Source organism: Streptomyces sp. NPDC101178 (assembly GCF_044767965.1).
Lineage (GTDB): Bacteria > Actinomycetota > Actinomycetes > Streptomycetales > Streptomycetaceae > Streptomyces.
Window position 1 is genome coordinate 227,516 of sequence record NZ_JBIWOZ010000008.1, and the last position, 51,484, is coordinate 278,999.

Below are 51,484 nucleotides of genomic sequence, written 5' to 3' on the forward strand. Positions count from 1 at the left end.
TTGGCCTGCATGGCGTGCAGATCCGCGGCGAGCGCCGGGGTGATGTGGTCGCCCGCCGCCCGGAGCGCGGCCTCGGCGAAGGCGATGGAGCGGCGGTGGTCGCCGAGGAAGAGGGACTGGGTGGTCAGCAGCGCGATCACATAGCCGCCGAGCGCCCGGTCGCCGCTGGACTTGGCGAGCCGCAGCGCCTGGTGGAAGTAGCGCTGGGCCAGGCCGTGGGCGTCGGAGTCGTACGCGCAGATGCCGGCCATCGCCACCAGGGCCGCCGTCGCCCGGTGCAGCCGGCGGCCGAGCGCGTCGCTGTGGCCGCCGCGCAGCAGCGGCGCGGCCTCGGCGTTGAGGAAGCGGACGATCCGGGGTCTGGTCGCGATGCCGCCCGCCTTGCGGTACATCTGCTCGTAGTGGTCGCGCGCGGACCGGAGCGTCTCTATGTCGGCCGCGCTGACCCGGCCGGGGCCCGGGCGCGAGACGTCGGTGTCCTCCGGCGGGTTCTCCCACTCCCAGACCGGCATCACCGCCGTGGTCCCGGTGACGGCAGGGACGGTGGCGAGGTGCGGGCGCTGCTGGTCGTCCGAGCGCCAGAGCGCGGTGGCCCGGTCGACGAAGCCGGAGAGGGAGGCGCTGGGCGGTGAGCTGTCGGTGCCGTAGCCGCCGGGCAGCAGGCCCATGCCGATGTCGTCCAGCACGACCGGGCGTCCGAGCCGGCCGCGCAGCACCTCGCAGATCAGGTCCGGCACCTGGCCGCGCGGGCGCTGGCCCTTCAGCCAGCGGGAGACCGCGGTGTGTTCGTACCGCAGGCTCAGGCCACGGGCCCGGCCCGCCCGGTTGACATGGCCGGCGAGCCCCGCACGGGACATCCCGGCCTCGTCGATCAGGGATTCGAGCAGGACGTTCGGCTCCATGGTCCCCCCAGGTGCGTGTCGCAATGAGCCTAGTCCAGCACGTTTCACACGGGGTGTGAACGGAATGCCCGAACCGTCGCGCTGTGCGCTCTGCCGCGCCGGGGCGGGGCTCGGTTGAATGAGCTCCTCGCAAGAGGCGGCCGGGTCGTCGGCTCCCCCTCGTAACGGTTGACGACCCGCACCCGCGTCCGTCCGCACCGCCGGCCTGCCCGACACTCCGTGGCCGTGCGGACGGACGCCGGATCGCACGACCCACTGCCCAACGACGAAGGAGGGTGGCTGCGGGTCGGGGCCCGGAACCGCGCTTCCTCCCGGTTCCGTGTCCGGTCCGCGCGCGATCCCCCGCCGCCGCGAGAGAAGGAGAAGGGGCGTATCCGGTGGCCGGATACGCCCCTTCTCAACGCCTGCGGTGCTACGCGCCGCGCAGCACCGCGCCCGTGCGCTCGGCGGCCAGGGCCACCGCGCTGTCGCGGGCGGCCGAGGCCTCCTCGACGGTCAAGGTGCGGTCGGCGGCTCGGAAGCGGAGCGCGTACGCCAGGGACTTGTTGCCCCCGCCGATCTGCTCACCGGTGAAGACGTCGAACAGCCGCAGCGATTCGAGCAGTTCACCCGCTCCCTCGTGCAGCGCCCGCTCCACGTCGGCGGCCGGGACGTCCCCGGCGACGACGAGCGCGACGTCCTGGGTCGCCACCGGGAAGGTGGAGATACGAGGCGCCTGGAGCGCTCCGTCGACGGCCCGCTCCAGGACGTCCAGCTCGACCTCGGCGGCGCAGGTCCGCTCGGGCAGGTGGAGCGCCTTGATGACGCGCGGGTGGAGTTCGCCCGCGTGTCCGAAGAGGGTCTCCTCGCCGTTCACGGTGACGTACAGCGCGGCGCAGCGGCCCGGGTGCCACGGGGCGTGCTGGTCGGCGCGGACGGTGACCTCCACGCCGGCCTCGGCGGCGATGGACCGGGCCGCCTCGACGGCGTCCGCCCAGGTCGCCGGCGTGCCCTTGCCCCACCAGCCGGCCTGCTCGCGGGCGCCCGCGAGGACGACGGCGGCGCGGCGCGGCTGACGCGGGAGGGCCGCGTCGAGACCGGCGATCTCCTCGTCGGTGGGCCGGCGGTCGACGGGCAGCCGGACGGCCGCCGTCTCCTCGCCCGTCGGCCGGAAGACGAGGCCCGTCTCGAAGAGGGCCAGGTCGTGGCTGCCGCGGCCGTCGTTGCGCCGCAGCGCGCCGAGGAGGCCCGGCAGCAGCGTGGTGCGCAGGGCCGGCTCCTCGTCGGAGATCGGGTTGACGAGCTTCACCGTACGGCGGCGCTCGTCGTCCTTCGCCAGGCCGAGCTGGTCCAGCACGGCGTCGCCGATGAACGGGTAGCTCAGCGCCTCGACGTAACCGGCTCCGGCCAGCACCCGGCCGATACGGCGGTGCAGCCGCTGGCGGTCGGTGAGCCCGCGGCCGGAGGGGGGTGTCGGCAGGGTGGAGGGCAGGTTCTCGTAGCCCTCCAGGCGGATGACCTCTTCGGCCAGGTCGTTCGGCTCGTTCAGGTCGGGCCGCCAGGACGGGACGGTGACGATCAGCTCGTCCTGCCCGTAGACGTCGCAGCCGACCTCCTGGAGGCGGCGGACGACGGTCTCGCGGCCGTACTCCACACCGGCGACCCGGTCGGGGTGGTCGGCCGGCATGGCGATGGTGCGCGGCGCGTGCGGCGCGGTGATCTCGGTGACCCCGGCCTCTGCGGTACCGCCCGCGAGGAGGACCAGCAGGTCCACCGTGCGCTGCGCGGCAGCGGCGGCGGCCTGCGGGTCGACGCCGCGCTCGAAGCGCTTGGACGCCTCGGAGGACAGCTTGTGGCGGCGCGCGGTGCGGGCGATCGAGATCGCGTCGAAGTGCGCGGCCTCGATGACGACCTCGGTGGTGAGCGCGTGCTCGCCGTCCGCGTCGGCGATCTCGGTGTTGGCGCCGCCCATGACGCCCGCGAGGCCGATCGGCCCGCGGTTGTCGGTGATGACCAGGTCCTCGGCGTCCAGCACGCGGACGGTGCCGTCCAGCGTGGTGAGCTTCTCGCCCTGGGTGGCGCGGCGCACGCCGATCGGCCCGTCGACCCGGTTGCGGTCGTAGGCGTGCAGCGGCTGGCCGAGCTCCAGCATCACGTAGTTGGTGATGTCGACGGCCAGCGAGATCGACCGCATCCCGGCCTTCTGCAGACGGCGCTGCATCCAGATCGGCGAGCGGGCCTCGGGCTGGAGACCGGTGACGGTGCGCGCGGTGAAACGGTCGCAGCCGATCGGGTCGGAGATCTTGACCGGGTAGCCGTACGCGTTGGGCGCGGGCACGTCCAGGAGCGCCGGGTCGCGCAGCGGCAGCCCGTACGCGGTGGCGGTCTCGCGGGCGACCCCGCGCATGGAGAGGCAGTAGCCGCGGTCCGGGGTGACGGCGATGTCGAGGACCTCGTCGACGAGCTGGAGCAGCTCGATGGCGTCGGTGCCGACCTCGTGCTCCGGCGGCAGCACGATGATGCCGTGCGTGCCGTCGTCGCCCATGCCGAGCTCGTCGGTGGAGCAGATCATGCCGTGGGAGGTCTTGCCGTACGTCTTGCGGGCGGCGATCGCGAAGTCGCCGGGCAGGACGGCGCCCGGGAGGACCACGACGACCTTGTCGCCGACCGAGAAGTTACGGGCGCCGCAGACGATCTCCTGCGGTTCGCCGGTGCCGTTGGCGGAGCCGACGTCGACCGTGCAGAAGCGGATGGGCTTCTTGAACCCCTCCAGCTCCTCGATGGTCAGGACCTTGCCGACGACCAGGGGGCCCTTGAGGCCCGCGCCGATCTGCTCGACGGTCTCGACCTCCAGGCCGACGGAGACGAGCTTGGCCTGTACGTCACGGCCGGTCTCCGTCGCCGGCAGGTCGACGTACTCCCGCAGCCAGGAAAGCGGGACGCGCATCAGATCTCCATCCCGAACGGCCGGGTGAACCGGACGTCACCCTCGACCATGTCTCGCATGTCTTCGACGTTGTGGCGGAACATCAGCATCCGTTCGATGCCGAACCCGAAGGCGAATCCGCTGTACTTCTGGGGGTCGACACCGCAGGCGGTGAGCACCTTGGGGTTGACCATGCCGCAGCCGCCGAGCTCGATCCAGCCCTCGCTGCCGCAGGTGCGGCAGGGGCGGTCCGGGTTGCCGACGGACTCGCCGCGGCAGACGTAGCAGACCATGTCCATCTCGGCGGACGGCTCGGTGAACGGGAAGAAGTTCGGCCGCAGCCGGGTCTTCATGTCCGGCCCGAAGAGCGCCTGGACCATGTGGTCCAGGGTGCCCTTGAGGTCGGCCATGGTGAGGCCCTCGTCGACGGCGAGCAGCTCGATCTGGTGGAAGACCGGGGTGTGCGTGGCGTCCAGCTCGTCGGTGCGGTAGACCCGGCCCGGACAGACCACGTAGACCGGAGGCTTGCGCTCCAGGAGCGAGCGGGCCTGGACCGGCGAGGTGTGCGTACGCAGGACGACACCGGACTCGTCGCCCTCGGTCGCCTTGCCGTCGGCCGTGGTGCCCTGGACGAAGAAGGTGTCCTGCATCTGGCGCGCCGGGTGGTCGGGCACGAAGTTCAGGGCGTCGAAGTTGAACCACTCCGCCTCGACCTCGGGGCCCTCGGCGATCTCGTAGCCCATGGCCACGAAGACGTCCGCGACGCGCTCCATGATCGTCGTCAGCGGGTGGCGGGCGCCGGCCGGGGTGCGGTCGTAGGGCAGCGTGACGTCCACGGCCTCCTCGACGAGCACGCGAGCGTCGCGCTCGGCCTCCAGCTCGGCCTGGCGGGTGGCCAGCGCCTTGGAGACGGCGCCGCGGGCCTGGCCCACGCGCTTGCCCGCCTCGGCCTTGGCCTGCGGGGGCAGGGCGCCGATCTCGCGGTTGGCGAGCGACAGGGGCGAGGTACCTCCGGTGTGCGCGGTCTTCGCCTGGGCGAGCGCGTCGAGGTCGCCGGCGGCGGCGAAGGCGGCGAACGCCTCGTCCCGCATGCGCTCGATCTCTTCCGGTTTCAGTGCCTCGACCTCGACTGGGTCGTACGACTTGTTCGGTGCCGACATCTCTTCCCGTGCTTCCGATTGGCTGATGGCGCGACCCCGCTCGACGACTGGAGGACGCAAAGGTGCCAAAGGTCGAGTCTAAAGGCCGCAGGACGGTCGGGGAGCCCGTGGGCGCCTCACGCCAGATAGGCGGGCGCGCTCACGGGCAGAATAAATCGGAACTCGGCCCCGCCGCCGGGTCCCCGGTCGACGGTGATGGTGCCGCCGTGCGCCTCGACGATGCCCTTGACGATGTAGAGGCCGAGGCCCGTACCACCGCGCTTGCTCCCCCGCCAGAAGCGGGTGAAGACACGGCCCATCGACTCCTCGGGGATGCCGGGACCTTCGTCGCTCACGGTGACAGCCGTTCCCATCTCGTCGCTCGTCCCCGGCGCGGGTGCGGGGGCGATCTCCATGGTGACGGTTCCCTCGCCGTGGCGCACCGCGTTTTCCAGCAGGTTGCCGAGGATCTGGTCGATCTTGTCCGGGTCGGCCCAGAGGTCGGGCAGCGGGCCCCTGGCCCGGACCCGGAAGCGGTCCGGCGCCTGGCCACCCGCGATGAGGGCCTGGATGTGGCGGGCGACGGCGGCGGAGATGTCGACCGGCTGGCGGCGCAGCTCCAGCCGCCCGGAGTCGATACGGGAGATGTCGAGCAGCTCGGCGATGAGCCGGGTGACCCGGCCCGCGTCCGCGTCCACGGTCTCCAGCATCAGCCGCTTCTGGTCGTCGGTGAACCGCTCCCACTTGGCCAGCAGGGTGGCGGTGAACCCTTTCACCGAGGTCAGCGGGGAGCGCAGCTCATGGGCGACGGTCGCGATCAGCTCGGCGTGGCTGCGTTCGGTACGGCGGCGGGCCTCGGTGCCGCGCAGCGAGACGACGACCCGGCGCACCGGGCCGAGCGGGTGGTCGCGTACGTAACGGGCGGAGACCAGCACCTCGCGGCCGCCGGGCAGCAGCAGGTTGCGCTCGGGCTGGCCGTTACGGGTGGCGAGACCGCCGTACGGGTCGGTCAGCGGCCACCAGCGCTTCCCCTTGAGGTCCTCCAGCGGGAGGGCCACGTCCAGGGGCCGGCCGATCGCCTCGGCGGCGGGGGTGGCGGTGATGCGGGCGGCGGCGGCGTTGAAGCAGACGACGCGGCCGCTCCCGTCGGCGACGACGAGCCCGTCGGGCAGGTCGTCGGGGTCGATGGCGGCGGGGAGGGCGTCGGCGGGCGCGGTTCCGGTGGTGTCCCGGGCGGCTTCGGTGCCGGTGCCGTGCGGGCTCCCGACAGCGGTGTGCGCCGGTCGCGGCGAGCTCATGCCGACAGCCATTATCCCGTATCCCCACCTCTCGAACCGGTGCAGTGGGCCCCCGAGTTCGTCACCCTACTAGTCGTCGGTGAACCCGCGACACCCTGTGGGGGCGCGCGGTGGGCGTGCGCCGGTGGACGGGGAAGCGGAATGGCCGGGACCGATCGGTGACGGACCGTCGGACGGACCGGAGTTACGCCTCGGGGGCGCGGCGCGGGCGCTGGGCGCGGGCGGAGGCGTAGAGGCAGACGGCGGCGGCGGTCGCCAGGTTGAGGCTCTCCGCCTTGCCGTGGATCGGGACGCGGACGACGGCGTCGGCGAGCGCCCGGGTCTCCTCCGGCAGCCCCCACGCCTCGTTGCCGAAGACCCAGGCGGTGGGCCCGCCCATGGTGCCCGCGTCCAGCTCGTCGTCCAGGTCGTCGTCACCGGCCCCGTCGGCGGCGAGGATCCGCACCCCGGCGTCCCGGAGCCCGTGCACGGCCTGCTCGACGGGGACACCGACGGCGACGGGCAGGTGGAAGAGCGAACCGACGGACGCCCGTACGGACTTGGGGTTGTACAGGTCGACGGAGGCGTCGGTCAGCACCACCGCGTCGGCGCCTGCGGCATCCGCGCAGCGCAGTACCGTACCGGCGTTCCCGGGATCGCGGACGTTGGCCAGAACGGCCACCAGATTCGGCTTCGCGTCCAGGATCTCCTGGAACGGCGAGTCCAGGAAGCGGCAGACACCGATGAGGCCCTGCGGGGTGACGGTCTGCGAGACGTCGGCCAGGACGTCGTCCCCGGCCAGGTGGATCCGGGCCCCGGCCGCGTGGGCGGCGTCGACGATGTCGGCGTATCGGTCGGCGGCCTCGGGGGTGGCGAACAGCTCGATGAGCGTCGGCTCGCCGTCCCCGCCCCGGTGGGCGGCGGCCTCGCGTACGGCCTGGGGCCCCTCGGCGATGAACCTGCGCTCCTTGCCGCGGAAGTTGCGGCGGGCCAGCCGGCGGGCGGCGGCGACGCGCGGGGAACGCGGGGAGATCAGTTCGGGGGTGCCCATGGTCGGCGGCGAGCCTCTCTGGTGACGGCGGTGAGGGTTCAGCGGCAACGCACCGGACCCGCAGACGGCATGCGCCTGCGGGTCCGGTTCACGTACCGAGAAAGCGGTGCCTGGATCAGGCGGCCTTCGGGGCGTTGACGTCGCTCGGGAGGGCCTTCTGAGCGACCTCGACGAGAGCGGCGAACGCGTTGGCGTCGTTGACCGCGAGCTCGGCCAGGATCTTGCGGTCCACCTCGATGTTGGCGGCCTTCAGACCCTGGATGAGGCGGTTGTACGTCATGCCGTTCTGGCGGGCAGCGGCGTTGATGCGCTGGATCCACAGCTGACGGAAGTCGCCCTTGCGCTTCTTGCGGTCGTTGTAGTTGTAGACCAGGGAGTGGGTGACCTGCTCCTTGGCCTTGCGGTACAGACGCGAGCGCTGACCGCGGTAGCCGCTGGCGGCCTCGAGGATCGCCCGGCGCTTCTTGTGGGCGTTGACTGCCCGCTTGACGCGTGCCACTTGTTAACTCCTTGTAGCGGGGCCGTGGGTGTCTTCACACGGCCCGGAAACGAATTGGTCCCGGTGTGATCGAGGTCGTGCCTCCGGCGTGAGCCGGAGGCCGGGCCTCACTTGCCGAGAAGCTTCTTGATCTTCTTGGCGTCGGCCGGAGCCACGACGACCGTGCCGGTCAGCGAGCGGGTCTTCTTGGACGACTTGTGCTCGAGCAGGTGGCGCTTGCCGGCCCTCTCGCGGAGCACCTTGCCGGAGCCGGTGATCTTGAAGCGCTTGCTGGCACCGCTGTGCGTCTTGTTCTTCGGCATCGCGCCGTTCTCTCCTCGTCAGTGGCGCCCCTCACGGTGCCGGGCACCGCACTGCAGGGGCGTCAGATCTCTATGGGATTCCGGAGTGACCCGGGGGCGCCTGGATGGCGGCCCCCGATGGTCACGCCTCGGAAGGTGTGTCGGCCGGAGCCTCGGCGTTGTCGCCTTCGGGCGCGGCGTCGGGCGTACCGCCCTGACGCTCCGCCTTGCGGGCGGCCTGGGCCTCGCGGGCCTCGGCCATGGCTTCGGTCTTCTTCTTGTGCGGGCCCAGAACCATGATCATGTTCCGGCCGTCCTGCTTCGGGTTGGACTCGATGAAGCCCAGGTCCTCCACGTCCGAAGCGAGACGCTGGAGCAGTCGGAAGCCCAGCTCCGGGCGGGACTGCTCACGACCACGGAACATGATCGTGATCTTGACCTTGTCGCCCTGCTTGAGGAACCGGACGACGTGACCCTTCTTGGTGTCATAGTCGTGCGGGTCGATCTTCGGCCGGAGCTTCATCTCCTTGATGACCGTGTGCGCCTGGTTCTTGCGCGCCTCACGGGCCTTCATGGCCGACTCGTACTTGAACTTCCCGTAGTCCATGAGCTTGCACACGGGCGGACGGGCTGTCGCCGCCACCTCGACCAGGTCGAGGTCGTACTCCTGTGCGAGTTCCAGGGCCTTGGCAAGCGGAACAATCCCGACCTGCTCGCCGCTGGGACCGACAAGTCGGACCTCGGGAACGCGAATCCGGTCGTTGATGCGGGGCTCGGCGCTGATGGATCCTCCTCGGTAGCACCACGCGACCGCCTGGCGGACAGCCGCGTAACGTGTGTGACGTCAAGACCAACCGAGCCGGAAGCGCAAAAATGCCCCGGACGGGACACAGGCGGGGCTCCTGGAACTACCGGAGCACCGCCGCGGTCAACCGCGGGGCGCATCGGGCGGCTCCATCGTCCGTACGGAACGATGGGGACCGCCTGACCGGTGACCCGCCGTCCGTGAGGACGGTCAGGTGGGAGATCGGAGCCTCCACTTGTGGGCCGGGCACATAGGTGTCCGGCCGGTCGTCACACAAGGTTAGCAGCCCGGCCGCGGGGGCGCTAATCCTGTGTCCCCGGGGCTCCCGCGCGAGGGGCGGCCTGGGCCGGGCCTTATCGTGTGGGCATGAGCGACGCGACCCCCACCAGCAGTGAGAACCCCGGCTTCGACGCCATGGCCCGCGACATCGCGGAGGTCCCGGCCGTCGAGGTGATCGTGACGGTCGCCGTCAACCTGATGAGCGCGGCGGCGGTGAAGCTCGGCCTCACCGAGGAGGGCGAGGACCACAAGGACCTGGACGAGGCCCGCAAGCTGGTGCACGCCCTGGCCGGGCTGCTGGACGCCTCCACCACGGAGATCAGCACCTTCCACGCCTCGCCGCTGCGGGACGGCCTGAAGTCGCTCCAGCTCGCCTTCCGCGAGGCCTCACTGGTGCCGGACGAGCCGGGCCAGGGACCGGGCGAGAAGTACACGGGCCCGGTCTACGGCTAGACGCCTTCTTTTCGTACGTACGTGAGCCCGCCGCCCCTCCGTGGGGCGGCGGGCTCACGCGTGTCCGGCCTCAGCGGCGAAACAGCGGCTCACCCGGTGCGTCGGCTCCGGCCGGCAGCAGCGCCAGGTCCAGCCCGCCGACCAGCCGGGCCCGGAGCACCTCGCTGCCGGAGAGCACCTCGGCCACCCGGCGGGCCGCCTCGGCGGGGACCGCGTCCGGGGCGAGGACCAGGGCGAGAGTGCCGTCGGCCCGGCCCGGGCCCAGGTGGGCGCGGAGCACGGCGGGTTCGGCGGCGACGGCCTCCCGTACGGCCGCGATCACCGCGGGGTCCTGGAGGGGGTCGGTGCTGGTGCGGTTCTCCGCCAGCGCCAGGAGCGCCTGACCGCTCAGCTCGAAGGCGACGGGCCCGGCGAGGTCCAGCACCACGGTGTCGGCCTTCTCGTGCGCGGCGGCCTGGAGGGCCTGGTGCAGCGGTACGGCGACGGGGCGGGCCTCGGGGTCCCAGCGGGCCAGCGAGTCGGTCGAGGTGAAGGCGGGCAGCGCGCGCCGGTCACCGGCCTTGAGGGTGGGGACGGCCATGTCGCTGGTCTTCTCGCGCCGCAGCCCCTTCTCGTCCTCCTCCACCTCACCGAGGACGGCGACGACGGGAACGAGGAGCCGGGCCTCCCGGAGGGCTGCGAGGACCGGGCCGACGGCGGTCCGGTCCCGCGACCAGGCATCGAGTGCGCTGGTCAGGGCGGGAGAGGCCGAGCCGTCGTCATCGGAGAAACCGGAGTCCGGGATGTTCTTGAGCGCCACGGGTCGAGGGTAGTGCCTGGAGGCGTGGGCGCTGAGCCTGGGGTTCAGCGGCGGCCCGGCGCGTTCCGGCCGCGCCAGAGGATGACCGCCGCCGCCAGGAGGGCCGCGCCGAGGCCGCCCGCGAGCGGGGCCGCCCAGTTGACCGGGTCGTCGGCGGCGGGCGGCGGGGTCGGGCCGGGCCCGAAGTACTTCTTGCGGTGGCCCGCGGTGGCGGTCTGGGCGCCGATGTCGCCGGGGTGGAGCCGGGAGCCCGCCTCGATGGCCTCCGCCGGGTCGACGATGCCGTAGCCGCGGGCGTCGTCGCGGCCTCCGGCGGGGGTGTCGCGGGCGGTGTCGGCGAGGAGCTTCTTGATCCGGGCGGGGTCGAGGCCCGGGTGGGCGGCGCGGACCAGGGCGACGGCGCCGGAGACGAACGCGGCGGCCGCCGACGTACCCCACTCGATGTAGTAGTGGCCGTCCGGGTTGGCGACGACGATGTCGACGCCGGGGGCACTGACGGTGGCGTACCAGCGGCGGGTGGAGAAGGCGGCGTGGGTGCCGTACTCGTCGACGGCGGCGACCGCGATCACGCCCGGGTAGGCGGCCGGGTAGGAGATCCGGTCCCCCTTCTCGCCGCCGTTGCCGGCCGAGGCGACCACGGAGATGCCTTTGGAGAGGGCGTACTGGATGGCGGAGTCCTCGCCCGGGTCCGGGTGGGCGGACTCGCTGTCGTCGCCGAGGGAGAGGTTGATGACGTCGGCGCCGTTGTCGGCGGCCCAGCGGATTCCTTGGGCGAGTGCGGTGCCACGGGTCTTGCGGGCCTTGGCGCGGGCCGGGTCCTTGGATTCCAGGATGACGCGGACCGGCAGGATCTTGACCTCGGGTGCGACGCCGAGGACGCCGTCGGTGCGGCCGGGGCCGTTGCCGTGTCCGGCGATGATCCCGGCCATGGCGGTGCCGTGCAGGGCCCAGGAGGAGTCGCCCTGCGAGGCGCCGAAGCCGACGAGGTCCTTGCCGGGGAGCACCTGGTCCACGAGGTCGGGGTGGGAGCCGTCGACGCCGGTGTCCAGGACCGCGACGGTGACGCCCGCGCCTTTCGTGGTCTGCCAGGCGCGGTCGGTGTGCAGGGCGGCGAGGGCCCACTGCTGGTCGCGGATGGCGTCGGCGTGGGCGGGGGCCGCGGGGGTGAGCGCGAGGACGGCGGCGGCGCAGACCGCGGCGAGGACGCGGTGGGGTCGTCGTCGGGTCATGCGGGCGGCTCCACGAGCTCGGTGACGGTCTTGCGCAGCCCTCGCTCCACCCGGTCCGCGATGCCCTTGGCCTCGTGGCCGAGGCCTGCCTGGGCGATGTCCGTGGTGGCGGGCGTCCGCGTCGCCGCGTCGGCGGGCTGCGGCTCGGCGACCGTACGCGCGTCGGCGAAGCCGGAGACCGCGAAGACGACGACCGGGATCTCGGTGAGCGGCCGGACGGTCCAGCTGGCCCGCTGCCGGTCGCCGAAGCCGGCGGCGAGGGTGCCTTCGGGAGCGTACGTACGGGGCATCAGGTCCTTTCGCGCGGCGAGCTGCTGCTCGGTGAACCGCGTGCTCAGGGCCTGCATCCCGGCGGCGTCGGCCTCGGTGACGACCATGCCGACGGTGGTGACGGCGGAGCGGGTCGAGTCGGTGTAGGTGGCCCGCACCATCCGCTCGCAGCCGACGGACCGGAGGGTGGTGCGGAGCAGCGGGTCGAGGCCCTGGGAGCAGTCGCTGTCGGCGGCGACGGAGAGCCGGGTCCAGGTGCGGTTGGTCCCGCCGGGCCCGGCGCCGGTGCCCTTGAGCATGCCCGGGAAGAGCGTGTCGACGGGGACGCTGTGCCAGACGGTACGGCCTTCGGTGTACGCGGTCCGGGTGGGCTCTGCGGAGGAGTCCCCGGTCAGCCAGGCCCCGGTGACGGCCCCGCCGATCAGCCCGAGCCCGAGGACGACGCAGGCGGCGGCGGTCGCCGCACGCCACCTCTGCCGGGCCGTCGGGACGGGCCGGAGCCGGGTGGTGGTCTCCACGGGCGTCTCGGGGTAGCCGTAGCGGGCGGGGACGGGGTACGCCCCGGGGGGCGGGGGGCCGCCCGAACCCGGCGCCGGGGTGAGGCCGACGGCCCCTACCGGCCTGCGCCGGGTGGTGAAGGCGGGGGGCGGGCCGGGGTGGGTGGGGTAAGGGGTGGCTGCGGGGGCGGGGGGCGCCTCGGGGGCCGGTGGGGCGGAGGGTGCTGGGGAGGGGCGTGGGGCCGCGGGGGCGGAAGAGGGGCCCGACACCTGCTGCGTGCCCGGCGGCGGCTGCTGCGTGCCCGGAGCGCCGGGAGCCCGGGAAGGGGGCGGCGGGACCGATGGGGCCGGTGGGGTCGTCGGGCGGGGTGGCACGGGAGCGCGTCGCGCTTCGGTACTCATCCGGCCCCCTGGTTCACGTCCCGTACCGACCACGGATCACCGCCACCGCCAGGCGCGTTGGTGCTCGCGTGTCCGTCACTCTACGGGCTGCGGGCGTACGGCGGGGAACGGGACGTCCGGCCTCGGCGGATCTGCACCGAACGTCCCCTACCCAGCCGTAGCGGCTCTCTGGCAAGCTGCGGCCATGACTGCCCGCGCCGCTGACCGGGCCCGGTACAACCGGGCCACCGCCCATCTCGACGCCCCGCTCGCGATCGTCGATCTGGACGCCTTCGACGACAACGCCGACGATCTGGTGGCGAGAGCCGACGGGAAGCCGATCCGGGTGGCGAGCAAGTCCGTGCGGTGCCGGGCTCTGCTGGAGCGGGTGCTCGCGCGGCCCGGGTTCGCCGGGATCATGTCGTTCACGCTGGCGGAGTCGCTCTGGCTGGCGCGGGCCGGGTTCGACGACGTACTGCTGGCCTACCCGTCCGCCGACCGGGCCGCCTTCGCCGAGCTGGCCGCCGATCCGAAACTGGCCGCCGCGGTGACGGTGATGGTGGACGACCCGTCCCAGCTGGAGCTGATCGACGCCTCCCGGGCCGGTGGGCAGGAGGAGATCCGGGTCTGCCTGGAGCTGGACACCTCGCTCCGGCTGCTGGGCGGCCGGATCCGGATCGGGGCGCTCCGTTCGCCGCTCCGCTCCCCCGCCCAACTCGCCGAGCTGGCCCGTTCGGTGGCGCGCAGGCCGGGTTTCCGGCTGGTGGGGCTGATGGCGTACGAAGGTCATGTCGCCGGGGTCGGTGACGCGCTGGCGGGACGGCCGCTGCGGTCCCGGGCGATCCGGCTGATGCAGGCCACGGCCCGTAAGGAGCTGGCGGCCCGGCGCGCCGAGGTGGTGCGGGCCGTGCGCGCGGTCGCGCCGGAGCTGGAGTTCGTCAACGGCGGCGGCACCGGCAGCGTGCAGCACACGGCGGCCGAGGCCGCGGTGACGGAGATCGCGGCGGGTTCGGGGCTGTACGTGCCGCGCCTCTTCGACAACTACACGTCGTTCTCCGCCCGCCCGGCGGCCCTGTTCGCGCAGCCCGTGGTGCGTCGGCCGGGCGTGGGCGTGGTGACGGTGCTCGGCGGCGGCTACCCGGCCTCCGGCGCGGCCGGCGCGGACCGGTCGCCGGTTCCGTACCTCCCGGAAGGGCTGCGCTACGACCCGCAGGAGGGCGCGGGCGAGGTCCAGACGCCGCTGCTCGGCTCGCCCGCCGACGATCTGCTGATCGGCGACAAGGTGTGGTTCCGGCACGCCAAGGCCGGTGAGCTGTGCGAGCGGTTCGACGCGCTGCGGCTGATCGAGGGCGACCGGATCACGGCGACCGTTCCGACGTACCGGGGCGAGGGGAAGACCTTCCTCTGAGCCCCTGCTCGCGCGTGTTCAGGGGCCGATCGACGCGCCCACGCCGCCGCTCGTCGCGCTGTCCCCGATCGGCCGGATCGACCGCGTGATCGTGTCCATCAGCGAGACCGGCAGCTCCGGCCGGTCCGCGTCGAAGGCGAGCCGGACGATCACCGGTGTCTCGGTGCCCACCGTCGACGGGAAGGCCACGGACTGCACCACACCGCCGGGGCCCTTCCCGGTGACGACCCGCCAGCGCACCAGGTATCCGGTGCGCCCGGCGACGGCCACCGGCTGCGCCTTGAGCACCTGGTGGGACGTGATCCCGCCGTGGGTGCGCTGACCCAGGACGTCCTCCTCGTAGGCCGTGTCGGCGGCGGTGGTGATGTCGGCCTCCGCGATGGCCTTGGGGTCACTCCGGCCGGCCCGCGCGGAGCGGGTCGAGACGGTGCCCCGGTAGCAGAAGGAGGAGGTACCGGGGCAGTCGTAGGAGACGGCGGTACGGATGGTCGGGGCGTCGTCGAAGGTGTTGTCCGCCTTCTCCCAGCCGTCGGGCACCGCCAGCGTGATCCCGTTGAGCTGGTCGACGAGGACACCGGGGTCGCCGTCCGGGCTGTGCTCCGGCGAGGGTGTCGGGGAGGTGGCCGGCGCGGTGGGGACCGGGTCGGAGGCGGTGGGTCCCGGGGTCGCTCGCGTACCGCTGTCGTCGGGTCCCAGCAGCACGGCGGCGGTGACGGCCGCGCCCAGGACCAGCAGGCCGGAGAGGGTGATCGCCAGGACGCGCGTACGGCTGCCGCTTCGGGTGGCCGGAGGCGGGACCGGCGGGCCGAACACCTGGGGCGCGTACGGCTGGTGCACCGGCTCGTGCGGTGCGACGGCGGCGGACGGGCGGGTGTGCGCGGTCCAGGCCGTGCCGTCCCACCAGCGGTCGGTGCCGGGTGTCCCGGCGTCCGGGTACCAACCGGGCGGCGTCGCGAAGCTCATGGGGCCACTCTAGGCCGCGTTCACAACGTGTTCGAAGCGGTTACGGAGTCGGGGCGCCGGTGGACCGCCCGGTGCGGGAGAGCAGGTCGCGGGCGGGTCCGGTGGGCCGGTGGCCCGCCGGCCAGACGGCCCGCAGCTGGCGGCGCAGCCGTACGCCGGCGACCGGGATCTTGACCAGGCGGCGGGCGGACAGCTCCTCGCCGAGGGCCAGTTCGCTCAGGACGCAGGGTCCGGCGCCGCTCTCCGCCGCGCCCTTCACGGCGGTCGTGGAGGAGAGTTCCAGCAGCGGTTGCGCGAGGCCGCCGTGGACGGCGAGGGCCGCGTCCAGGACCTGACGGGTGCCGGAGCCGCGCTCGCGGAGGATCAGCGGGGTCGCGGCCAGTTCACCGGGGAGCAGCGGGGTGCGGCGGCGGGCCCACGGGTGGCTGGGGGCGACCACGACGACCAGGCGGTCGTGGGCGATGACGGTGCCGTCCAGGCCTTCCGGTATCGACAGGCCCTCCACGAACCCCAGGTCGGCCTCGCCGGTGACCAGGCGGCGGGCCACGTCCGCCGAGTTGCCGACGAGGAGCGAGACGGCGGTGTCCGGGCGCTCCGCGCGCAGGGCGATCAGCCAGCCGGGCAGCAGGTACTCGGCGATCGTCATGCTGGCCGCGACCCGCAGCCGGGAGTCCCGCCGGTCGCGCAGCGCCTGCGCCCCGGCGTCGAACGCCTCGGCGGCCTCCACCACCCGGCGTGCCCAGTCGGTGACGAGCGCGCCCGCGTCGGTGAGCCGGGAGCCGCGCGGGGAGCGGTCGAGCAGGGCTACGCCGAGTTGCCGTTCCATGGAGCGGATGCGGCTGGAGGCGGCGGGCTGGGTGATGCCGACGTCCTTGGCGGCCCGTCCGAGGCTGCCGTGGCGCGCGACGGCGAGCAGCAGCTCCAGCGCTCCGAGGTCGGGGACCCGGTGGGAGAGGGGGGCGCGGAGGGCATCGTCGTCACTGGACATAAAGCCAGCTTATGACCTCATAGGAACGGGGTCCCTGGTGGGCGGAGCCGGGCGCGCGAAGAATCGTGGCATGGCCATCTTTCCGCAGACCCGGACCGTCGAACCGCTCCCCCGCCAGGACGCGTGGCCGGGCCCGCGGCCGGTCGTGCGGCGGCTGCCGTCCCTGCGGCACATCGGCCCGAACTGGTACGCGAGCGTCATGGGCACCGCGATCGTGGCGAGCGCCGGAGCGGCGCTCCCGGTGGACGTGCCCGGTCTGCGCGGCGCGTGCACGGTGGTGTGGGCGCTGTCGGCCGTGCTGCTCGCCGCCGTCCTCGCCGCGCGGGCGGGCCACTGGCTCCACCACCGCGACCAGGCCCGCGCGCACCTCCTGGACCCGGCGGTCGCGCCGTTCTACGGGTGCCTCTCCATGGCGCTGCTGGCGGTCGGCGGGGCCACGCTGACGGTGGGCGCGGACGTCGTCGGCGTACGGGCGGCGCTGGCGGTGGATGTGGTGCTGTTCGTCGCGGGGACGGTGATCGGTGTGGTGGCCGCCGTCGTGGTGCCGTACCTGATGGTCGTACGCCACCGTCCGGCGCCCGGCACCGCGTCACCGGTCTGGCTGCTGCCGCTGGTCGCCCCGATGGTCTCGGCCTCGCAGGGCGCCCTGCTGGTGCCGCACATGGCGGCCGGGCAGGGGCGTGAGGCGCTGCTGCTGGCCTGTTACGCCATGTTCGGGCTGTCTCTGCTGGCCACGCTGGTGGTGCTGCCGCTGGTCTTCGCCCGGCTCGTCCACCACGGTCCGCTGCCGCTCGCGCTGACGCCGACGCTCTTTCTGGTGCTGGGACCGCTGGGCCAGTCGACGACCGCCGTCAACCAGCTGGCCGACGCGGCTCCTGGGGCGGTGGCGGGGCCCTATGCCTCGGCGTTCGGGGCGTTCGCGGTGCTCTATGGGGTGCCGGTGATGGGGTTCGCGCTGCTGTGGCTGGCGCTGGCCGGGGCGATGGTCATAAGGGCGACGCGTGACGGTATGGGGTTCGCGATGACGTGGTGGGCGTTCACGTTCCCTGTGGGGACGTGTGTGACGGGGGCGGCCGGGCTGGCCCGGCACACCGGTCTGGACGCGCTGACCTGGCTGGCCGTGGCGCTGTACGTGTTCCTGTTGGCCGCGTGGCTGGTCGCCGGAGCGCGGACCGTACGCGGGGTGGTCAGCGGAGCGCTGACGGCAGCTCCTGTGCCGCCCGCAGCAGCGACGGCCCGTACCAGGTGAGCAGACGCCCGTCGACGAGGGCGGCGGGCAGGGTGGGGAATGCCTCGGGCCCGTCCTCTGCGGTGAAGCGGTAGGGCTCGTCCGGCAGGACCACCAGCTCGGCACCGGACGCGTTCAGCTCGTCGAGCGGGATGCGCGGGTAGCGGTCGGCGTGGTCCGCGTACACGTTGCGCACCCCTAGGCGGGCCAGCAGGTCACCGGCGAAGGTGTCGCGGCCGAGCACCATCCAGGGCCTGCGCCAGATCGGTACGACGGCGGGGCGCGGGCTCGCGGAAGGCACGGGCAGCGCGGACCAGGCCTCCTCGGCCTCGGCGAGCCAGCGCGGGCGGGTCAGGCCGCAGCCGGTGGTGAGGACCCGGTCCAGCTCGGTGAAGGCCTGGTCCAGGGTGCGGATCTCGGTGACGAGGACGTGGAGCCCGGCCTCCCGGAGCGCGGCGAGGTCGGGGGCCCGGTTCTCCTCCTCGTTGGCGATGACGAGGTCGGGTGCGAGGGCGGCGACGGCGGCCACGTCCGGGTTCTTCGTGCCGCCGATCCGGGCGGCGGCCAGGCCTTCGGGGTGGGTGCACCAGTCGGTGACGCCGACGAGCAGCCCGGGAGCGGTGACGGCGACCGCCTCGGTGAGGGAGGGGACCAGGGAGACGACACGCACCGGTGACCCCGGCCCTCAGCGGCGCGAGTCGTACGTGGCGTCGATGTGCTCCGCCACCGCGACCAGCAGGAGCCGGGTGCCGGGCAGGGTGGCGCGCCAGCGGTGCCGTACGCCGCCGGAGAGAAACAGGGTGTCGCCGCGCCCCAGCCGGTACGCCTGGCCCTCCGCCTCGACCTCGGCGGCGCCCTCGACGACGTACATCAGCTCGTCGTTGCGGTGCTGGAACTCGCGCCCGAGGTCCTGCTCGCCGGTGAACTCCAGGGCGCTGAGCTGGTGGCGCCCGCGCACCACCCGGCGTACGCCGTCGCCTTCCTCTCCTCGTACGACATCGACCGCGCGCGCCGAGTCGGCGGCGGCCCGCAACCGTGAGGTGGTGGTCTCCAGCGCCTCGGCGACCCGGTCGAGGGAACGGGCGCTGGGGCGGGCGCGCTCGTTCTCGATCTGGCTGAGGAAGGGCACGGAGAGCCCGCTGCGCTCGGCGACCGCGGCCAGCGTGAGGCCCAGGGTGCGGCGCCGACGGCGGACCGCGGCACCCACCCGCGGTGTGTCCTTGTCGTCCATGAACGGCTCCCTCCCGCCTCAGCCATCCTCCCGGCTGCCAGCACCTTACGCACATGGTTGCGCGAGACGTCCGGTTATCGGCCCCCCGGACAGCCGGAAGGGGTGGGCCCCGCCCGACGGCGGCGCCCACCCCTCACCTGCGCTTTTCGCGTTCCGGAACCCCTACTGGGGTGCCATGGTGTCCGCGATGCCGGGATTTTCGTCCATCCAGGCCTTCACGGCTTCCTCCTCGTGGCCCGCGCCGCGCTTCTGGATCTCGTTCTCCAGGCCGCCGAGCTGCTTCTCGTCGAGCTTGAAGTTCTTGAACCACTTGGTGAGCTGCGGGTACTGCTTCGGGAACTCCTTGGAGGCGATGGTGTGCAGCCGGTCGCCGTCACCGAACGTCTTCTTGGGGTCCTTCAGCTTGGTCATGCCGTACTCGTTGTACGCCCAGTGCGGGGTCCAGAGCAGGACGGCGATGGGCTCCTTCTTGGCGTACGCCCGCTTCAGCTCGGCGAGCATCCCGGGCGTGGAGGAGTCCAGGACCTTGTACTCCTTGTCCAGGCCGTAACTCGGCAGGACGTTCGTCTTGAGGTTCTCCATGGTGGCGGTGCCGGGCTCGATGCCGACGATCCGGCCCTTGAAGTCGCCGCCCTTGCCCTTGAGGTCGTCGAGCGTCTTGACGTCCTTGACGTAGTCGGGGACGGCGACCTCGATGGAGGTCGGCCCGTACCAGGAACCGAGGTCGGACAGCTTGTCGCCGTACTTGTCCCAGTAATTCTTCTGGGTGTACGGCAGCCAGCCGTCGAACTGCACGTCGATCTGGCCGCGCGACATGGCGGCGTACATCGGGCCGACCTCGAACTGCTTGAGGTTGATCTTGTAGCCGCGCTCCTCCAGGACCGCCTTCCACAGGTACGTGGCGGCGATGTCCTCCTCCCAGGGGAACCAGGCGACCTCGACCGGGCGCTTGCGCTCGTCGTCACCGCCGGCCGCCTGGGCGTCCTTCGGGGCCGGGGACCACTTGTCGGCGACGCCCGGGTTGGCCTCGAGCCAGGTGCGGACGGCGTCCTGCTCCTTGCCGGAGCCGGCCTTCTGGATCTCGGCCTCAAGGCTGGTGAGCTGCTCCTCGCTCATCTTGAAGTCCTTGAGCCACTTGGCGACCGTGGGGTTCTCCTCGGTGAAGCCCTTGCGCGCCAGGGTGTGGATGCCGTCACCCTTGCCCCAGAGGCCCTTGGGGTCCTTGAGCTTGGTGAGGTCGAAGTCGTTGTACGCCCAGTGCGGCGACCAGAGCGGAACGACGATCGGTTCCTTCTTGGCGTACGCGCGCTTCAGCTCGGCCAGCATGGACGGCGTGGAGCCGTCGATGAGCTTGTACTCCTTGTCCAGGCCGTAGCCCGGCAGCAGCTTGTCCTTGAGCAGGCCCATCTCACCGGCGCTCGGCTCGATGCCGACGATCCGGCCCTTGAACTCGGAGGCCCGGCCCTTCAGGTCCTCCATGGACCGGACGTCCTTCATGTACGCCGGTACCGCGAGCTCCAGCGAGGTGGGGGCGTACCAGGGGCCCATGTCCTCCAGGCGGTCCTGGTACTTCTTCCAGTAGCTGGCATGGGTGGTGGGGAGCCAGGAGTCGGTCTGGAAGTCGATCTGGCCGTTGGCCATGCCGGTGTAGAGCGCGCCGGCCTCGTACTGCTTGACGTCGACCTCGTAGCCGCGCTGTTCCAGCATCTCCTTCCAGAGGAAGGTGGAGGCGATGCCCTCGTCCCACGGGATGTAGCCGATGGAGATCTTCTTGCCGTCGCCGACCTGCGCGTCCGCGCCGGAGGCGGTGTTCTTGGCGGAGCCGCCGAAGATGCCCATGCCGCCCGCGACGAGCGCGAGGGCCACGATGCCGGCGACCGCGACGACGGGCTGCGGGCGGTAGGCCCAGATCTTCCAGCCCTCGACGGACGCCTGCGCCTTGGCGGCGGCGCGGCGGCCGAGCGGGGAGACCTCGCGGCCGAGCGCGCCGGTCATCCGGTCCAGGTACATGGCGAGGATGACGATGGAGATGCCCGCCTCGAAGCCGAGGCCGACGTCGATGTTGCCGATGGCGCGGTAGACGGAGCCACCGAGGCCGCCGCCGCCGACCATGCCCGCGATGACGACCATGGACAGGCCCAGCATGATGACCTGGTTGATGCCGGCCATGATCGTGGGCAGCGCGAGCGGCAGCTGGATGCGGAGCAGGGTGTTGCGCGAGGTGGTGCCGAAGGCCTCGGCCGCCTCGACGAGTTCGCCGTCGACCTGGCGGATGCCGAGCTCGGTCATCCGGACGCCCGGGGGCAGCGCGAAGATGATGGTGGCGATGATGCCGGGGACCACGCCGACGCCGAAGAAGATGACGCCGGGGATCAGGTAGACCATGGCGGGCATGGTCTGCATGAAGTCCAGGACCGGCCGGACCACCGCGCTGACGGTCTTGGACCGGGAGGCCCAGATGCCGAGCGGTACGGCGATGAGCAGCGTGACCAGGGTGGCGACGAGCACCAGGGTGAGCGTGTCCATCGCCTCGGCCCACAGCTCGACGGAGTCGATGAGGGCGAATCCGACGAAGGCCAGCAGCCCGGCGGGCAGGCCGCGCAGCCACCAGGCGATGATCGCGACGATGCCCGCGAAGAGGAGCGGGTGGGGGGCGGAGAGGACGGCGGCTATGCCGTCGAACATGCCGCTGACGATGGAGCTGATCGCGTCGAACAGCCAGGCGAGGTGGGTCTGGAGCCAGTCGACGGCGGAGTCGACCCATTCGCCGAGAGGGAGCCTAAACACTGGCCACCTTCTTCACGGCATCGTTGTCAGGGAGCGTCTTGTCCGGTGACCCGGAGTCCTTGGATGCCACGGAGTCCTTGAGGGCCTCGGTGGGTGTCATCGGGTCGCCGAGCACGGCGAGCAGCCGGGAGCTGGGCACGACGCCGACGAGCTTGCCCTTGGCGTCGGTGACGGCCACCGGGTCCGCGCTCTGCGAGCAGGGGGTGAACAGCTCGATGATCGGCGTGGACTCCGTGACCGTGGCGGGGGCCGCGGCGAGGACGTCCTGCGGGGTGCGCAGCTCCTTGCCGTCGGTCGTGGTCGAGCCCATGACGGTGTGCGCCTCGGCCATGATGGCGCCCGCGGTGAGCACCCGGGAGCGGTCGACGTCCTGGGTGAAGGAGGCGACGTAGTCGTTGGCCGGGGTGACGAGGATGTCCTCGGCGGTACCGAGCTGGACGATCCTGCCGTCGCGCATCACGGCGATCCGGTCGCCGAGGCGCATGGCCTCGTTGAGGTCGTGGGTGATGAAGACGATGGTCTTCTTCAGCCGCTTCTGGAGCTCCAGGAGCTGGTCCTGCATGTCGCGCCGGATCAGCGGGTCGAGCGCGCTGAAGGACTCGTCCATGAGGAGCAGGTCGGCGTCGGTGGCCAGGGCGCGGGCGAGACCGACGCGCTGCTGCATACCGCCGGAGAGCTCGTCGGGCCAGGAGTTCTCCCAGCCGGCGAGGCCGGTCAGCTCCAGGGCCTCGGTGGCCCGCCTGATCCGCTCGGCGCGGGGTACCCCCTGGACCTCCAGGCCGTACGCGGCGTTGTCCAGGACACTGCGGTGGGGGAAGAGCGCGAAGTGCTGGAAGACCATGCTGATCTTGGTGGAGCGCACGTTCCGCAGATCGCGGGGGCTCAGGGCGGTGAGGTCCTGGTCGTCGAAGAGCACGCGTCCGGCGGTGGGTTCGAGCAGCCCGTTGAGCATCCGGAGCAGCGTGGACTTGCCCGAGCCGGACAGGCCCATCACGACGAAGATCTGGCCCGGCTCCACCGTGAAGGAGGCGTCGATCACCGCTGCGGTGGTTCCGTCGGCGCGGAGTTCGTCGCGGTCCGCGCCGCCCTCCAGCTTCCGGACGGCTTGATCGGGTCGTCGGCCGAACACTTTGTACAAGTTCTCGGCTTGCAGCCTGGACACATCCACCTCACGGGTCGAACTGAAAAACGGTCTGCCACCCCCGCCGGCAGACCGTGGAGCAGTGCGGTTTCGGCCCGCATGGCACATGCATTAGTTGAAAATGCGACGTGGTCCGCTCCGATGGCGCGCCTGCCCGCACTTACACAGACCAAACGGAAATGTGTTCCAGGTCACCACAGGCGTGCGCGCCGGTCACCGGGAGCCATCGACGGCGACTGTCAGCGGCGTGGGGCATCATCGGTTGGGTGACGCGACGCCTGATGCTCCTCGACACCGCCTCTCTCTACTTCCGCGCCTATTTCGGCGTCCCCGACTCGGTGCGCGCGCCGGACGGGACCCCGGTCAACGCCGTGCGCGGACTCCTCGACTTCATCGCCCGCCTGGTCCAGGACCACCGGCCCGACGAGCTGGTCGCCTGCTGGGACAACGACTGGCGCCCGCAGTGGCGGGTGGACCTGATCCCGACGTACAAGGCGCACCGGGTGGCCGAGGAGACGCCGGCCGGGCAGACCGACGAGGAGGAGGTCCCCGACACCCTCTCCCCACAGGTCCCGATCATCGAGGACGTGCTGGCCGCGCTGGGGATCGCCCGCGTCGGCGTGACGCCGTACGAGGCGGACGACGTGATCGGCACGCTCACCGCCCGGGCGACCGGCCCGGTGGACATCGTGACGGGCGACCGCGACCTCTATCAGCTGGTCGACGACGCCCGGCGGGTGCGGGTGCTCTATCCCCTCAAGGGCGTCGGCACGCTCCAGCTGACCGACGAGGCGTGGCTCCGCGAGAAGTACGGCGTGGACGGCGCGGGCTATGTGGACCTGGCCCTGCTCCGCGGCGACCCGAGCGACGGCCTCCCGGGCGTGCCCGGCATCGGCGAGAAGACGGCGGCCAAGCTGCTGGACGCGTACGGGGACCTGGCCGGGATCATGGCGGCGGTGGACGATCCCCAGGCGAAGCTCACCCCCTCGCAGCGCAAGCGGCTGGACGAGGCGTGGGATTACGTGGCGGTCGCGCCGAAGGTCGTGCGGGTGGCCCAGGACGTGCCGCTGCCCGATTTCGACCCGGCGCTGCCCCGCGAGCCGCGCGACCCGGCCGCGCTGGAAGCGCTTGCCGAGCAGTGGGGGCTGGGCGGGGCGCTTCAGCGTCTCCTCACCACACTCCAGGCCTGAGGTGTTAACTTAGGCATACCTAAGTCATCGGGGCCGGAGGTGTCCGGCCCCATGTGCCGACACGTACGCCGCGCTCACCCGTCCACCGACGAGTGGGCCCGTACGTCACAACCCAGGGAGTACCTCGTGGCAGAGCGGCCGGCCCGGCAAGGACCCAAGGCCCAGGGGGCGCAGGTCGTGCGCACCGAGCAGATCACCCCGCACATGGTGCGCGTGGTCCTCGGCGGCGAGGGGCTCGCCGGCTTCTCCCTGGACGGCTTCACCGACCACTACATCAAGCTGTGCTTCGCGCCCGAGGGCGCCGACTACGCGCACCCGTTCGACATCGCGGCCATCCGTGAGAGCCACCCGCGCGAGCTGTGGCCCACCACCCGTACGTACACGATCCGCTCGTGGGACCCGGTCGCCCGGGAGATGGCGGTCGACTTCGTCGTCCACGGCGACGAGGGCCTCGCGGGCCCGTGGGCACGGCGCGCCCAGGTCGGCGAGCAGGTCACCTTCCTCGGCCCCGGCGGCGGCTACGGGCCGCAGGCCTCGGCCGGCTGGCACCTCCTGGCCGGCGACGAGAGCGCGCTGCCGGCGATCGCCGCGTCGCTGGAGCAGATGCCGGCGGGCGCCCTGGTGCACGCCTTCGTCGAGGTGCCGGACGCCTCGGAGGAGCAGAAGATCGTGACGCCCGACGGGGTGGAGGTGACCTGGCTGCACCGCGGCGACCGGCCCGTCGGCGAGCTGGTGACCGCGGCCGTGAAGGGGCTGGACTTCCCGGAGGGCGAGGTCCAGGCGTTCGTGCACGGCGAGGCGGGCTTCGTGAAGGAGATCCGCCGCCACCTGCGCGTGGAGCGGCAGATCCCGCTCGCCCAGCTGTCGATCTCCGGCTACTGGCGCCTCGGCCAGAACGACGACGCCTGGCGCGCGGTCAAGCGCGAGTGGAACGAGCAGGTGGAGCGCGAGCAGGAGGGCCCGGCAGCGGCCGCGTAGGCCCCGCGCCGCAGGCGTCCAGGACTTCGCCCACCGCCGGTCCCGGCGGTGGGCGAAGTCCGTCCGCCGCCGGGTGAGCGGGCGCGGCTGAATCGCGCCGCTGCGTCGCACGGTCGGGCGGAACAGATTCTGGAAAGATCGCGGGCACTGGACCAATCCGCACGGCCATCGGCTCCGAACCATTCCCGGAAGCGATGACGTCCCGGGAGGAAACCCGCGTGAACCAAGCCGTACAGATGAGCGGGGTGCCCTCGCCGGAGCCTGACTTGCAGGAACTCATGGTGCGGGTCGCGCGCGGGGACCAGGACGCGTTCGCCAAGGTGTACGACGCGGTCTCCGGGCCTGTGCTCGGCCTCGTCCGCAGCGTGCTCCGCGATCCGGCCCAGTCGGAGGAGGTCGCCCAGGAGGTGCTGGTGGAGGTGTGGCGTACCGCCCCCCGCTTCCAGGCCGCCCGGGGCAGCGCGATGAACTGGGTGCTGACCCTGGCCCACCACCGGGCCGTCGACCGGGTCCGCTCGGCCGAGGCGTCGGCGGCCCGCGAGCACAAGGCGGCGCTCCTGGACCGGACGCCCGCCTTCGACGAGGTCTCCGAACAGGTGGAGACCCGGCTGGAGAGAGAGCAGGTACGCCGCTGTCTGCGGACCCTGTCCGAACTCCAGCGACAGTCCGTCACCCTGGCCTACTACCAGGGCCTGACCTACCGTGAGGTGGCAGAGCTCCTCACTGTGCCACTGGGCACCATCAAGACACGACTCCGCGACGGCCTCATCCGGCTGCGCGACTGCCTGGGGGTGAGCGCATGACCACGGCCGATCTGCACACGCTGACCGGGGCCTATGCCCTGCATGCGCTGCCGGAGGACGAGCGCCGCGAGTTCGAGCGGCATCTGAGCGACTGCGAGGCCTGCACCCAGGAGGTGCGGGAGCTGTCGGCCACGGCCGCCCGGCTCGGGCTCGCCGTCGCCGAGTCCCCGCCGCGCGAGCTGCGCGCGAGGGTGCTGGCGGAGATCACGACCGTACGCCAGGAGACGCCGTCGCACGGCAGAACGGGACGCACGGGCGGCGGTGGCCGCACCGGCCGCTGGTCCAGCTACGCGCTCGCCGCCTGCATCGCGGCGGCGGCCGCCTTCGGCGGAGTGGCGGTGTGGCAGAACCAGGTGGCGCAGGACGCCCGCCAGGAGGCGAACGAGGCCACGCGGCAGAGCGAGCAGCTGGCCGAGGTACTCTCCGCGCCCGACGCGAAGACCACGTCGAGCGATCTGGGCGGCGGCGCACGCGCCACCGTCGTCGTCTCCCAGGACCGGAACCAGGCGGTGATCCTGGCCTCGGGGATGGAGCGGCCGCCGAGCGGCAAGGTCTACCAGCTCTGGTTCAACGACGGGGGCACCATGCGCTCGGCCGGTCTGATGGACCCTTCGGCGAGCGATGACGCGGTGCTGCTGGACGGACCCGTGGACCGGGCGACAGGCATGGGCATCACGGTCGAGCCGGCGGGCGGATCGGCCGAACCGACGTCCGATCCGGTGGCCGTGATGGACTTCCCGGCCGCCTGACCGTTCGCCTACCCCCCTCTGCAAGGAGCATGCGTTCCATGAGCGTCGCGGTGGTGCTGTTCACCTCCGATCTGCGTCTGCACGACAACCCGGTGCTGCGTTCCGCCCTGCGGGACGCGGACCAGGTCGTCCCGCTCTTCGTCCGGGACGACGCCGTCCACCGGGCCGGGTTCGACGCCCCCAACCGGCTCGCGTTCCTCGCCGACTGCCTGGCGGACCTGAATGCCGGGCTGCGGAAACGGGGCGGCCGGCTCATCGTCCGTACGGGCTCGGTGGCCACGGAGGTGCGCCGGCTGGTCGAGGAGACCGGGGCCGGCGCGGTGCACATGGCAGCCGGGGTGAGCGGGTACGCGGCACGGCGTGAGGAGCAGCTGCGTACCGCCCTGGCGGACAGCGGCTGCGAACTGCGCATCCATGACGCGGTGGTCACCGCGCTCGCTCCGGGCCGGGTGGTCCCGGCGGGCAAGGACCACTTCGCGGTGTTCACCCCGTACTTCCGCCGTTGGGAGGCGGCGGGGGTACGGGGCACACTGAGCGCGCCCCGCACGGTCCGGCTGCCGGACGGCGGTCTATCCTCGGACGACCTGCCGGACCGGGACCAGGTCAAGGGCGTCTCGCCCGGCCTGGCGGACGGCGGCGAACAGGCGGGCCGCAAACTGGTGACGTCCTGGCTCAACGGCGACCTGGCCGACTATGCGGACGGCCACGACGACCTCGCCGGCGACGCCACCTCCCGGCTCTCGCCGCACCTCCACTTCGGTACGGTCTCCGCCGCCGAACTGGCCACCCGTGCGCAGGAGAAGGGCGGTCCTGGCGGCGAGGCGTTCGTCCGGCAGCTGGCCTGGCGAGACTTCCACCACCAGGTCCTGGCGGCCCGCCACGACGCCTCCTGGTCCGACTACCGGCCGCGCCGGGACCGCTGGCGCTCGGACGAGGACGAGATCACCGCCTGGAAGACCGGGCACACCGGCTACCCCGTGGTGGACGCGGCGATGCGGCAGCTGGCGCACGAGGGGTGGATGCACAACCGGGGCCGGCTGCTCGCCGCGAGCTTCCTCACCAAGACGCTGTACGTGGACTGGCGCGTCGGCGCACGGCACTTCCTGGAGCTGCTGGTCGACGGCGACATCGCCAACAACCAGCTCAACTGGCAGTGGGTCGCGGGCACCGGCACCGACACCCGGCCCAACAGGGTCCTCAATCCGCTGACCCAGGCCAAGCGCTATGACCCGCACGGCGATTACGTACGCCGGTGGGTTCCGGAGCTGGCCGGGGTGAAGGGGTCCGCGGTCCACGCGCCGTGGAAGGTGGACGGGCTGGACTATCCGGCGCCGGTGGTCGATCTCGGCGAGGCGCGGGCGCGGTTCGAGAAGGCGCGCGGGCTGGACTGAGCGGCCCGGCACGCCGGACGCGAGTCCGAACCCGCACCGCTGGCACCACCCCCTCGGCTCAGCCCGTCACGAGTGCCGCTCCCGCTGTCAGGCGATCAGAGCGGCGATGCCTCCGGTGAGCGGTCCCACGACGATGATCAGAGGGCTGCCTTGAGGGCGGCGTCGAGGGGGAACCGGAGGTCGCGGTACTCGGCCATGTCCTCGGTACCGGGGAGAACCAGCAGGCGTGGGCGCGGTCCGGCCAAGATGATCCGGTCGCCGCGACGGCCGCCCCACTCTGACCCTCTACAACTACGTGGCCGATCGGCGTGACCCGCTCGGGGAGATCGTCGCCGTCTGTCGGAACGACCGGCCACCGCCCGGTTCCGACCCGGCCGCACGGACCGGCATGCCACCGGACCCGGCAGCCGGGGAACTCCCGCACCTGCGTCGCCTCGCAGCCGCAGCCGCCGTCGAGCCCCCGGACGTCCTGTTCGAAACGGCCCCGACCATGATCATCGCGAGAGTGGAGGCGATGAGGTGATCGCCTTCAGCCGCGACGCGGCGGCCGGGGGAAGAACCCGCTGGTGCGGGCCTGGTACGCGGTGAAACCGGGGCGGTCGGCCATATGGCGCTCCAGCAGGGCCGCCCCGCTCCCCTTCGTGAGCAGGAACGTCATCACCAGCGGGGCGACGACCGTCGCGGCGGCGGCAGCGGGCGCCTGGCAGACGAAGAGGAACAGGCCCCACCAGACGCAGAAGTCACCGAAGTAGTTCGGGTGCCGGGTCCACGACCACAGCCCCCGGTCCATGATCTTCCCCTTGTTGGCGGGGTCGGCCTTGAACCGGGCGAGCTGATGGTCCCCGATCCCCTCGAAGGCGAGCCCGACCGCCCACAGCACCGCACCCGCCCAGGCCCACCACACCAGGGGCCCGGTCAGATAGTGCGCGGCCTGGACCGGCAGCGAGACCAGCCAGACCAGCGCGCCCTGGAGCAGGTAGACCTTGCGCAGGGCGTAGAGCTGCGGGTGGCCGGGGGCCTTGGCGAGCATCTTCTCGTAGCGCGGGTCCTCCCCGTGGCCGCGCCCGCGCCGCCCGATGTGGACGGCGAGCCGCAGCCCCCAGACCACGGTCAGCACGGTCACCACCAGCCGCCGCGTGTCGTCGCCCTCCCCCGCCGAGAGGCCGTACGAGACGAGGGCGACGGCGGCGAACCCGACGCCCCAGGCGACGTCGACGATGCGGTGGACGCCCTTCTTCAGGGCGATGGCGAAGGTGACCAACATGACCGCGAGGGCGGCGCCGGCCGCGCCCGCGAGCCCGCTCGCGAACGCGGCCCAGGCGAAACCGCTCACCGGTCCGCCGCCGGAGTCCCGTACCAGTCACGCCGTGTGGCGGGCATCGCGGCCTTCCCCGCCCGGTCGGGCCGTACGCACAGGATCTGGTCGACGCCCATGCGCCGCTCCTCGAACGCGAGCGCGCCACCGACGAGGTAGAGCCGCCAGACGCGCGCGGTCTCCTCCCCCACCAGCGCGACGAACTCCGCCCACCGCTCCTCCAGCGTCCGGCGCCAGGCGTCCACGGTCAGGACGTAGTGCTCGCGCAGGGCTTCCACGTCCCGCACTTCGAGCCCGGAGCCCTCCAGCAGCCCGACGGTTTGGCCGACCGGCCGCATGTGCATGTCCGGAGCGATGTACGACTCGATGAACGCGCCGCCGCCTGGCGCGTTGGCGCCGCGCGACATCTGCTGGACGAGCACCCGGCCCTGAGGCCGCAGCGAGTCGTGCAGGATGCGGGTGAAGGCCGGGTACTCGGCGTCCCCGACGTGCTCGCCCATCTCGATCGTGGATACGGCGTCGTACGCGCCCCGGGTCTCCGGCCGCTCCGCGATGTCCCGGTAGTCGATGTTGAGGACCTCGACCAGCTCCTCCAGACCGCGTGTCGCCACCTGTCCTCGTACGTACGCGGCCTGTTCGGCGGCGAGCGTGACGGCGGTGACCCGGACACCGTGGTGCTGGGCCGCGTACAGGGTCAGCGAGCCCCAGCCGCAGCCGATGTCCAGCAGGCGGGCGCCGGGCCGGAGTCCGAGCTTGCGGCAGATCAGCTCCAGCTTGTCGCGCTGGGCGTCGGCCGGGCCGTAGCCGGGGGCGTCGCTGGTCCAGTAGCCGCAGGAGTACGCCATGGTCTCGTCGAGGAGCAGCGCGTAGAAGGCGTTGGAGAGGTCGTAGTGGTGGCTGATCGCCGCCCGGTCGCGGGCTTTGCTGTGCAGCGCCCCGCGCAGGCCGGCCCGGGCCGCCGGGACCGGTGGGCGGGGCCCTACGGCGCCGAGGCGCAGGGCGGTGCCCGCGGCCCTGAGGCGGTCGGCGAGGGAGGGCGCGGGCGGGGTGAGGCCGCGTTCGGCGACCGCGCGGCGCATGGCGCGCAGCCCGTCGCCGAGGTCTTCGTCGAGGTCGATCTCGCCGGTGATGTACGCCTCTGCCAAGCCGAGTTCGCCCGGCTCCCAGAGCAGGCGGCGCAGCGCGCGCCGGGAACGTACGTGGACCGTGGGTGCGTTCTCGGGTCCGGTCTCGCTGCCGTCCCACATCCGGACCCGGACCGGCAGCCCGCCGCCGAGCAGCCGCTCGGCGAGGGGTTCCAGGCGCTGGGCGGCGCCGGTGGGGGTGGCGCGGCGGACGGCCGGCTTCGCAGGCGGCCGGTTGGCGGTGGTGGTCACGGGGTCTCCTGCTGGGTCGGTTCACGGGTCAGGAGCAGTTGCTGCACATCGAGGTAGCCGGAGCGGAAGCCCGCCTCCGAATAGGCCAGGTAGAAGGTCCACATACGGCGGAAGACGGCGTCGAAGCCGAGGGCGTCGACCTCGGCGGAGCGCTCGGTGAACCGTTCGCGCCACAGGCGCAGCGTCTCCGCGTAGTGTGCGCCGAACCCGGTGCGCCGGGCGGTCCGCAGTCGGGTGTGCTCGGTGGTGATCCGCTCGATCGCCTCGGTGGAGGGCAGGAGTCCGCCCGGGAAGATGTACTTGTGGATCCAGGTGTACGTGGAGCGGCTGGCGCGCAGCCGGTCGTCCGGCATCGTGATGGCCTGGAGTGCGACCCGGCCGCCGGGCGCGAGCAGCCGGTCCAGGGTCTCGAAGTAGACCGGCCAGAACTCCTCGCCGACCGCCTCGATCATCTCGACGCTGACGATGGCGTCGTACTCGCCGGTGACCTGGCGGTAGTCGCAGAGCCGGACCTCGACCCGGTCCTCGAAGCCGGCCTCGCGGATGCGTGTGCGGGCCAGTTCGCGCTGCTCCTCGGAGAGTGTGACGGAGACGACCCGCGCGCCTCGGGCGGCCGCCCGCAGGGCCAGCTCGCCCCAGCCGGTGCCGATCTCCAGGAGCCGGGTCCCCTCGCCGACGTCGGCGGCGTCCAGCAGGAGGTCGATCTTGCGGTGCTGGGCGGCGGGCAGCAGCGCGTGTTCGGCGGGGAAGGTGCGGAAGACGGCGGAGGAGTAGGAGAGCGTCTCGTCCAGGAAGAGGGCGAAGAGGTCGTTGGAGAGGTCGTAGTGGTGGCTGATGTTGTCCCGTGAGCCTTCGGGCGTGTTCAGCTGGGCGGAGGGCTTGCGCAACGCCCAGAGGGAGCGCAGCCGTTGCAGCGGGGCGGGGACCAGTTCCGCCGCGTTGTCGGCGAGGACCGTGAGGACGGCGACGAGGTCCGGCGCGTCCCATTCGCCGGCCATGTAGGACTCGCCGAAGCCGATGAGCCCGCTCGCGCCGATCCGCCGGAAGAAGGCGTCGGGGTCGCGGATGTCCATCAGGGGCCCGCCGAGGCCGATGTCGTCCCGGCCCGCGAGCCGGACGCGCAGCGGGAGGCCGGCGAGCGCGCGGCGGACGATCCGTTTCGCGAGGGCGGTCCGGGCGCGGGAGGCACGGGGGCGGGCGACGACGTCGGGCCAGCGCTCGGGGTCGGCGGCGGGCTGCCGCCGGTCCGCGGGCCGGTCGTCGTGGCCCCTCTGCGCGGGGACGGGCGCTGCCGGGTCGGGGGTCCGGTCTGCCGGCAGCTGGTGGGTGGGCGCGGTCACTGCATGCCTTCCTGTGGGCGGTGGTGGGGGCGGGGCTGCACGGGGAGGCCGCGCAGATAGAGCCGGATGCCGTGCAGCCGGATGGCGAGGGAGACGGCGACGGTGGAGAGCGGGTGGCGCAGGGCGAGACGGGCCAGCGCCTTCGGGGTGGCCCGGCGGCGGGTGCCCCGTACGGTCGCGGTGAACGGACGGCCGCCCTCGCGCTCCAGATGGACGGTCAGGTCGAGCCGCTCACCGGGTTCGGGCAGCCGCATCCGGTAGCCGCCGTCGACGGCGAAGAACGGCGAGACGTAGAACTCCTTGCCGACCGTGGCCCGGTGCTCGCCGTCCGGATGCAGCAGATAGCCGTGGCGTTCGCCGTAGGTGTTGTGCACCTCGGCCACGACACAGAGCGGGGAGCCGTCGGCGCGGCGGCACCAGTAGACGGTGAGCGGGTTGAAGACATGGCCGAGGACGCGGGCCTGGGTGAGCATGGTGACGGTGGAGTCGGCGAGGTCCACCCCACGGGCTTCGAGAAACCGGCTCAGGCCGGCCCGGATGGTGGGGGCAGTGCCGCCGAAGTGGTCGCGGGGATCGAACCGGGCCAGCGGCCGCAGGACGCGCGGCAGCCGGGGCGGGGCGTCCGGGTCGATGAGCCACAGGTAGGTCCGGTGCCGGAGCGCGTACCTGCTGGGCCTGGTCCGTACGTGCGTGATGGCGCACGGGTACAGGGCGGCGGCGCTCACCACGTCACCCCCAGCGCGGCGGCGGCCTCGACGCCGGACCGGCAGCCGTCCTCGTGGAAGCCCCACCCGTGGTACGCCCCGGCGAAGGCGGTGACGGCCCCGGACAGAGCGGGCAGCCGGGCCTGCGCGGAGACGGACTCCGGCGTGTAGACGGGGTGTTCGTAGACCATGCGGGCGCGTACGGCATCGGGATCGACCCGGTCGGAGCCGTTCAGCGTGACGACGAAGGTCTCGGGCGCGTCGAGCCGCTGGAGCCGGTTCATGTCGTAGCTGACGGTGACCCGGTCGGCGTCGGCGGCGCAGGAGGGCATCAGGTAGTTCCAGGAGGCCCTGGCGCCCCGGCTGCGCGGCAGCAGCGTGGTGTCGGTGTGCAGGAGCGTGGGGTTGCGGGAGTACGTGAAGGCGCCGAGCGTGGCCCGTTCGGCGTCGGTCGGGTCGGCCAGCAGCCGGAGCGCCTGATCCGGGTGGGTCGCGATGACGACGGCGTCGTACGGGGTGGTGGTGCCGTCCTCTGTGGTGAGCTCGACGCCGCCCGCGTGGCGGGTGATGGCGCGGACCGGGGTGGCGGTGTGGACGGCGGTGAGCTGTTTGACGACGCGTTCGACGTAGGCGCGCGAGCCCCCGGTGACGGTCCGCCAGACCGGCGAGTCGCCGATGGTGAGCATGCCGTGGTGGGCCAGGAACGCGAAGAGGTAGCGGGCCGGATAGCGAAGGGCGGTGACCGGGTCGCAGGACCAGACGGCGGAGACCATGGGCGTGAGGAAGTGCGCGCGGAAGTACGGCGAGAAGCGGCCGCGCCGGGCGAACTCCCCGAGCGTCATGTCGGTGGCCGGGCTCTCCGGCAGCTCCAGCAGCGCGCGGGCGGCGCGGTGGAAGCGGGTCACCTCGACGAGCATCCGCAGGTACGGGCCCCGCACCGCCGAACGCGGCTGGGCGAAGAGCCCGACGGGCCCGCGGGCACCGGCGTACTCCAGGCCGCACCCTTCACACCGTACGGACATCGACATCTCGGACTCCTGGGTGGCGACGCCCAGTTCGTCGAAGAGCCGCAGGAGGTGCGGGTAGGTCCGCCGGTTGTGCACGATGAAGCCGGAGTCGACGCGGTGGACCCGGCCGTCGGACGCGCCCAGCTCATGCGTGTGGGCGTGGCCGCCGACGCGGTCGTCCGCCTCGTACAGCGTGACGTCGTGCGCCTTGCGCAGAACATGGGCGGCGGTCAGTCCCGCAACCCCGCTCCCCACCACGGCTGTCCGCCGCCGCTCCCGTGCCATCCCGGTCTCCCTCCGGCCCTGCCTGCTGCGCTGTTCGGAGCAGTACGGAGACGCTCCTCGTACTCCATTCGTCGCAGGTGGCCGGAAGGATTGGTCGATGATCGGAAGTACCTCGATCGAGTGAATGCCCACGCCGGACCAATCCGCGGGGAGCCGGGCGCCGAATCCCTTGCGTGAGAGCAGAACGGAACACTTCGCGGACGGACGGGGCCTTCGGGTCCCGGCGGTCCCGCCCGGCGTGCGCCTTGTCCGCCACGCCCGGCGGCCGGGCCACCGGGCCCGGAGCCCGGTGCGCCGCCCCCTCGCCCGCCGCGCCCCACGTGCACCGGCCGGCGCCGGTCACCGCGGCGGACGGGGTGGGCCGGCGGCCCGTCGCGTCGGCGGTTCCGGTCTGCGGTGCGGTCGGCGGCGGCAGCGCCGCCCGGACGGCCGGGGAGCCGTTCGTGCGGTGCGCCGCCACCGGTCGGGGAGGCCGGGCCGGCCGCAGGAGCGAGGCGGCTCCTGGTCGGACGGCCGGCTCCGGCACCAGGTCCGTCTCCCGCGGCTGGGAGACGGGCCACGGTACGCCGGAGGCAACCCCGCACCGCCAAGCACCTCCACCTCTCCCCCTCCCCAACCCCTGAGCACCGCTCATCTTCTCCCCCGCTCAGCACCTTCGATCTCCAGGAGACACACCATGAACACCCTCCGCTTCCGCCGCACCGCCGTCGCCGTGGCCACCGCCGCCGTACTGCCGCTGGCCCTCACCGCCTGCTCCTCCGGCGACTCCTCCAAGGACTCGGCTTCGGGCTCCACCCCCAGCGCGGCCGCGTCGACGAGCGCCTCCGCCGACGACTCCATGAACACCGACAAGCCGTTCGGTCCGGGCTGTGCGTCGGTGCCGCAGGACGGCGCGGGCTCGTTCGACGGCATGGCCAAGGACCCGGTCGCGACGGCCGCGTCGAACAACCCGGAGCTGTCGACGCTGGTGGCCGCCGTGAAGCAGGCCGGCCTGGTGGACACGCTGAACAACGCCGAGAACATCACGGTCTTCGCCCCGACGAACGACGCGTTCGCCAAGATCCCGAAGGCCGACCTGGACGCGCTGCTGGCCAACAAGGCCGAGCTCACCAAGGTCCTCACCTACCACGTGGTGGGCCAGAAGCTGACGCCGCAGCAGCTGGAGAAGGGCTCCTTCGACACGCTGGAGAAGAGCAAGCTGACGACGGCCGGCTCGGGCACGGAGTACACCGTGAACGACACCTCGAAGGTCGTCTGCGGCAACGTCCCGACCGCCAACGCGACGGTGTACATCGTCGACTCGGTCCTGATGCCGCCGAAGTAGTCACCTCGGTGTGAGGGGCGGTGTGGCGCGGGGGATCGCGGCCCACCCCCCCTCGCGGTGCCCGGGCCCCGCCGGCTGATCTCTACCCCCAAAACCGACCCCGCCCCCCCCCCCCCGGGGCGTTCAACCCCGGGTTCGTGCGCCCGGGCCCCCCCCCCCCCCCCCGGGGGGTGGGGGGGGGGGGGGGCGGGGGGCCCCCCCCCCCCCCCCCCCTTCGCTGTCCCCTGGCCCGACCGGATGATCTCTCCGCACATACCGTCCCGGGCCGACCGGGTGGCCCGGACCTGCCGGACGTGTTCGACCGGTTCCGGCGATGGACGGCGGGCGAGCCGAAGGACATCGGGCTCCGGACCGAGGACGTACTGACCAACGGCGAACCGTGGCGCAGAAAGCCTGGAGAGCCGGCCATCCAGGACTACACATAAGGCGCATATAAGAGCAAAATGGAGATATGGGCGCCTGGCGCACACTCCACACGGCGTCGGGGCCCGCAGGAGCGAAGGAGACGAAATCTCATGAGCAACGTCTCGGATGCCAGAAGTGACCTCAGGGGTGACATATCGGGCCACCCCGACGCCTCCGAAATGCGCGCACGGTACGACAAGATGATGGGCGGCCGCGATGTGGCCCTGGTGGACGCGCCGGTGTTCCTCGTCGGCCTCTACTGCGCCGTCTCCCCGTGGGTGCTTCACTTCACGGCCAGCCAGCCCGCCCTGGTGACGCACAACCTCGTGATGGGTATCGCGATCGCGGTCCTGGCCCTCGGCTTCACCGCGATGCCCGAGCGGATGTACGGCCTGAGCTGGGCGATGTGCGCGATCGGTGCGTGGATCATCGTGTCGACCTGGGTGGTCGGGAGCAGCCCGGACGCCGGAGTGGTCATCAACAACATCATCGTCGGCGGCCTGACGGTGCTGTTGGGCATGGTCTGTGCCGGAGCAGCGATGAGGAGCCGCAGCACGTAACGGCTTGCGGCATTCCCGGCCCCTCCGCCCCGGCTCCTCCAGCCCCTCCTGCGCTTGAGGAGCGAGGTCCGGGGCGGAGCCCCGGTCCCGGGACGGGGCGGGGAGCAGGCCTGCCGCGGGCGCCCACACCCCCTCGGGCCCCGCAGGGTCACCGGTGTCAGCCGACAGAGCTGTACGCCACAACCCCTCGCAACACCGCGTCAACCGCCTTCCGGGCATTACGAGCCACCGAGCTCGCCCCCGCACTCCCCTCCCGAGGAGCCGCCGCAGCCACCTGCCCCAGCACGTCGATCACCTGCTTGCACCACCGGACGAAGTCCCCCGCAGGCATCTCCGCCTCGCGCAGCACCTCGTCCAGCGTGCGGCCGGAGGCCCACATGTAGACCGCCCAGGCGAAGCCGAGATCGGGCTCGCGCTGTCCGACCCCCTCCGTCTGGTTGATCTTGAAGTCCTCCTCCAGCGCGTCCAGCCGCCCCCAGATCCGCACCATCTCGCCCATGGCGATCTTGGCGGGCCCGGCCGGCAGCTTCGGCGCGACCGCGTCGTCCGCCTGCCGTGCCTCGTACACGAGCGCCGAGACACACGCGGCCAGCTCAGCGGGGTTGAGCCCTTCCCAGACCCCGTCCCGCAGACACTCACTGGCGAGGAGGTCCAGCTCTCCGTACAGCCGGGCCAGCCGACGCCCGTTCTCCGTGACCTCGTTGCCCCGGAGGTAGTCCATCTCGGTCAGGAGCGCGACGATCCGGTCGAAGGTCCGGGCGATCGTGTTCGTCCGCCCCTCGATCCGCTGCTCCAGCTGGCGCGTGTCCCGCTGCAGCCGGTGGTAGCGCTCGGCCCACCGCGCGTGGTCCTCCCGCTCGTCGCACCCGTGGCAGGGGTGGGCGCGCAGCTCGGTCCGCAGCCGGGCGATCTCGCGGTCGTCGGCGGCCGGCGCCCGGCCCTTGCGGTGCCGGTCCGGCACGATGTGCCCGGCCTTCGTCCGCAGCGCGGAGGCCAGATCGCGCCGGGACTGCGGCGAGCGCGGGTTGAACGACTTCGGCACGCGCATCCGGTCCAGCGCCTCCACCGGCACCGGGAAGTCCATCGAGGCCAGCCGCTTGACCTGCCGTTCGACGGTCAGCACCAGCGGCCGCGGCCCGTCGTGGTGGTCGAACCCGCGGTGCCCGTTGGCCCGCCCGGCGGGCAGCCCCGGATCCAGCACCAGCGCGAGACCGGCGAACTTGCCCGTCGGCACATGGATGACATCGCCCGGCTTCAGCTTCTCCAGCGAGGAGGCCGCCGACGCACGCCGCTGTGCCGCACCCTGCTTGGCGAGCTCCGTCTCCCGGTCCTTGAGGTCGCGGCGCAGCCGCGCGTACTCCTCGAAGTCACCGAGGTGGCAGGTCATGCCCTCCTTGTAGCCCTCCAGCCCCTCCTCGTTGCGCTGCACCTGCCGCGAGATCCCGACCACCGACTTGTCGGCCTGGAACTGGGCGAACGAGGTCTCCAGCAGCTCCCGCGACTTGTGCCGCCCGAACTGCTGCACCAGGTTGACCGCCATGTTGTACGACGGCCGGAAGCTGGAGCGCAGCGGATACGTACGGGTGCCCGCGAGGCCGGCCAGCGCCGTCGGGTCCATGCCGCGCTGCCACAGGACCACCGCATGGCCCTCGACGTCGATGCCGCGGCGTCCGGCCCGGCCGGTGAGCTGGGTGTACTCGCCGGGGGTGATGTCGGCGTGTTGCTCGCCGTTCCACTTGACGAGCTTCTCCAGCACCACCGAGCGCGCGGGCATGTTGATGCCGAGCGCGAGGGTCTCGGTGGCGAAGACGGCCTTCACGAGCCCTCGTACGAACAGTTCCTCGACGACCTCCTTGAACGTCGGCAGCATGCCCGCGTGGTGCGCGGCGATGCCCCGCTCAAGACCTTCGAGCCACTCGTAGTACCCGAGGACATGCAGGTCCTCGCCGGGGATGGAGGCGGTCCGCTCCTCGACGATCTCGCGCACGAGACGCCGTTTGTCCTCGTCGTTGAGCCGGAGCCCGGCATACATGCACTGCTGTACGGCGGCCTCGCAACCGGCCCGGCTGAAGATGAAGGTGATCGCGGGCAGCAGGCCCTCGTTGTCCAGCCGCTCGATGACCTCGGGCCGTCCGGGCGTCCAGATCCGGCTGCGCTGGCGCCGCTCGCGCTCGCGGTCGGCCTCGCGGACCATCTTGCCGCGGCGGCGGTCGCGCGGGTTGTAGGTGTTCTGATTCTCCTGGCGGGCGAGGCGGACCAGGTCCGGGTTGACCTCACGGCGTCCGGCGCCGCGGCCGCCGTGGTCGGTGGCCTCCTCGAAGAGGTCGTACATCTTGCGTCCGGCCATGACGTGCTGCCAGAGCGGCACCGGGCGGTGCTCGGAGACGATCACCTCGGTGGAGCCGCGCACGGTGTCCAGCCAGTCGCCGAACTCCTCCGCGTTGGAGACGGTCGCCGACAGGGAGACCAGCGTCACCGACTCCGGGAGGTGGATGATCACTTCCTCCCACACCGCGCCCCGGAAGCGGTCGGAGAGGTAGTGCACCTCGTCCATGACGACGTAACCGAGGCCGGAGAGCGACTGCGAGCCCGCGTACAGCATGTTCCGCAGGACCTCGGTGGTCATCACGACCACCGGCGCCTCGGAGTTGACGCTGTTGTCGCCGGTCAGGAGGCCGACCTTGTCCGCGCCGTACCGCTTGGCCAGATCGGCGTACTTCTGGTTGGAGAGCGCCTTGATCGGCGTGGTGTAGAAGCATTTGCGGCCCTGCTCCAGGGCCAGGTGCACGGCGAACTCTCCGACGATCGTCTTGCCCGATCCCGTCGGGGCCGCGACCAGCACCCCCTTGCCCGCCTCAAGGGCCTGGCAGGCCTCGATCTGGAACGGGTCCAGCCCGAACTCGTACATCTCCCGGAAGGGCCCGAGGGCCGTCGCCATCTCCGCCGCACGGGCGCGGGATGCCTGGTATCGCTCAGCTGGTGAGAGGTCCTCTGTCATCTTGGCTACGAGCCTACCCGTCACCTCCGACAGTCAGCCCGATCTTTAAATCCCCTTGATCCCTCACCCCGCCAGCACCCGCACCGCCCCCCGCACACAGGTGGCGGTGAGCGGCAGAGCGCCCATCGGCTCGCCGTCCGCGTACGCCGTGACACCGGCCGCCGCCAGCTCGATCGCGGCGACCCGGTGCACGGTGACGGCCGGGTGGTCCAGGTGCGTGCCCCGGTAGACCTTCGGGAACACCTTGAGGAGCGTGGCGCGGGAGCACTCCCCCACCACGGTCACGTCGAAGAGCCCGTCGTCCATCGCGGCCCCGGGACAGATCCGCATGCCTCCGCCGTACGTCGTCCCGTTGCCCACCGCGATCAGCGTCGCCTCGATCTCGCGGACCTCGCCGCCGTCGAGCCGGACGCGGTACGGGATCGGCCTGAAGGCGGCCAGTTCGGCGAGGATCGCGAGATCGTACTTGAACCGGCCGCCGACGAAGCGCATCCGGTTGCCCCGGTCGCTGACCCGCGAGTCGAACCCGGAGGCGAGCACCGTCCCGAACCACCGCTCACCGACCCGCCCGAGGTCGATGGACCGGTGACCGCCCTCCTTGAGCGCCCGCGCGGCCAGCGCACCGGCGGCGGCCGGATCGCGTATCGGCAGGCCGAGCGCGCGGGCGAAGTCGTTCCCGGTCCCGACGGCGACGACACCGAGCGGCGTGCCCGTCCCCGCGACGGCCTGGAGGGCGAGGGACATCAGGCCGTCCCCGCCCACGGCTATCAGCGCCCCGGTCCCCGCCGCCACGGCCTCGCGCGCCCGGCGCAGGGCGTCGTCGGCGTCCTCACCGAGAACCGTACGGACGGAGAATCCGGCGTCCCGCAACGCGGAAGCGGCCGGCTGCGCGGCATGCGCGCCCCGGCCGCGTCCTGCGGTGGGATTGACGAAGAGGGTGATCTCGCTGGTCACCCGCCGGACCCTACAAGGTCAGGTGATGTCGTCGTAACCGTTGAGCCGCTGCGAACGAGAGCCGTCCGACTCGCCGGACGCCTGCTCCGGCAGCGCTCTGCGCGGGGCCGCCACGGGCTCGATCCCGCCGACCGGCTCGGGGGTCAGGTCGAGCTCGGACGCCTCGTCGTCGCTGAGCTCGGCATCGGGGTTCTTGCGGTTGCGGCGCCTGTCGTTCAGCAGGGAGAAGCCGACGGCGATGAAGTAGAGCACCGCGAGCGGACCGGCCAGCAGGAGCATCGAGATGGGCTCGCCACCGGGGGTGGCGAAGGCGGCGAAGACGGTCAGGCCGACGATCATGCCGCGCCACCAGCGCAGCATGCGGGAACCGGAGAGGACTCCGGTCATGTTGAGGGCGACGAGCAGCAGCGGCAGTTCGAAGGCGAGACCGAAGACGATCACCATGCGGGTGATCAGGTCGAGGAAGTCGTCGAGCGGCAGCAGGTTCGTCACGTTCTCCGGCGTAAAGCCGAGCATGATCTCGGCCGTCTGCGGAAGGATCGCGTACGCCAGGTAGGCGCCGGCGGTGAACAGCGGGACGCCTGCCGCCACGAAGCCCAGGGAGTACCGCTTCTCCTTCTGGTGGAGCCCGGGGGCGACGAAGGCCCAGAGCTGGTACAGCCAGACGGGCGTGGCGAGGAGGACACCCGCCATGAGGGAGACCTTCAGCGCGATGGTGAAGGGTGACAGCAGGCCGTTGGTGGTCATCTCCGCGCAGGGGCGGCCGTTGACCATCGTGTCCACGCCGTTCTTGCAGCCGACCGAGTCGAGGATCGGCTTCATCAAGAACTCGAAGATCTCCTTGTGGAAGAAGGCGGCCCCGATGACGGCGATCACGATCGCCAGCACGGCCTTCAGCAGCCGGTTACGCAGCTCACGCAGGTGATCGAGGAGGGGCATCCGCCCCTCGTCGTCCTTCTCCTGCTTGCGGGCAGACTTGAGCAACCCACTTCCCTCGTCTCGTGCGGCGGCTGTCGGCGGAGCGCGTCAGCGGTCAGCTCTGGGTGGTGGGCTTGGGCTCGTTGACCGGACGGGAGCTGGTGACGTCACCCGGGGCGGCCTGGATGGTACGGGCGGTGGTGGACTGCGGCGGGGCCGGATCCGCGACGGTCTCCGTCGTGGGCGTGGCGGTCGCCGCGTCGTCCTTCTTCATCGCCTTGGCCTCGCTCTTGAGGATGCGGGCCGACTTGCCGAGCGAACGCGCCATGTCGGGAAGCTTCTTGGCACCGAAGAGCAGCAGGATGACAGCGATGATCAGAACGATCTCGAGGGGCTTCAGATTGCCGATCATGTGCGACTTCCTTCTCACTGAGGCGGCTGGAGGGTGGGCTCGCTACCCGTTCGACCGGGCATACGTCCGATCGTTGCGCTTGGCAGCGATCGTAACCCGCAGGGGTAAACGCGAGGCAATCCCCGTGCGTACTGCGGCTTGCGGCCCGCACCTGCCGGCCTGGGCCGACTCCTGCAGCGTACCCCTCGGTGCTGTGGAACATCAGGCCGCAGGCCCGTCAGCGCAGGCTGTCGCCGGTGGCCGCGAGGCGGGTCGCCGCGCGTTCGAGGTCCTCGGAGGCCTGGTTGATCCGCTCGGTGGTGTCGGCGACCTGACGGCCGAGGCGCTGCGTCTCGATAAAGACCTTGATGCCGAGTACGCCGAGGACGGCGACCCCGAGGAATCCCAGGGCGATGGCGAGCATGGGCCAGAACATGCGGCGGTGCCTCTTCCTACGGAGCGGGGGTGTTACGGAGCGGCGTGCAGACGCAGGGTCCGTACGCCGCCGCCGGTGAGCAGTTCGATGATGCGCTCTCCGGCGGGCTTGCGGACGGCGGCGGCGCACTCCGGGCAGGTGAAGGTGTAGAAGGTGGTGCGGCTGGTGGCGCCGATCGCCAGCCGCAGCGCGCCCGCCGCGAGCTCGAAGCGCCCGCGGCAGCCGGGACAGGCGGCCCGGAACCGTACGGCGGCGGGCACGCGGACCGGGACGGGCCCGGTGCGGACGGCCGTCGGGCCGGTGCGGACGGCGGCCGGACCGCAGCCGTGGGCCGGTCCGGTGCCGTCGGCCGTCGGGCCGGTGGCGGCGACCGGTATGAGGTACGTCGGGTTCATCTCGTATCCGCTCCGCTCCCCGCTCAGACCGCGTCGTAGGCGGCGAGGGCCTCGCGGGCCGCCGTCCGGGCGCTCTCGGCGAGCTCCGGCGGGGTGACGATGCGGCCGTCGCCGCCGAGGCGCAGAGCGAGCCGGCGCAGCGAGGCCGGGTCGGGGGTGCGCAGGGTGATGCGGAGTCCGCCGTCGGGCAGCTCATCGGCGGAGTCGTGCGGGTAGTACTCTGCGACCCAGCGGCCGCCGGTGCCGACCTCGATGACGACCTCGGGGTCCTCGGCGGCGGGCTGGACCAGCCCTTCGGAGAGGTCCCGCAGCTCCAGCTCGGGCGGTGCGGCGGGGGCGTCGAGGAGGCGGATCTCGGCGACCCGGTCCAGGCGGAAGGTCCGGCGGGCCTCGGAGAGCCGGCACCAGCCCTCCATGTAGGTGTGGCCGACGGCGAAGAGCCGGATCGGGTCGACCTCGCGCTCGGTCAGCTCGTCGCGGGCGGGTGAGTAGTAGCGCAGCCAGAGGCGGCGGCGCTCGGAGATGGCCCGGTCGACATCGGCGAAGACGCCGCCCTCGGACTCGAAGGTGACCGAGAGCCGGGAGCTGGCGGCGCCGGACTCGCCGGCGGCCGTCTCCAGCTTGGCGGTGGCCCGGAGCAGGGCCTCCCGGTCGCTCTCGCGCAGTCCGGGCAGGGTGGCGACGGCACGCGCGGCGACGAGGAGCGCGGTGGCCTCGTCGGCGGCGAGCCGGAGCGGCTCGGCGACATCGTCCGGGTTGTGCCACCAGATCCGGTCGCCGTCGGTGTCGATGTCGAGGAGGTCGCCGCCGCGGAAGCTGGTGCCGCACATGGGCAGCACGTCGAGGTCCGAGATCAGCTCGTCCTCGGTGATGCCGAAGGCGCGGGCCACGTCCTGGACGTGGGCGCCGGGGCGCTCGCGGAGATACGTCACCAGGGAGAGCATCCGGCGGGTCTGGTCGATCGCGTTCGCGGCCATCGGTACGTTCCCCTAGTCCTTGGCCACGGCTCGGAGCCGGTCCACCACATCGGCCCGCAGATCGGCGGGTTCCTCCACGACGACATCCGGCCCGAACTCGACGAGCCAGGCATCGAGCCCGTGTCCGTACGGAATCTCCAGCTCGTCCCAGCCGTCGCCGCGCTCATGGACGGATATCGCCCGCGAACGCAGCGGGTAGCCGCATCCGGCGCGGAGCCTGATCCTGGCCGTACGGGTGGCGGTCTCGCCGGCCCAGCTCTCGACGGTCTCGCGGACCGTGACGACGTCGGGCACCTCGGCGGTGAAGGCTCCGGCGCGGGAGCGGACCTTGCCGGTGATGCGGGAGAGCCGGAAGACGCGTTCGGCGCCGCGGCCCCGGTCCCAGCCCGCGAGGTACCAGTGGCCGCGCCAGCACTCCAGGGTCCAGGGTTCGACCTGGCGCTGCACCGGGGCGGCGGAGTTGGCCTTGCGGTAGTCGAAGGTGACCGGGCGGCGGTCGCGGCAGGCGAGCATCAGGGGCTCGAAAGCCGCCTCGTGGACGGGGATGCGGGGTTCGAGGGCGCTGTGCACCTCGTACGCGTCCTCCGCCTCGGGCATCCCGGCGGCGCGCAGCTTCTGCAGGGCGCCGCTGGCGGCTCCGGCGAGGCGGGCCTGCTGCCAGACCTTGGCGGCGAGTCCGAGGGCGGCGGCCTCCTCGGCGTCCAGGGTGATGGGGGGCAGCCGGTTGCTGTCGCGGCGGGCGAGGTATCCGGTGTCGCCGTCGAGGTTCTCGACGGTCTCGATGACGAGGCCGAGCTCGCGCAGGTCGTCCTTGTCGCGCTCGAACATCCGGTTGAAGGAGTCGTCGGAGCCCGCTTCGAGGTAGGCCTCGATGGAGCCGCGCAGCTCGCGCTTGCTGAGCGGGCGCCGGGTCCCCAGCAGGCACAGCGCCAGGTTCATCAACCGCTCGGCCTTGGCAATCGCCATCGACGCCCTTTCTCTTGTGCTCTACGACCGTCGACCGTACCGCCCCGGGGTGTCGGGACCAAAGCGGAACCGTGGACCGGACAGCGGTGAGGGCCCCCACCGGTGTGGTGGGGGCCCTCACTCACGCGGGTCCGGACCGGATCAGACCGCGACCAGGTCGCAGACGAAGATCAGCGTCTCGCCGGGGGCGATCGCGCGGCCCGCGCCGCGGTCGCCGTACGCGAGGTGCGCGGGGATGGTCAGCTGGCGGCGGCCGCCGACCTTCATGCCCTGCACGCCCTGGTCCCAGCCGGAGATGACCTGGCCGACGCCGAGCTGGAAGGCCAGCGGCGTACCGCGGTTCCAGGAGGCGTCGAACTCCTCGCCGGTGGAGAAGGCCACGCCCACGTAGTGGACCTGGACCCGGTCGCCGGCCTTGGCGACGGGGCCGTCGCCCTCCCAGATGTCCTTGATCTCCAGGTCGGCCGGCGGCTCGCCACCCGGGAAGTCGATCTCGGGCTTCTCGATGCTCACTGAACTGCTCCTCAAAATGATGAACTGGGCAACCGGGACAGTCTTACACCTTGGCGAGGATGTCCACGGCGAAGACCAGCGTGGAGTTCTTCGGGATCGCCTGCTGCTGCTGGTCGCCGAAGGCCTGGTCCGGCGGGATGACGAGGAGCACGCGGCTGCCGACCTTCTTGTCGATCAGACCGGCCTTCAGCCCCTTGAGGGTGACCTGGGACAGCGGGAAGGTCTGGGTCTTGCCGGTGGAGTAGGTGTTGTCGAACTCCTTGGCGCCCTTCCAGATCATGCCGACGTAGTTCACCACGACGCTGTCGGACTCCTTGACGGCCTCGCCGTCGGACTCCAGGACGTAGTTGGAGACCAGCTTCGTCGGCGGGTCGCCCTTGGGGATGGTGACCGTCGGGGCCTTGCCGTCGGTCTTCACACCGACCTTGGGCAGGTCGGTGTTGTCCTGGGCGACCTCGGTGCCCTTGGCGGTGGCCGGGATCTGCGTGGCCTTCAGGATGTCGACGACGAACACGAGGGTGGCGTTGGGCTTGATGTCGCCCTGGCCCTGCTCGCCGTAGCCGAGCTCCGGCGGGATGACCAGCTGGACGCGGCTGCCGACCTTCTGGCCGACGAGGCCCTTGTCCCAGCCCTGGATGACCATGCCCGCACCCAGCGTCAGGTCGAAGGGCTGCTTGCGGTCGAAGCTGTTGTCGAACGGCTTGTCGGAGTCCCACGACTGACCGAGGTAGTTGACCTGGATCGCGTCGCCGTTCTTGAGCTTCGCGCCGTCACCCTCGCTGACGACCTCGGTCTTCAGCTCCTTGGGCGGGTCTCCCTTGCCCTTGGAGAGGGTGGGCTTCTCGCCGAACTTCGCGCCCGCGGTGATCGCGGGCACGCCGTTCTTGGACGAGGCGGAGTCGGAGGCCTTGTCGTCGCTGCCGCAGGCCACTGCCGACAGCAGCAGGAGGGGGGCGACGAGAAGGCCGGCAATTCGGCGCACTGGTTCCTCAGATCTCAGGGGGCACTGTGGTTAGTCCGAACCACTCTAGGCCGTGAAAAGGGCCCCGTACGAGGAACGTACGGGGCCCTGTCTCGCCACGGCCTGCCGAGGGGCGCCCCGGCCGCCCGCTCACATGCCCGCGATCAGCTTCTCCACGCGCTCGTCCACGGAACGGAACGGATCCTTGCAGAGCACCGTGCGCTGCGCCTGGTCGTTGAGCTTGAGGTGGACCCAGTCGACGGTGAAGTCCCGCCGCTGCTCCTGGGCCCGGCGGATGAAGTCGCCGCGCAGCCTCGCCCGGGTGGTCTGCGGGGGCACCGTCTTGCCCTCGAAGATCTTCAGGTCGTTGCAGATGCGGGCGGTCTGGCCCTTCTTCTCCAGGAGGTAGAAGAGACCGCGGCGACGGTGGATGTCGTGGTAGGCGAGGTCTATCTGGGCGACCCGCGGATTCGACATGGTCATGTTGTGCTTGGCCCGGTACCGCTCGATGAGCTTGTACTTCATGACCCAGTCGATCTCGGTGTCGATCCGGTCGAGGTCCTCGGCCTCGACGGCGTCGAGCGTGCGGCCCCACAGCTCCAGGACCTGGTCGACGGTGCCGGTGCGGATGCCCCGGCGCTCGACGAAGTCCACGGCCTTCTCGTAGTACTCCCGCTGGATCTCGATGGCGGAGGCCTCGCGGCCGCTGGCCAGGCGCACCTTGCGCCGGCCGGTGAGGTCGTGGCTGACCTCGCGGATGGCCCGGATCGGGTTCTCCAGGGTCAGGTCGCGCATCACCGTGCCCGCCTCGATCATGCGGAGCACCAGATCGGTGGCGCCGACCTTGAGCAGCATGGTCGTCTCGGACATGTTCGAGTCACCGACGATGACGTGGAGGCGGCGGTACCGCTCGGCGTCGGCGTGCGGTTCGTCGCGGGTGTTGATGATCGGCCGGGAGCGGGTGGTCGCGGAGCTGACGCCCTCCCAGATGTGCTCGGCGCGCTGGCTGACGCAGTAGACGGCGCCGCGCGGCGTCTGGAGCACCTTGCCCGCGCCGCAGATGAGCTGGCGGGTGACGAGGAAGGGGATGAGGATGTCCGCGAGCCGGGAGAATTCTCCGTGCCGGGCGACGAGGTAGTTCTCGTGGCACCCGTAGGAGTTTCCCGCCGAGTCGGTGTTGTTCTTGAAGAGATAGACGTCGCCCGCGATTCCCTCCTCGTGCAGGCGGCGTTCGGCGTCGACGAGCAGGCCTTCGAGAATGCGCTCGCCCGCTTTGTCGTGCGTGACCAGTTCGGTCACGTTGTCGCATTCGGGGGTTGCATATTCCGGATGCGATCCCACGTCGAGGTAGAGGCGGGCGCCGTTCCGCAGGAAGACATTGCTGCTGCGGCCCCATGACACAACACGGCGGAAGAGGTAGCGCGCCACTTCGTCAGGTGACAGTCGGCGCTGTCCCCTGAACGTGCACGTGACGCCGTACTCGTTCTCCAGCCCGAAAATGCGGCGGTCCATGACTGAACATTACGCCTTACGGCCGGTGCTGAAACCGGGTTCGACAGCACCGTTTCGATCATTTTCCGATCCGGTCACGACGGCGGGGTCGCGTACGGGAGCTGCGAGGACGTTCCCGGTGGCCAGCAGGACCACCAGGGCGAGGACTCCGCCGACCCCTGCCACGCCGAAGCTCCAGGCGGTGGAGCCCAGCTCGACGGCCGGTCCCGCGACGGCCGTTCCGACGGCCGCGCCGACGCCGAAGGTGGTGACGAGCCAGGAGAACGCCTCGGTCACCGTGCCGCGCGGCGCGTGCCGGTCCACCACGATGAACGAGCACGCGATGGCGGGGGCGAGGAAGACTCCGGCCAGGGCGGCCAGCGCGGTCATGACCGGGACCGAGGGCGTGAGCGTCAACGGCAGGTAGCCGAGGGCCAGGAGGCCGACGATGACGCGCAGCCGCCGCTCGGGGGCGCCGGCCCACTGCCTCGCGCCGTAGCCGAGGCCGCCGATCAGCGCGCCGAGGCCGAGTGCGGCCATCAGCCAGCCGTACACCGACTCGCGGCCGTGGTCGTCGGCGTAGGCCACACCGGCCACCGTGATGGAGCCGAGCGCCAGCCCGACGAAGAAGAACGCACCGAGGAGCGCGAGGAGTCCGGGCGAGCGCAGCGCGCCGAGCCAGTGCGCCTCGCGGGGTGCGGAGCGCCAGGTGCGTGAGGGCTCGGAGAGGACGACCGACAGCGCGCCGAGGACGCCGATGGCGTTGATGACGAGCAGCGCGGCGGCCGGCGACCAGAGAGAGACGAGGAGCGTCACCAGGAGCGGCCCGACGGTGAACATGATCTCCTGCGCCACGGCGTCCATCGCGTACGCCCGGTGCACCTGGTCCTCGCGCTTCAGCACGCTGGGCCACAGGGCCCGCAGGCCGCCTTCCAGGGGCGGTGTGGCGACTCCGGCGACGATGACGGCGGCGTACGCCAGCGGGAGCGAGCCGAGGCCGGAGACCGCCAGGAGGGCCATGCCGAGCGCGGAGAGCACGGCGGCGGGGAGCTGGACGCGCGGCTGCCCGTACAGGTCCACCGCCCGGCCGAGCAGCGGCTGTCCGACGGCGGTGGCGAGCCCGTACGCGGCGGCCAGCGCGCCGGCCAGCGTGTAGCTGCCGCCCTCGGCGCGGGTGAAGAGCACGATCGCGATGTGCGCGGTGCCGTTGGGCAGCCGTCCCACCAGGGTGCCCGTCAGCAGCCGGGCAGCATGCCGCGCCCGGAGGATGTCCAGATATCCCGCGGCCATTCCCGCCCCTCTCCGCCGGACGGCTGCCGCCACCCGAGGTTTTACGTATAACGTCGAGGTTCATACGTACCATGTCCGCAGTCCGCGGGTCCACCTCGCGGCGCCACGGAACCATCGCGCACGGAGGCCCGAGTGACCGACTCCCAGCCCGCCCCGCCCCGGCCGACCAGCCGCGACGTGGCCCGTGCGGCGGGCGTCTCGCAGGCGACGGTCTCACTGGTGCTCGGCGAGAAGTGGCCGGGCCGAGTGTCCGAGGCCACGGCCCAGCGGGTCCGGGACCATGCGGCGGAGCTCGGCTACCGGCCCAATCTGGCCGCCCGCAACCTCCGGCTCGGCCGCACCAGGACCGCGCTGCTGGTGGTCCCGGCGCTGACCAACGAGTTCTTCGCCCGCGTCTACACCGGGGCCGCCGCCGTCGCCGCCGAGCACGACTTCGGCGTGGTGCTGTACCCCTCACCGGACGGCACGGGACCGGCCCGGGCCCCGTTCGCCTCGGCCCGCGCCGCGCTGGACGGCGTGATCGCCTCCTCCATGGCCTCCGACGCGCTGAGCGCGCTGCACGGGGCCGACCTGCCCCTGGTGATGCTGGACAGCGATCCGGCCGGAACGGACGCGGCGGCCCACGTGAACCTGGACATCGCCGACGGCATGCGCCAGGTGACGGAACATCTGCTGGATCTCGGACACCGCCGGTTCGTCCATCTGGCGTCCGCCGTGGACACCTGGACGTTCGCGGTCCGGGCGCAGGCGCTGCGGGACACCGCCGGCGCGGTGCCGGACGCCACGGTCCGTAGGGTACGGTCCCCGCTCGACGTACGGGCCGGGCGCGAGGCGGCCGAGCAGGCGCTGGCCGTCGCCGGGGAGCGGCCGACCGCGGTGGTCTGCGACGACGACGTCCTGGCGGCCGGTGCCTGCAAGGCGGCCCGCCGGCTCGGGCTGCGCGTACCGGACGACCTCTCGGTCACCGGCTTCGACGACCTGGCGCTCGCCACCGCCGTGGAACCGGAGCTGACCACCGTACGGCTGCCCGCCGAGCAGGTCGGCGAGCGCGGCATGGCGGCGCTGCTGGCGGCGCTGGAGGGCCGTGAGACCGATACGGGCAGCCTGCCGGTGAGCCTGGTCGTACGGGGCTCCACGGCGCCGCCGCCCGCCGCCTCCCGCGCATGACGGATGCCCCGGGCCGGAACCCGGGGCATCCGTCGGTGAGCGTGCCGGCTACTCCTCGGTGGAGTCGGGCGCGTTACCGGTGCCGGTCCCGGGGGTGCGGTTCTCAGGGGTGGCGGTCTCCGGGGAGTCGGCCTCCTCCACGTCGGAGGGGGCGTCCGTCGGGGTGGCGGCCGCCGCTTCCGCGTCGAGCAGCCGGGTCAGCTGGCGGCCGACGATCCGCTTGAACTTGCGCTGCTGGGGCCGCGTGCGGTCCAGCACCGCGACTTCGAGGCGCTCGGCGGGAATCTCCCGCTCGCCGCCTCCCGGCTCCCGGGAGAGCGCCTGGACGGCCAGCTTGAGCGCCTCGGCGAGCGTCATGCCGTCGCGGTGGCGCTGGTCCAGGAAGCTGCTGATCTGCTCGGCGTTGCCGCCGACCGCGACCGAGCCGTGCTCGTCCACGATCGAACCGTCGTGCGGCAGCCGGTAGATCTGGTCGCCCTCGGGCGCGGTGCCGACCTCGGCGACGACCAGCTCCACCTCGTACGGCTTCTCGGCCGCGCTGGAGAAGATGGTGCCGAGCGTCTGGGCGTAGACGTTGGCCAGCCCACGGGCCGTCACATCGTCGCGGTCGTAGGTGTATCCGCGCAGGTCGGCGTAGCGCACGCCACCGATGCGGAGGTTCTCGTACTCGTTGTACTTGCCGGCGGCCGCGAAGCCGATCCGGTCATAGATCTCGCTGAACTTGTGCAGCGCGCGGGACGGGTTCTCGCCGACGAACACAATGCCGTCGGCATACTGCAGCACAACGAGGCTGCGACCACGGGCGATGCCCTTGCGGGCGTATTCCGCCCGGTCGGCCATGGCCTGCTGGGGTGAGACATAGAACGGCGTCGACACCGGCTATCCGTCCCTTCCTGTCAGTGACGAGTGCATCGGAAAAAGGCTCGGAGTCCGGGTCAGAGCAGCGCGGCGCGCGGGCCGTCGGGCTGCTCAAGTCGGCGTTCCAGGATGGAGCGCGCGATCTCGGAGGACTCCTGGTCGGTCAGCCTCCGGAAGCCTTCGTCGGTGATGACGGTGACGATCGGGTAGATGCGGCGGGCGACGTCGGGGCCGCCGGTCGCCGAGTCGTCGTCCGCGGCGTCGTACAGCGCCTGCACGACCAGGGTGAGGGCCTGCTCCTCCGTCAGGTCATCGCGGTAGAGCTTCTTCATGGAGCCCCGGGCGAAGATCGACCCGGAGCCGGTGGCGGCGTAGCCGTTCTCCTCGGAGCGGCCGCCGGTGACGTCGTACGAGAAGATGCGGCCCTTCTCGCGGTCGACGTCGTACCCCGCGAAGAGCGGCACCACGGCGAGGCCCTGCATGGCCATGGCGAGGTTGGAGCGGATCATGGTGGAGAGCCGGTTGGCCTTGCCCTCCAGGGAGAGCTGGGCGCCCTCGACCTTCTCGAAGTGCTCCAGCTCCAGCTGGAAGAGCTTGACCATCTCCACGGCCAGTCCGGCGGTGCCGGCGATACCCACCGCGGAGTACTCGTCGGCCGGGAAGACCTTCTCGATGTCGCGCTGCGCGATCATGTTGCCCATGGTGGCGCGCCGGTCACCGGCCAGGACCACGCCACCGGGGAAGGACGCCGCGACGATGGTCGTCCCGTGCGGCGCCTCGATGGCCCCCTGGAGCGGCGGCAGACTCCGGTTTCCCGGGAGCATCTCGGGCGACTGGTCGGACAGGAAGTCCATGAACGAGGACGATCCCGGCGTCAGGAAGGCAGCTGGTAGACGCCCGGTGCTACGAGTGTTGGCTTCCACGCGTTTCCCTCCAGGTATGCGATGGCCCTGCGCAAGAGAGTCAGGATCATCCCCCAACTTGCCGATGGCCGGATTGCAGTTGAAGCAACGTACGCCACGGACCCTACCCGCCTCGGGGCGGTGATCCACATGTTCGGCGGAGGGATCTGCGCAGATCCCGCGCTCGCGGACCGGTGGCGCTCCTCCGGTTGGCGAGCGGGGGGGGGGGGGGGCGGCGGGGGGGGGGGGGGCGCCCCCCCCCCCCCCCGCGGGTGGGCGGGGCCCCGGGGGGCCGCGGGGGGAGCGCAGATGGGAAAATGGAGGCAC

The 51,484-nt window shown here is 72.1% G+C and carries 48 protein-coding genes and 1 pseudogene (1 of these 49 only partly in view); 12 read left to right on the forward strand and 37 right to left on the reverse strand.

Annotated elements, in window-relative coordinates; all coding sequences use genetic code 11:
* The 8 genes from ACIRR8_RS23505 to infC all read right to left on the reverse strand — a co-directional run.
* Positions 1 to 902, reverse strand: the 5' portion of a protein-coding gene (locus ACIRR8_RS23505; RefSeq protein WP_404068071.1) for a transcriptional regulator. It extends 451 nt beyond the left edge of the window; 902 of the gene's 1,353 nt are visible here — the first part of the coding sequence; the start codon lies at positions 900 to 902; its stop codon lies off the left edge, out of view.
* A gap of 412 nt (positions 903 to 1,314) precedes the next feature.
* Complete coding sequence (gene pheT / locus ACIRR8_RS23510) at positions 1,315 to 3,828, reverse strand: phenylalanine--tRNA ligase subunit beta (RefSeq protein WP_404068073.1); 2,514 nt, start codon at positions 3,826 to 3,828, stop codon at positions 1,315 to 1,317.
* Positions 3,828 to 4,967 (reverse strand): phenylalanine--tRNA ligase subunit alpha, encoded by a 1,140-nt coding sequence (gene pheS, locus ACIRR8_RS23515; protein ID WP_404068075.1) that lies wholly within the window; start codon positions 4,965 to 4,967, stop codon positions 3,828 to 3,830. The genes pheT and pheS overlap by 1 nt, the downstream gene beginning before the upstream one ends.
* Positions 4,968 to 5,083: 116 nt before the next feature.
* Positions 5,084 to 6,256: an ATP-binding protein gene (locus ACIRR8_RS23520; protein WP_404068078.1), complete on the reverse strand. Its 1,173-nt coding sequence runs from the start codon at positions 6,254 to 6,256 to the stop codon at positions 5,084 to 5,086.
* Positions 6,257 to 6,428: 172 nt separating this feature from the next.
* Positions 6,429 to 7,274, reverse strand: a complete 846-nt coding sequence (locus tag ACIRR8_RS23525) for a TrmH family RNA methyltransferase (protein WP_404068080.1) — start codon at positions 7,272 to 7,274, stop codon at positions 6,429 to 6,431.
* 115 nt (positions 7,275 to 7,389) lie between these two features.
* Complete coding sequence (gene rplT / locus ACIRR8_RS23530; RefSeq protein WP_003970214.1) at positions 7,390 to 7,773, reverse strand: 50S ribosomal protein L20; 384 nt, start codon at positions 7,771 to 7,773, stop codon at positions 7,390 to 7,392.
* 107 nt (positions 7,774 to 7,880) lie between these two features.
* The gene (rpmI, locus tag ACIRR8_RS23535) at positions 7,881 to 8,075 is read right to left on the reverse strand and encodes a 50S ribosomal protein L35 (RefSeq protein ID WP_003970213.1); all 195 of its coding nucleotides are present in this window, start codon (positions 8,073 to 8,075) and stop codon (positions 7,881 to 7,883) included.
* A 121-nt stretch (positions 8,076 to 8,196) separates the two neighbouring features.
* Positions 8,197 to 8,838, reverse strand: coding sequence for a translation initiation factor IF-3 (infC, locus tag ACIRR8_RS23540; protein WP_404068570.1), 642 nt, complete (start codon positions 8,836 to 8,838; stop codon positions 8,197 to 8,199).
* A gap of 387 nt (positions 8,839 to 9,225) precedes the next feature.
* Here infC and ACIRR8_RS23545 point away from each other — a divergent pair, with 387 nt between their 5' ends.
* Positions 9,226 to 9,591: a DUF1844 domain-containing protein gene (locus ACIRR8_RS23545; protein WP_073881883.1), complete on the forward strand. Its 366-nt coding sequence runs from the start codon at positions 9,226 to 9,228 to the stop codon at positions 9,589 to 9,591.
* A gap of 70 nt (positions 9,592 to 9,661) precedes the next feature.
* On the opposite strand, the gene ACIRR8_RS23550 is transcribed toward ACIRR8_RS23545, so the two are convergent.
* The 3 genes from ACIRR8_RS23550 to ACIRR8_RS23560 are packed head-to-tail and all read right to left on the reverse strand — an operon-like array spanning position 9,662 to position 12,407.
* Positions 9,662 to 10,390 (reverse strand): SseB family protein, encoded by a 729-nt coding sequence (locus tag ACIRR8_RS23550; protein ID WP_404068083.1) that lies wholly within the window; start codon positions 10,388 to 10,390, stop codon positions 9,662 to 9,664.
* 44 nt (positions 10,391 to 10,434) lie between these two features.
* A complete protein-coding gene (gene mycP / locus ACIRR8_RS23555; RefSeq protein ID WP_404068085.1) occupies positions 10,435 to 11,619 on the reverse strand; it encodes a type VII secretion-associated serine protease mycosin in 1,185 nt (394 codons plus the stop codon).
* Positions 11,616 to 12,407 (reverse strand): hypothetical protein, encoded by a 792-nt coding sequence (locus ACIRR8_RS23560; RefSeq protein WP_404068087.1) that lies wholly within the window; start codon positions 12,405 to 12,407, stop codon positions 11,616 to 11,618. Before ACIRR8_RS23560 ends, mycP begins: the two co-directional genes overlap by 4 nt.
* 565 nt (positions 12,408 to 12,972) lie before the next feature.
* On the opposite strand from ACIRR8_RS23560, the gene ACIRR8_RS23565 reads away from it, so the two are divergent.
* Positions 12,973 to 14,175, forward strand: coding sequence for an amino acid deaminase/aldolase (locus ACIRR8_RS23565; protein ID WP_404068089.1), 1,203 nt, complete (start codon positions 12,973 to 12,975; stop codon positions 14,173 to 14,175).
* Between the two features lie 18 nt (positions 14,176 to 14,193).
* Here the strand turns inward: ACIRR8_RS23565 and ACIRR8_RS23570 are convergent, their stop codons facing one another.
* The gene (locus ACIRR8_RS23570; protein ID WP_404068091.1) at positions 14,194 to 15,138 is read right to left on the reverse strand and encodes a DUF2510 domain-containing protein; all 945 of its coding nucleotides are present in this window, start codon (positions 15,136 to 15,138) and stop codon (positions 14,194 to 14,196) included.
* Positions 15,139 to 15,178: 40 nt separating this feature from the next.
* Positions 15,179 to 16,126, reverse strand: a complete 948-nt coding sequence (locus ACIRR8_RS23575; RefSeq protein ID WP_404068093.1) for a LysR family transcriptional regulator — start codon at positions 16,124 to 16,126, stop codon at positions 15,179 to 15,181.
* 70 nt (positions 16,127 to 16,196) lie between these two features.
* On the opposite strand from ACIRR8_RS23575, the gene ACIRR8_RS23580 reads away from it, so the two are divergent.
* A complete protein-coding gene (locus ACIRR8_RS23580) occupies positions 16,197 to 17,375 on the forward strand; it encodes a TDT family transporter (RefSeq protein WP_404068096.1) in 1,179 nt (392 codons plus the stop codon).
* Here the strand turns inward: ACIRR8_RS23580 and ACIRR8_RS23585 are convergent.
* The 4 genes from ACIRR8_RS23585 to ACIRR8_RS23600 form a co-directional block, all read right to left on the reverse strand.
* The gene (locus tag ACIRR8_RS23585; protein WP_404068099.1) at positions 17,314 to 18,024 is read right to left on the reverse strand and encodes a helical backbone metal receptor; all 711 of its coding nucleotides are present in this window, start codon (positions 18,022 to 18,024) and stop codon (positions 17,314 to 17,316) included. The two genes, ACIRR8_RS23580 and ACIRR8_RS23585, sit on opposite strands and share 62 nt — an antisense overlap.
* Before the next feature lie 15 nt (positions 18,025 to 18,039).
* Positions 18,040 to 18,585 (reverse strand): helix-turn-helix domain-containing protein, encoded by a 546-nt coding sequence (locus tag ACIRR8_RS23590; RefSeq protein ID WP_404068102.1) that lies wholly within the window; start codon positions 18,583 to 18,585, stop codon positions 18,040 to 18,042.
* A 162-nt stretch (positions 18,586 to 18,747) separates the two neighbouring features.
* A complete protein-coding gene (locus ACIRR8_RS23595; RefSeq protein WP_404068104.1) occupies positions 18,748 to 21,372 on the reverse strand; it encodes an ABC transporter permease/substrate binding protein in 2,625 nt (874 codons plus the stop codon).
* Positions 21,365 to 22,534: a glycine betaine/L-proline ABC transporter ATP-binding protein gene (locus tag ACIRR8_RS23600; RefSeq protein WP_404068106.1), complete on the reverse strand. Its 1,170-nt coding sequence runs from the start codon at positions 22,532 to 22,534 to the stop codon at positions 21,365 to 21,367. Before ACIRR8_RS23600 ends, ACIRR8_RS23595 begins: the two co-directional genes overlap by 8 nt.
* A gap of 260 nt (positions 22,535 to 22,794) precedes the next feature.
* Here ACIRR8_RS23600 and ACIRR8_RS23605 point away from each other — a divergent pair, with 260 nt between their 5' ends.
* From ACIRR8_RS23605 to ACIRR8_RS23630, 6 genes are all read left to right on the forward strand, one after another.
* Positions 22,795 to 23,703: a 5'-3' exonuclease H3TH domain-containing protein gene (locus ACIRR8_RS23605; RefSeq protein WP_404068573.1), complete on the forward strand. Its 909-nt coding sequence runs from the start codon at positions 22,795 to 22,797 to the stop codon at positions 23,701 to 23,703.
* A 126-nt stretch (positions 23,704 to 23,829) separates the two neighbouring features.
* A complete protein-coding gene (locus ACIRR8_RS23610) occupies positions 23,830 to 24,681 on the forward strand; it encodes a siderophore-interacting protein (protein ID WP_404068109.1) in 852 nt (283 codons plus the stop codon).
* Between the two features lie 194 nt (positions 24,682 to 24,875).
* Positions 24,876 to 25,484 (forward strand): sigma-70 family RNA polymerase sigma factor, encoded by a 609-nt coding sequence (locus ACIRR8_RS23615; RefSeq protein WP_404068112.1) that lies wholly within the window; start codon positions 24,876 to 24,878, stop codon positions 25,482 to 25,484.
* Positions 25,481 to 26,233, forward strand: a complete 753-nt coding sequence (locus ACIRR8_RS23620; protein WP_404068114.1) for an anti-sigma factor domain-containing protein — start codon at positions 25,481 to 25,483, stop codon at positions 26,231 to 26,233. The genes ACIRR8_RS23615 and ACIRR8_RS23620 overlap by 4 nt, the downstream gene beginning before the upstream one ends.
* A 38-nt stretch (positions 26,234 to 26,271) precedes the next feature.
* Positions 26,272 to 27,624, forward strand: coding sequence for a cryptochrome/photolyase family protein (locus ACIRR8_RS23625; RefSeq protein WP_404068117.1), 1,353 nt, complete (start codon positions 26,272 to 26,274; stop codon positions 27,622 to 27,624).
* A 295-nt stretch (positions 27,625 to 27,919) separates the two neighbouring features.
* A complete protein-coding gene (locus tag ACIRR8_RS23630) occupies positions 27,920 to 28,147 on the forward strand; it encodes a hypothetical protein (RefSeq protein ID WP_404068119.1) in 228 nt (75 codons plus the stop codon).
* Positions 28,148 to 28,153: 6 nt separating this feature from the next.
* Here the strand turns inward: ACIRR8_RS23630 and ACIRR8_RS23635 are convergent, their stop codons facing one another.
* From ACIRR8_RS23635 to ACIRR8_RS23655, 5 genes are read right to left on the reverse strand one after another with little or no spacing between them, the layout of a single operon-like run.
* Positions 28,154 to 28,957, reverse strand: a complete 804-nt coding sequence (locus tag ACIRR8_RS23635) for a DUF1295 domain-containing protein (protein WP_404068121.1) — start codon at positions 28,955 to 28,957, stop codon at positions 28,154 to 28,156.
* Positions 28,954 to 30,315, reverse strand: coding sequence for a class I SAM-dependent methyltransferase (locus tag ACIRR8_RS23640; protein ID WP_404068123.1), 1,362 nt, complete (start codon positions 30,313 to 30,315; stop codon positions 28,954 to 28,956). Before ACIRR8_RS23640 ends, ACIRR8_RS23635 begins: the two co-directional genes overlap by 4 nt.
* On the reverse strand, positions 30,312 to 31,655 hold the full coding sequence (locus tag ACIRR8_RS23645; protein WP_404068126.1) for a class I SAM-dependent methyltransferase: 1,344 nt from the start codon (positions 31,653 to 31,655) through the stop codon (positions 30,312 to 30,314). The genes ACIRR8_RS23640 and ACIRR8_RS23645 overlap by 4 nt, the downstream gene beginning before the upstream one ends.
* The gene (locus ACIRR8_RS23650; RefSeq protein ID WP_404068129.1) at positions 31,652 to 32,380 is read right to left on the reverse strand and encodes a DUF1365 domain-containing protein; all 729 of its coding nucleotides are present in this window, start codon (positions 32,378 to 32,380) and stop codon (positions 31,652 to 31,654) included. Before ACIRR8_RS23650 ends, ACIRR8_RS23645 begins: the two co-directional genes overlap by 4 nt.
* Positions 32,377 to 33,651: an NAD(P)/FAD-dependent oxidoreductase gene (locus ACIRR8_RS23655; RefSeq protein WP_404068132.1), complete on the reverse strand. Its 1,275-nt coding sequence runs from the start codon at positions 33,649 to 33,651 to the stop codon at positions 32,377 to 32,379. Before ACIRR8_RS23655 ends, ACIRR8_RS23650 begins: the two co-directional genes overlap by 4 nt.
* A gap of 676 nt (positions 33,652 to 34,327) precedes the next feature.
* On the opposite strand from ACIRR8_RS23655, the gene ACIRR8_RS23660 reads away from it, so the two are divergent.
* Positions 34,328 to 34,975: a fasciclin domain-containing protein gene (locus ACIRR8_RS23660; RefSeq protein ID WP_404068134.1), complete on the forward strand. Its 648-nt coding sequence runs from the start codon at positions 34,328 to 34,330 to the stop codon at positions 34,973 to 34,975.
* A 515-nt stretch (positions 34,976 to 35,490) separates the two neighbouring features.
* Positions 35,491 to 35,940: an SPW repeat protein gene (locus ACIRR8_RS23665; protein WP_404068137.1), complete on the forward strand. Its 450-nt coding sequence runs from the start codon at positions 35,491 to 35,493 to the stop codon at positions 35,938 to 35,940.
* Between the two features lie 157 nt (positions 35,941 to 36,097).
* Here the strand turns inward: ACIRR8_RS23665 and ACIRR8_RS23670 are convergent, their stop codons facing one another.
* The 12 genes from ACIRR8_RS23670 to ACIRR8_RS23725 all read right to left on the reverse strand — a co-directional run bounded on the left by ACIRR8_RS23670 (position 36,098) and on the right by ACIRR8_RS23725 (position 48,230).
* Positions 36,098 to 38,938 (reverse strand): DEAD/DEAH box helicase, encoded by a 2,841-nt coding sequence (locus ACIRR8_RS23670; RefSeq protein ID WP_404068140.1) that lies wholly within the window; start codon positions 38,936 to 38,938, stop codon positions 36,098 to 36,100.
* A 63-nt stretch (positions 38,939 to 39,001) separates the two neighbouring features.
* Positions 39,002 to 39,892, reverse strand: coding sequence for a diacylglycerol kinase (locus tag ACIRR8_RS23675; RefSeq protein WP_404068143.1), 891 nt, complete (start codon positions 39,890 to 39,892; stop codon positions 39,002 to 39,004).
* A gap of 18 nt (positions 39,893 to 39,910) precedes the next feature.
* On the reverse strand, positions 39,911 to 40,876 hold the full coding sequence (gene tatC / locus ACIRR8_RS23680) for a twin-arginine translocase subunit TatC (RefSeq protein WP_404068145.1): 966 nt from the start codon (positions 40,874 to 40,876) through the stop codon (positions 39,911 to 39,913).
* Positions 40,877 to 40,925: 49 nt separating this feature from the next.
* On the reverse strand, positions 40,926 to 41,222 hold the full coding sequence (gene tatA, locus ACIRR8_RS23685; protein WP_015607501.1) for a Sec-independent protein translocase subunit TatA: 297 nt from the start codon (positions 41,220 to 41,222) through the stop codon (positions 40,926 to 40,928).
* A 217-nt stretch (positions 41,223 to 41,439) separates the two neighbouring features.
* On the reverse strand, positions 41,440 to 41,637 hold the full coding sequence (locus ACIRR8_RS23690; protein WP_404068149.1) for a hypothetical protein: 198 nt from the start codon (positions 41,635 to 41,637) through the stop codon (positions 41,440 to 41,442).
* Positions 41,638 to 41,669: 32 nt separating this feature from the next.
* Positions 41,670 to 42,032 (reverse strand): hypothetical protein, encoded by a 363-nt coding sequence (locus ACIRR8_RS23695; RefSeq protein ID WP_404068151.1) that lies wholly within the window; start codon positions 42,030 to 42,032, stop codon positions 41,670 to 41,672.
* Positions 42,033 to 42,055: 23 nt separating this feature from the next.
* Positions 42,056 to 43,009 carry a helix-turn-helix transcriptional regulator gene (locus ACIRR8_RS23700; RefSeq protein WP_404068153.1) on the reverse strand — a complete coding sequence of 318 codons (954 nt, stop codon included), beginning with the start codon at positions 43,007 to 43,009 and terminating at the stop codon, positions 42,056 to 42,058.
* A gap of 12 nt (positions 43,010 to 43,021) precedes the next feature.
* A complete protein-coding gene (locus tag ACIRR8_RS23705) occupies positions 43,022 to 43,975 on the reverse strand; it encodes a WYL domain-containing protein (RefSeq protein ID WP_355124985.1) in 954 nt (317 codons plus the stop codon).
* 141 nt (positions 43,976 to 44,116) lie between these two features.
* Positions 44,117 to 44,488: an FKBP-type peptidyl-prolyl cis-trans isomerase gene (locus tag ACIRR8_RS23710; RefSeq protein WP_404068157.1), complete on the reverse strand. Its 372-nt coding sequence runs from the start codon at positions 44,486 to 44,488 to the stop codon at positions 44,117 to 44,119.
* 43 nt (positions 44,489 to 44,531) lie between these two features.
* On the reverse strand, positions 44,532 to 45,470 hold the full coding sequence (locus ACIRR8_RS23715) for an FKBP-type peptidyl-prolyl cis-trans isomerase (RefSeq protein ID WP_404068159.1): 939 nt from the start codon (positions 45,468 to 45,470) through the stop codon (positions 44,532 to 44,534).
* 129 nt (positions 45,471 to 45,599) lie between these two features.
* Positions 45,600 to 46,961 (reverse strand): Pup--protein ligase, encoded by a 1,362-nt coding sequence (gene pafA / locus ACIRR8_RS23720; RefSeq protein ID WP_404068162.1) that lies wholly within the window; start codon positions 46,959 to 46,961, stop codon positions 45,600 to 45,602.
* A 9-nt stretch (positions 46,962 to 46,970) separates the two neighbouring features.
* Complete coding sequence (locus ACIRR8_RS23725) at positions 46,971 to 48,230, reverse strand: MFS transporter (protein WP_404068165.1); 1,260 nt, start codon at positions 48,228 to 48,230, stop codon at positions 46,971 to 46,973.
* A gap of 132 nt (positions 48,231 to 48,362) precedes the next feature.
* Between ACIRR8_RS23725 and ACIRR8_RS23730 the strand changes: the two genes are divergently transcribed.
* Entirely contained in the window at positions 48,363 to 49,397 is a 1,035-nt protein-coding gene (locus ACIRR8_RS23730; RefSeq protein WP_404068167.1) for a LacI family DNA-binding transcriptional regulator, read from the forward strand.
* 48 nt (positions 49,398 to 49,445) lie between these two features.
* Here the strand turns inward: ACIRR8_RS23730 and prcA are convergent, their stop codons facing one another.
* The 3 genes and pseudogenes from prcA to ACIRR8_RS23745 form a co-directional block, all read right to left on the reverse strand.
* Positions 49,446 to 50,273 (reverse strand): proteasome subunit alpha, encoded by an 828-nt coding sequence (gene prcA / locus ACIRR8_RS23735; RefSeq protein ID WP_404068169.1) that lies wholly within the window; start codon positions 50,271 to 50,273, stop codon positions 49,446 to 49,448.
* Positions 50,274 to 50,332: 59 nt separating this feature from the next.
* Positions 50,333 to 51,178, reverse strand: a complete 846-nt coding sequence (prcB, locus tag ACIRR8_RS23740; protein WP_404068171.1) for a proteasome subunit beta — start codon at positions 51,176 to 51,178, stop codon at positions 50,333 to 50,335.
* Positions 51,130 to 51,316: pseudogene (locus tag ACIRR8_RS23745) on the reverse strand (endonuclease domain-containing protein); the annotation flags it as partial. The gene prcB and the pseudogene ACIRR8_RS23745, both read right to left, overlap by 49 nt.
* Positions 51,317 to 51,484: the final 168 nt, after the last annotated feature.

Coding starts and splice junctions, on each gene's coding strand:
- ACIRR8_RS23545 (WP_073881883.1), top strand. CDS start 9,226: ATGAGCGACGCGACCCCCACCAGCAGTGAGAACCCCGGCTTCGACGCC.
- ACIRR8_RS23580 (WP_404068096.1), top strand. CDS start 16,197: ATGGCCATCTTTCCGCAGACCCGGACCGTCGAACCGCTCCCCCGCCAG.
- mycP (WP_404068085.1), bottom strand. CDS start 11,619: ATGACCCGACGACGACCCCACCGCGTCCTCGCCGCGGTCTGCGCCGCC.
- tatA (WP_015607501.1), bottom strand. CDS start 41,222: ATGATCGGCAATCTGAAGCCCCTCGAGATCGTTCTGATCATCGCTGTC.
- ACIRR8_RS23705 (WP_355124985.1), bottom strand. CDS start 43,975: ATGGCGATTGCCAAGGCCGAGCGGTTGATGAACCTGGCGCTGTGCCTG.
- ACIRR8_RS23725 (WP_404068165.1), bottom strand. CDS start 48,230: ATGGCCGCGGGATATCTGGACATCCTCCGGGCGCGGCATGCTGCCCGG.
- ACIRR8_RS23695 (WP_404068151.1), bottom strand. CDS start 42,032: ATGAACCCGACGTACCTCATACCGGTCGCCGCCACCGGCCCGACGGCC.
- ACIRR8_RS23665 (WP_404068137.1), top strand. CDS start 35,491: ATGAGCAACGTCTCGGATGCCAGAAGTGACCTCAGGGGTGACATATCG.
- ACIRR8_RS23605 (WP_404068573.1), top strand. CDS start 22,795: ATGCTCCTCGACACCGCCTCTCTCTACTTCCGCGCCTATTTCGGCGTC.
- ACIRR8_RS23655 (WP_404068132.1), bottom strand. CDS start 33,651: ATGGCACGGGAGCGGCGGCGGACAGCCGTGGTGGGGAGCGGGGTTGCG.
- ACIRR8_RS23565 (WP_404068089.1), top strand. CDS start 12,973: ATGACTGCCCGCGCCGCTGACCGGGCCCGGTACAACCGGGCCACCGCC.
- ACIRR8_RS23700 (WP_404068153.1), bottom strand. CDS start 43,009: ATGGCCGCGAACGCGATCGACCAGACCCGCCGGATGCTCTCCCTGGTG.
- ACIRR8_RS23590 (WP_404068102.1), bottom strand. CDS start 18,585: ATGGACGACAAGGACACACCGCGGGTGGGTGCCGCGGTCCGCCGTCGG.
- ACIRR8_RS23660 (WP_404068134.1), top strand. CDS start 34,328: ATGAACACCCTCCGCTTCCGCCGCACCGCCGTCGCCGTGGCCACCGCC.
- ACIRR8_RS23615 (WP_404068112.1), top strand. CDS start 24,876: ATGACGTCCCGGGAGGAAACCCGCGTGAACCAAGCCGTACAGATGAGC.
- pafA (WP_404068162.1), bottom strand. CDS start 46,961: ATGGACCGCCGCATTTTCGGGCTGGAGAACGAGTACGGCGTCACGTGC.
- pheT (WP_404068073.1), bottom strand. CDS start 3,828: ATGCGCGTCCCGCTTTCCTGGCTGCGGGAGTACGTCGACCTGCCGGCG.
- ACIRR8_RS23620 (WP_404068114.1), top strand. CDS start 25,481: ATGACCACGGCCGATCTGCACACGCTGACCGGGGCCTATGCCCTGCAT.
- rpmI (WP_003970213.1), bottom strand. CDS start 8,075: ATGCCGAAGAACAAGACGCACAGCGGTGCCAGCAAGCGCTTCAAGATC.
- ACIRR8_RS23575 (WP_404068093.1), bottom strand. CDS start 16,126: ATGTCCAGTGACGACGATGCCCTCCGCGCCCCCCTCTCCCACCGGGTC.
- ACIRR8_RS23570 (WP_404068091.1), bottom strand. CDS start 15,138: ATGAGCTTCGCGACGCCGCCCGGTTGGTACCCGGACGCCGGGACACCC.
- ACIRR8_RS23625 (WP_404068117.1), top strand. CDS start 26,272: ATGAGCGTCGCGGTGGTGCTGTTCACCTCCGATCTGCGTCTGCACGAC.
- ACIRR8_RS23690 (WP_404068149.1), bottom strand. CDS start 41,637: ATGTTCTGGCCCATGCTCGCCATCGCCCTGGGATTCCTCGGGGTCGCC.
- ACIRR8_RS23670 (WP_404068140.1), bottom strand. CDS start 38,938: ATGACAGAGGACCTCTCACCAGCTGAGCGATACCAGGCATCCCGCGCC.
- ACIRR8_RS23520 (WP_404068078.1), bottom strand. CDS start 6,256: ATGGCTGTCGGCATGAGCTCGCCGCGACCGGCGCACACCGCTGTCGGG.
- pheS (WP_404068075.1), bottom strand. CDS start 4,967: ATGTCGGCACCGAACAAGTCGTACGACCCAGTCGAGGTCGAGGCACTG.
- ACIRR8_RS23525 (WP_404068080.1), bottom strand. CDS start 7,274: ATGGGCACCCCCGAACTGATCTCCCCGCGTTCCCCGCGCGTCGCCGCC.